Source organism: Helicobacter cappadocius, from assembly GCF_030688855.1.
In the GTDB taxonomy this organism is placed as follows: Bacteria; Campylobacterota; Campylobacteria; order Campylobacterales; family Helicobacteraceae; genus Helicobacter_J; species Helicobacter_J cappadocius.
In genome coordinates this window covers 1-55,760 of sequence record NZ_JAUYZK010000012.1, presented here as the reverse complement: position 1 = coordinate 55,760, position 55,760 = coordinate 1, and the positions used below count along the sequence as shown (strand labels likewise).

Here is a 55,760-nt window from a genome sequence, read left to right as displayed (position 1 = left end):
TTTGAATTCCCTGAAGTGTTAGATGAAGAAGGGGATTTTGTAGGGTTTGATCTCGTGATTGGCAATCCGCCGTATATAGATTATAGAAGAATTAATGATGATACAAAAGAACATCTTGAAAAAACCTCATATTCATATGGCATTTCTAAGACTGCAAGTATATTTGTATATTTTATTGAAGTTGCAGATTCACTAATACAAAAGCGAGGAAATATTATTTTTATAAATCCAATTTCTTATATTTCATTAAATTCAGGAAAAGGTATAAGAAGTTTTATTGATAAAAATCTAGAACTTATTTCAATATTAGATATATCTGATTTAAAAATTTTTGATAGTGCTTCCACCTACACTTGTATCAATTATTTTGGGCATAAAGATGACAAAAACTCTAGTATTTTATTTGGATACGTAGCAGATAAAAATCTTGATGGAATTAAATATAAAAAAATAGAAGCAAAATATATAGAAAATCTATCTCTATTTTTAAACCCAATTACTGAAAAAATATTTAATATGAATTATGAGACACTAAATAGTTTTTGTGAAGTTTTTTGTGGTCTATCAGTTGCTGGCTTTAGAGAAGATGTAGGTAATATCAAAACTGACAAAAATGCTCCTTTTTTAGAAGCTTCTGATATATCAAAATACAATTACAAACAAAATAAATTCTTAAAAAGAATACCATTTTATTATTCTAAAAATAAGATTGCCATTTTCGAAAATTCGGAAGTTATTTTTATGTCTAGAATGACAAATATCATTCGTTGCTGTTTTCCTCCAAAAGGTTCTTTTGGAGGAAAAATCAATGTTATATGGAATTTTAAAATAGATAAAAAATTTATTCTAGGTGTCTTAAATAGCACACTAATGAATTACTTTTATACCAAAAAATATTTCTCAACACATATGCAGGGTGGTGCTTTTAGTTTTGATACTTTGAGTGTTGGCGAACTACCTATTCCAAAAATTAAACCCAAAAACCAAAAAATTGTTAATGAAATCATCTCTCTAGTTGATAAAATACTCAAACTAAAAGAAGAAGACTGCGAAGCTGATATTTCCAAACTAGAAAAAGAAATAGATACTCTAGTGTATAAACTCTACAACCTCACAGATGAAGATATAAAGATTATAGAAGAGGGTTAAAAATGAATAAAAATGATCTTTCTATTAGAAATACTATAACAAGCACAAAAAAGCAACTAGAGAATCTTTTAACAGAAGAATATATTACACTCTATAATGATTTTGAAGATTGCGATTTAAAACTTATATTCTCAACACTCCATAAACAAATAATTAAGTGTTTCAAATCAATGAATTCAAGATTACCAGCAACAGAAAATAGCAATAGATACTATTGGGCAGATGATAGTAGAGCATTGCTTCAAGTATTAAAAATATCAAAAAAATTTCAAGAAGAATTAAAAAATACTATCTATGCCTTTAAAATAGACGAAGATTATGAAGAATTATTTGATATATGTATAGATTTTTTAAAAGAAAGTTTTGGTAGTAAAATTCCTATAGGGTTAGACACAATAACTATTTATTATGAAATTCCTATTTTTATTAGAGTATCCAATAAGGTAATAAGAAATGATAATTTAAATTTTGAACTAAAACTCATAGGAAATGGCTCATACGCACATGTATTTAAATATAAAGACGATTACTACAATAAATTTTTTGCAATAAAAAGAGCAAAAGAAGATTTGACTGATAAAGAATTAAAAAGATTTCAAAGAGAATTTGAGATAATGAAGGAATTAAAAAGTCCTTATATTTTAGAAGTATATTATTTTAAAAAGGATACAAACGAGTATTGTATGGAATATGCTGATCTTACACTTCAAAAATATATTGATAAAAAGAATAATAAATTAAAAATAGAGGAAAGGAAAAGTATAGGTCTTCAAATCATTAGGGCTTTCAAATACATATGGAACAAAGGATTTCTGCATAGAGACATAAGTCCAAATAATATCCTTTTAAAAAAATATCATGATGTAGTAGTAGTAAAAATCTCAGATTTTGGGCTTGTAAAAATACCTGAGAGTGATTTAACAAAGCACGAAACTGAATTAAAAGGTTCTTTTAATGACTTCTCAGACTTATCACAAATTGGTTTTGAGAACTACGATAAAGTTCATGAAATCTATGCTCTCACAAGGATTTTATTTTTTGTAGCAACTAGAAAAACTAGAATAGAAAATCAAAAATGTGATTTTTTGGAAAAAGGCACAAATGGTGATAAAAACAAAAGATATAAAACACTAGAAGAGCTAGAAAAAGACTTTTCTGGTTTCTTGGAAAATCTCGAAAATTAAGAGAGGGATTTACCCTCTCACAAATTTTTCGATCCTCTTGATACCCTCAGTAATCTGCTCTGTAGAACAAGCAAAAGAAAATCTCACATACCCTTCCATCCCAAAGGCACTTCCAGGCACTAACGCCACGCCTTCTTGTGATAAAAGTTCGCTACAGAATTTCATCGAATCCCCACCAAATCTGCTTACGCCTTTGATATTGATAAAAAGATAAAATGCCCCCTGAGGTTTCTGAACGCTAAGTCCTGCGATATTATTGATAAGCTCACAGCCCAAATCCCTTCGCTTTTCAAAGGCATCTCTCATCATTTCTATATCATTGTCCGCATCGCCACTGAGAGCCACTACAGAGGCTTTTTGTGTGATAGAGTTGATGTTAGAAGTGCATTGGCTTTGGAGATTATCCATTAGCTTCACTAGCTTGTCATCTACACTAGCGAGATATCCCATCCTCCAGCCTGTCATCGCAACAGCCTTGCTCAGACCATTTACAGTGATAGTTCTTTTCATCATATCATCACTGATAGAAGCCACAGAGGTAAAACTCACGCCATAGAGAAGTTTCTCATACATCTCATCACTCACGACCCAGATTTTGGTATCCTTTAGCACTTGTGCTATTTCAGTGAGTTCAGCTTTTGTATAAACCATACCAGTAGGATTAGAAGGTGTGGTAAGCACGAGGATTTTTGTCTTTGATGTGATAGCTTCTTTGAGTTGCTTAGCAGTGATCTTGAAATTGCTATTTTCATCAGTGTTGATAAATACAGGCTTACCCCCGCTATAAGTGGCGAGTTCTGGATAAGTTACCCAATATGGAGCAGGAATAATCACTTCATCGCCATCATTTATAAGTGCTTGGAAGATATTAAATAGAGATTGTTTTGCACCATTACTCACTAGAATCTGCTTGGGAGTATAGGAAAGGTTATTGTCTTTTTTGAGTTTTTTGCAAATCGCCTCCCTGAGTTCAGGTATCCCAGCTACGGCAGTGTATTTGGTAAAACCTGAATTCAAGGCTCTGATAGCCTCATCTTTGATAACTTGGGGTGTGTCAAAATCAGGCTCTCCAGCAGAGAAGCTAAGCACATCTCTACCTTTTGCTTTGAGTTCGGAAGCCAGAGTGCTGATAGCAATAGTCGCGGATTCTGATAGATTTTGGATTTTTTGAGAATACATATTTTTCTCCTTGAATTTTTGATTATTTTAGCTGAAAAAAATTGCAAAGTATTTAATTTTAAAAAAATAAATCATTTTTGCTGTATTTTTAGAAAATTATAAACACTATACATCAAATATCGTTTGTTTTATATGAATTTAGTTTTCAAGATATTTTGATACCCTTTGATAGCTGTGTTAAACTTATTGAGAAATGCTTTATTTTTATTCGTCAGATAATTCACCACTCTGTGGAGAATATCGCTATCTAGTTCTGTAATAGCATCTAGTGCAGCTCTTGAAAAGTCTGTGTCATTTGGAGAGTTTAACGCCTCCTCTAGGGCTTTGGTATGCTTGTTGAAAAGCTTTTTGTCAGCGATTTCTCTTTTATCTTGCTCTATAATCTCATTTTTCAAAAAAACTAATTTTGACATTGAAAGCTCTTTGAGAAAGCTTCTAGGATAAGAGTGTGTGAGTGTCAACACTTCTTGAACAAGATTTATTTTTTCAGGTGTTTCATCATAGTAAGCCTTGTAGTTTTCTTCCATCAATTCGGGCATAAAGCTTTCCATTATATCAAGCTTAAATTCTGAAATCTGTTGGATATTTTTGATGTAATTTTCATCTTCTGAGAGATGGTAGATTTGTTTGAGTTTCTGAATATTGTCTCTATTTTTTTCATAATAGTCCATCAGCTGAATCCTCTCTTCATCAGGAAGAGAGGAGAATCTAACCTTTAGTTTTTCTAGCCATACTTCTTGGAGTTGTCTGTATTTCACTTTTAGGATTTTTTGGATTTTTACTGCTGGAATCCTCAGATAAGATCGAAAAATCTCCAAAAACTCTTCATAAGTGTAATCATCAATATATTCATCAATCATATCATAGACTTTTGAAATATTTTTTCCTATTTTTTCAATTTTTGTTTTGAGTTTGCTAGGGCTATTATAGTTTTTTGGACGATTCTTGATTGTATTGCCGATCTGTTCATCAAGCTCTAATTGAAAAAGATGAAGATATTCCAAGCTTTCTTCTTTATATAACTCAAAAAGCTCTGAATCATTCAAATGATTAAGTTCAGTTTGTGTATGCCCACGATTGGTTAGATAGATCTTCATTAGACTTGATGAAAGATAGCTTGTTTTAGACATTAGCACTCTTTAGAGATTGATAGATTTTCAGACAATCAATATGTTCATCCACATCATGAACTCGCAAAATATCCGCTCCATTTTGAAAAGCAATTAGATGAAATGCGAGTGTCCCACTAAGCCTCTCAAGAGGTGGTTTCTCCACAATAGAACCTATAACGCTTTTTCTACTTGCTCCAATAAGTAGCGGATAACCAAAATGCTTGAAATGCTTTAAGTGATTGATAAGAGCTAAATTTTGAACTTCGTTTTTGGCAAAACCAATTCCGACATCTAAAATAATATCATCAATTCCATATGACTTCAAACAATCAATTTTTTCAGCAAAAAAACCATCTATATGTACAAACAAATCTTCATAATCAGTAAATTGATCCATATCTTTGGGTGTACCTTGTGTGTGCATCAAGATAACTTTTGCATGATGCTTTGCTGCAATTTTAAACATATCAGGATAAGCAAATCCACTCACATCATTGATGATTTTAAATCCATGAAAAAGTGCAAAATCTGCGGTAGCTGGATTGTATGTATCGATACTAAATATCACCTTTTCGTTCAAATGTTCATTTTTGATGTATAGGGCAATCTCCCTCAAGCGATCTATTTCCTCTTGTGCCTCTATAAGCTCACTACCTGGTCTAGAACTAGCTGGTCCTATATCAATGAGTTTTATACCCTTATTGATAAGGGTGTGGATTTTCTCAATAGATTCGTGCACACTGTGCCTACTAGGAGCAAAAAAGCTATCTGGAGTGATATTAATAATAGCCATAATAGCAGAGGATATTTCCATATTTGATGGAGACTGAGGATTGTTTTTCAAATGTTCTGATATGGATTTTCCAATTTTTTTAAGTCCAAAAGGCTGAATTGCACATTTTTTTGCAATCTGCTCTAACTGTGATTTTGTAGCTATCAAAACACCATCATAGTGACTTTTTTGACCCAAAATACACTCATAGGGTGTAGCAAAATCCCCTCCAACACTCAACGCTTCTTGTTTGAGTATATTTGCCGCTGGAAGAGAAGCAGAAGTGATATGAAAGGCAAAAATATCGCCTTTTTTATTCATAATCTTTAATCCACCCTCATCACTATTTATTTTTTTGATGTAATCATAAATTGCTTGAGGATTGATTCTTTTAATGGACATAGGGCTATTTTTTTGCATTCTTTGCCTTTAGGTTTCGTAATACCATCAATAAAAGCGGTAAAAAAATGTAGGAATCTTTTTGATAGTTTGCATTAGCTTCCAAAGCCTCATCAAAACTCTTCAAATCACCTTCATTAAAACTTATTCCGAGTTTTTTTATCATAAATAACAAAGACTGAATTTTTTCTTTAGTGGTATCTCTTGAGGGGTTTGGAGCTGAGTCCAAAGATTTTAAAAAATTGTAGATAGATTTTAATGAAAGATTTTTAAGATCTATATCCAACTCTTCAAAAATTTTTGGGTTTCTGTTATCTTGAATCTGCAGCCTTGATCTAATGGTAGGCAAAATAGAAGTTTTATTTTTGGCGATCAAAATGAAACGAGTTTTTGAAGGGGGCTCTTCAAGAACCTTCAAGAGTGCATTTTGTGCAAAATGATTATAAGAGTTTGCTGCGATAATAATTGTTTTTAGCTCTTCAGAAGCAATATAGGCCTCATTGATAACTTCATGAGAATCCTCAATTTTAAATTCATCACGTTCAAAAAGTCGCAAAAAAGCAGGAGAAATACCCTTGCTCTGTTCTGATGCTTCTTGGGATATATTGCTATTTAACACAATCATTCCACTATAAGCTTGTTCCATTTTGCCTCTATTCTAAGATAATTTTTCCAAACAAAGCATCAAAAAGAGTTTTTTCAAAAATCCTAAAAAGCTGGATAAGTTTATAATCTATCATCGTATCAAGAGAACTCAATGTCAATCCATCTTGAATAGAGTCATCAAAAATCCAAAAAAAACCATTTTCTCTGCTGAAGGCTAGATTTGCCAATGGATTACCAGTTTTACCAATATACCAAAACATATAATCTTTATAAGATATATCAAGTGCATCATTTATTAAAGAGTTTTCCTTAAATACTTTGGGCAATAAGTCAGTGAAATTAAACACGGGTAAGATCGGTCTTGACTTCCCACCTAAACGATTTATAGATGAAACGATATATTTCCCAAACCATTGCCTATCTTCATCAGTACACACAAGGAGTGTTCCTCCATTTAATATATGACCGATAGTCCTGGAAGTCATTGAAACCCACTGATAACGTTCCATTTCTAGCCATCCACTCATCATAGCAACACTTTCACTCTCTTCTCTAATCGCCTTAAGCATCCAATCTGATATTTCAATCGCAGCTGTCATTTGTCTAGCTCATATACAGAATGAAGTGTTCGAACTGCAAGTTCAGAATATTTTATGTTAATAATCATAGAAACTTTGATTTCGCTAGTGCTTATCATCATAATATTGATATTTTCTTTTGCCAAAGCCTTAAAAGCAGCACTTGCAACTCCAGAATGAGACTTCATTCCTACGCCAACAATCGATACTTTTGCAATATCACAATCATAATCAATAGATTCAACATTATCTAAAAATTTATCTAAAACTTTCTTTGTCAAATCCGTCTCACTCTCAGAAATAGTAAAATCAATATCCGTCTTTCCATCTCTACCAATAGTTTGGACAATCATATCTACATTGATATTATTATCAGCAAGAGAACCAAAAATATCAGCAGCAATTCCAGGTCTATCTTGAACATTTGCGATACTTACCCTTGCTTGGTTTTTATCAAGTGCGATACCGCTAACAATTGGTTTTTCCATAATGTTTTCCTCCGTAGTAATTAATGTGCCTTCATCGTGGGTAAAAGAACTTCTTGTGACAAGTGGAACATTCCATTTCTTTGCCAATTCTACAGATCTATTCAATAAGACTTTAGCCCCCATAGAAGCAAGTTCCAGCATTTCATCATAGCTGATCTTATTTATTTTTTTGGCATTTTTCTCGATTCTAGGATCGGTGGTATAAACTCCATCTACATCTGTATATATCTCACACAAATCAGCATTTAAAGCACCTGCTAATGCAACTGCAGACAAATCACTTCCTCCCCTACCTAGTGTAGTTACCTCTCCTTTTTCTGTGACTCCTTGAAATCCAGAAACAACAACGATATAACCTTCATTAAGTAAATCGGTAATTTTTTGAGTATTTATATATTCAATCCTAGCTTTTGTATGCACACCATCAGTAATGATACCCGCACCTCTACCGCTTAATGAAATAGATTTATACCCCATCGAATCTAAAGCAATTGCCAAAAGAGCACTTGTGATACGTTCACCACTACTCAAAACCATATCAACTTCTCGCTCGATTGGGAGTTTTGAAAAATGCTTTGTGTAGCCTATTAAAGTATCTGTTTGCCCACTCATTGCTGAGACAACTACCACCAAAGAATGCCCTATTTTTTTTGTTTCTAACACACGATTAGCGACATTTTGAATCCGATCACAATCGCCCATGCTTGTTCCACCATATTTTTGAACAATCAACATTACAAATACCCTTCTTTCCTAAAATAATCAATCACTTGTTTATAAACTTGTTTTTTAAAATGCGTAATTTTCTCAAACAGTTCATCATAGCCTACGAATTCATATCTATCAAATTCTGGAATATCAGTTTGAATATTGATATTTGAATCATTTTTCAATCTCACGAGAAAATATTTTTGTTCCTGTCCATCAAATGGATAAAATTTCTTACTTATGCTGGAAGGAAAATCATATCTTATCCAGGTTGGAAATTCAGCAATCACCTCTACTTCATCTGTGCCTATTTCTTCCTTCAGTTCTCTAAAAAGTGCACATAAGGGTGTTTCGCCTTGATCGATTCCTCCTTGAGGAAATTGCCAAGCTCCTTTAATATCACTGCGTTGAGCAACAAAAAATTCACACTTGCTAGGGTAGTTTGAAGATAAAACAACTGCAGCTACATTTGGTCTGTAGCTTTTTTTAATCTGCATAAATTGCTCCGATTTAAAATTATTACAGCATTATAAATAAAAATTGCTTTAGAGTGGTTTTGTTAGAAGTGAATTTTGAGTAATTGGGGAAAAAATCCCCAAAGATTATTTTTTGAGAGTTGGGATGTATTTTGCTAATGCGTCAATATCTGCATCGCTTAGGGATTTGGCTTGACCCCACATAGTTGCTCCCATTTTATATTGGTTTAATGTTCCTGCTTTGTATCCTAATAAGTCAGCTTTGATCTTTTCTGGGGTAAGGGTATTAACAATCTTGCTTTTACCTAATGCTGATTTTTCCATATTTGCTCCATGACAAGCTTGACACTTTGTTTTGATGATAGTTGCAGGATCTGCTTGTAATCCTATAGCCCCTAAAGCCAAAATCGTAAGTGCTAACAATGATTTTTTCATTTTCGTTCCTTTTTTGATAAAATTACAATCGTAATATTAATGCTAAAATCGTTAATACTTTATTAATAAAAAATTAAAAGTTTTAAAACCTATGATACTTTATATCCATATTCCATTTTGTACTAGTAAATGTGGTTATTGCACATTTAATTCTTATGCCAAAGAAGATCATCTCAAGCTTGAATATATGAAAGCATTGCAAAAAGACATTATAGATTCGCTTAAACAAAACACAGAAACTATTGACTCTATATTTTTTGGTGGAGGAACGCCAAATAGCATCGAATCTAAGTTTTATGGAAATATTTTTGAAGCAATATGGAAATATTCAAAAATATCAAAAGATTGTGAAATTACAACAGAAGCGAATCCTGAACTAATTACTCAGCAATGGTGTAGGGATATGCAAAGTTTTGGAGTAAATCGAATGAGTGTAGGAGTGCAAAGTTTTTTTGATGATAAACTTTTATTTCTACAACGTGAGCATAACTATGAAGATATTCATAAGTGTATAGATTTGATCTATCAAAGCAATATTAAAAATATCAGCATCGATCTTATATATGATACCCCACAAGACAATAAAAACAGGATTTTTGAAGAAATAAGAAATGCTTCCAAACTCCCTATAAACCATATATCTGCATATAGCTTAAGTATTGAAAAAGATTCTAAACTTGCACAAATATATGAAAAAAATCCTCAAACAAATTCATTTTTTGAAGAGATAAGAGAAGCATTATCTGAATATGGATTTCATATATATGAAGTTTCAAATTATTCAAGAGGTTACAAAGTAAAACACAATCTTGCTTATTGGAGAGGAGAAGAATACATCGGATGTGGAGCAGGTGCTGTCGGAAGAAAAGGATATATAAGATATTATTCTCAAAGAAATATAGAAAAATACATCAAAAATACATCAAAAAAAGACATCGAGCACTTAAGTAAAAACGACCTAGATAATGAAGCGATATTTTTAGGTCTGCGTTCTGAAGTGGGAGTTAGTCTTGATATACTAAAAGATAAACAAGAAAAGATAAAAATCTTGATTGAAGAAAAAAAATGTCACTTGATTGAGGAAAACTATAATAAACAAAAGATTCAAAAACTAGTGGCAAATGATTTTTTTATCGCTGATGAAATTGCCTTGTGGCTAATGTAGATTATAAATAAATCGAGCAACGATTTCATGGAATCAGGGATTGATTCCATAGGTAGAATTTGGCTTATTTTTATGGAGAGGAGACAAATTACTTCATCTGTGCCATAACTTCCTCTGCAAAGTTTTCAACTTTTTTCTCTATACCTTCACCTAACTCAAATCTAATATATTCAAGAATTTCAATTTGATCGTTAAGTTCTTTGGATTTATGTTCAATGGCCTGCGCCACTGTTTTTTTGTCATCCATTACAAAAAACTGTCCTAAGAGAGTCATTCTTTGATCTATTAGTGTATTATCAGCTATAAATCGATCTATTTGACCAGGAATAATTCTATCCCAAATAGCCTCTGGTTTATTTTGTTTTTTTAGTTCTTCTTTGATAGCATTTTCCTGATTTTTTAAAACATCATCAGTAATTTCGATTCTGCTAATATATTCAGGGATATGTTTTAGAGGCTTCCCAAGTCTTCTAAGCTCTTCGTTCTCTTTTTCGACCTCTGCTATTAGAGCGATCTTTTCCTTTTGGATAAAGTCTAAGTCAAAAGATTTGTAATCCAAAACTTGAGGTTTCATAGCAGCAGCATGCATACAAATGTTTCGGATAAATTCACCACAAGCTTGAAGATTCTTCTTATCCTTATAGCTAGCAGAAATAAGAACACCTACCCTACCATTAGAATGCACATATCCATTTACGATTTGATTTGTCCCTGCAGTAATACCTGCTATTCTTCTCACAACGATATTTTCACCGATTTTAGCGATTTGGGTTTTGAGATATTCTCCATATCCCATCCCATCAATAGAGCTTTTTTCTAAGTTTTCCAAACTAAATACTGCCATATCTTTTGCTAGATTTGAAGTCTTCTCTACAAGATCTTTAAACCCATCATTTTTTGCAACAAAATCGGTTTCACTATTGATTTCAATCATCACAGCCTTAGAAAAATCAGCAGAAACCTTAATAGATACAACGCCTTCAGAAGCAATTCTATCGGCTTTTTTTGCGGCCTTACTAAGTCCCTTTTCTCTGAGGTATTCAACAGCTTTATTGATATCTCCATCTGTTTCTACGAGTGCTTTTTTGCAGTCCATCATCCCTGCATCGGTCATTTCTCGTAGCTGTTTTACAAGTTGTGCGTTGATTTCTGCCATTTATTCTCCTTCCATCATTTCTTTTGTAAGCTCAGCAGTAACCTCTTGAAGAAGTTCTTTTTTCTCTTCGTCCGAAGCAGGTTCACTTTCTTCTCCTTGAGCTTCTTGAACGCTTTCATCTTTTCCTGCAATCTCCCTACCCTCAAGAATAGCCTCACTCATTTCTTTACAAAATAGCTGTATAGATCGAATCGCATCATCATTTCCAGGAATTGGATAATCAACCACATCTGGATCGCAATTTGTATCCAAAGGTGCTACAACAGGTATGCCAAGTCTTCTAGCCTCTGCAACAGCAATTTTTTCCTTTACAACATCAATCACAAAAATCATATCAGGGGCTTTTTTCATATGTCTAACCCCACCTAGATATTTGTCAAGTTTTTCTTTCTTTCTCAAAATCATCAATTTTTCTTTTTTTGTAAGTAAATCAATTTGACCACTTGCTTCCATATCTTCTATAATTTCAAGTTTTCTAACAGATTTTTTTATCGTACTGAAGTTTGTGAGCATACCACCTAACCATCGATAATTTACATAAGGAACTTGGATTTTTTCTGCATATTCTTTGAGTGTCTCGTTAGCTTGTTTTTTTGTACCTACAAACATAATGGTTTTACCTTCAGCAGTAGCGTCTCTAACGATATTGTAAGTATATCGAAAATATCTAAGTGTTTTTTGTAAGTCAATAATATGGATATTTTTTCTCACTCCAAAAATAAAACGTTTCATTTTTGGATTCCATCTCCGAGTTTGATGTCCAAAATGAACACCACATTCCAACAAATCTTTCATAGTAACCATTGTATTCTCCTTGTTTTTAATCAGTTTCTGCCTCCACGCTCTTTAACGGTAAAACCGCAACCTTTTGAGAACTAGCGTGTGTGAGCTATTTTCGTCTCAATTATAAAATCAAAACGAACTTGTATTTTATCGAAAAAACCTAAGATATAGCTGATTTGAAGGCATATTTTTCAAAAATCATCTTCTAAACTAAGATAAATCAATGATGAAAATCCTAGATATATCTCAAAAAAAATTATGATAGAACTAAAAATATCTTTTTATAATTATTATTAAATTATGAATAAATTATGAATAAATTATGAATATTTATTATTTTAAACTAGAATTCCAGTTTCATAAAATCAGACAAAGGAGCAAAAATGTCGAAAAAATACAAAGCCTTATTTATATCTATGTTGGCAATTAGTAGCGTACAAGGATTTGACTATAAGGTCAGTGGAGGAGCGATAAATTTTTCAAAGTTTGGTTTTAATAATGATAAAATCGATACAGAAAAGGGTAAATACCCTACAGAAAGTTTTGTCAATATTATGGGCAAACTTCAAATTGATGCAAACATTGTAGATGGTCTCACTCTAGGATTAGGTGGGGCTATTGGAGGGCAAGTTTATGATTCTACAAAGTTTGTCAAAGATAGTAATGGAAATATTCCTACTCCAAATGGGTTGGGATATGAATATATGGGGGAATGGAATCAATGGTATCCAGATTATTATTCGCCAGCTGCTACAAGTAGAAATGCAAAGAACTATATTATTTACAACGCATATTTGGACTACAAATATAACGATATGTTAGATGTGAAAGTCGGTAGATATGAATCAGATATGGACTGGTTCTATCAATATACAGAAGGAGCTCAAGCATCACTAAAATTAGGTGATTTTAAGCTTTATGGTTTTACCTCTTGGGGGAGAGGAATTGCCGATGGTCAATGGTTGTATAACTTTTATCGTCTCAAACGTTATGGTGTCCATGCAGTTGGACTTAACTGGACACATTCTGGGGTAAGCATCGAACCTTATGTGTGGTTTTCTCCTCAAACTTACACAGCTCCAGGTATAAAAGCTGTATATGATAGCAATCCTGGTTTTTCAGGTTCTGGATTCCGATCGCAAACTACCTTTTACGGAATGTATGTCTATCAAGATAACAATTCACTAGATGGAAGATATGCTCCTGCCAGATACAATACTTGGAGTCCTTCTTTAGATGGTGGAAAATGGGTAGGATTGCAAGGACCTGGCGGAGGAACGATTCTTATCAAACAAAGATTTGATATCAATAACTATAATGTTGGTGGAGGTATTTATATCAACATAGGAAACCCGAATCAGAATATTGGAACATATGGAAATCCAATCGGTATTGAACAATGGACAGATAGCATTTATAATATTGGGAATGCCGGTATCAACAACATCACTGCTGCAGATGCACAAACCTACTTTTTGCAAGGTGGAGGGGATTATGGAGCATTCAAATGGAGTATGGTTGGTAGAATAACTACAGCTCCTAGAGCAAATGAACAAAGTTTGGCACTTTACCTAGATTATCAATTTACCCATAACATAGAAGCAGGACTCAAACTAGAGTGGTTTGATTCCACCACGAAAGCGGGATACAATCCTGGTGCAGGATTTTTTGATGACTTAGGCAATAATATCAGTCCTGGAAACCTAGATCACTCCATCACTCAAGATAGAAGCCATTTGATGACACACATCAGCTACAAATTCTAGTTTTTTTCAAAGTGTTTTCATAGAAACCAGTCTTTTTATGAAAACACTTTCTTCATCTAATAAAATGTTACAAATATAAATCAAAACTTTTTCATCAAGCAATATTATTGCACACCTTAAACTTCTTTTAATGCTTTATATGTCTTAAATTAAGAATGGCACAATTCAAACTAAAACTAACAGGAGAGCATCTATGAAAAAAGCAATACAGAGTGCTGTGATATTTTCCGCACTTACTTCGAGTATTTACGGCTTTGATTATAAAGTGAATGGACAAGTGCAAAACTGGTCCAAATTTGGTTTCAATAATGACAAAATTAATACCACTGAAGGTAAATATCCCACAGATTCATTTTCTGTTCTCACGGCCTCTTTGGGAATAAATCTCGATTTAGGAGCTGGTTTTAGTGCAGGAGCAACAGGAACAATAGGCGGAATAGTATTTGACAATACGAGATTTCAAGGTGATGGAAATATTATTTATAATCCAAATGGACTAGCATATAACTATTTTGGGTTTTGGCCAGGCAAGGACTATCGCTCTCCTTCTACTGCTAGAACTACAAGAAATTATGTTCTTCAAAATTTGTATATTGGCTATACATACGATAAATATATTGAAGCAAAAATTGGTCGTTTTTCAGTTCCTGGCGACTGGCTCAGTGGGTATATACAAGGGGTATCTTTACAATCTTATGCAGTTCCTTATACTAGAATTTGGGCATTTACAACGGTTAAGAGAGCAAGTGTTGGAGGAAAATGGCTCAAAGATTTTAAATATATGAATCAAAATATTCCTGTAGATAATGGAAAAGGATTTTATGTCTATGCCGCAGGAGCAGATTTCAAACGTGATAACTTTATTGCTCAAGGCTATCTATATGCACAAGACTCTAGGTTTATTGCACCAGGATTTCATTTAGGATATGACACTAACCCTGAATTCAAGTCTGAAGGTTTCCGTTCCAAAACCGAGATTTTATTCCTCTATATGCGAGTTGTGGGACCCGCACTCTCAAAAAATACTGCTTATAATAATTATGATGCTCGTATCAATCCAGATTCTCAAGTTGTCGGAAAAGGTGGAGAAAGTTTGATGATAAGACAACGTTTTGATATTGGCAAGTACAATATAGGAGCTATTTTATACAAAAATTTTGGAAACCCCAATGAATTTTTAACCCCATATGGAGATCCTATAGGTTTTGACAACTATGATAATACCGTCTATGATAGTGCTGCTTGGAACAATATATTTCGTAGAGATGCGATTTCTGGATTTTTGTTCGGTGGAGGAACTTACACCAAATTAAGCTGGATGGTAATAGGCAGAATCACTTACTCAAAAAGAGCTGATGAACAAGCTGTAGCTGTGAATGTAGATTACAAATTTCCTTGGAATATCACCGCAGGAGTAAAAGTGGAATGGTATAACAATACAACCTTTGCAGGATATACGCTTGGATCAGGCAAAGCAACTACGATACTTAATAAAACTATTTCTCAAGATAGGAGCTATGCCTCAACCTATATCAGCTACAATTTTTAAGCTTAAGCGAACTTACGCTACAATAAACCCTAAAAATTGCTAAAGAATTGAAGGGGTGTGAAAAAAATGTTTATTAAAAAGATTTTTATTTCACTTTTATTCATTTCTGAGGCAATGCTTGGTATTGATTATAGTTTTTCAGGAGATATCGCAAATTATTCCAAATTTGGATTCAACCACACAAATATTGACAAAAGTACAGGTCGTTATCCCACAGATAGCTTTTCAATTCTCTATGCTACCCCCAATCTCAGCATTCATACTAACAATAATTTTGATATGGGAATTGGATTTGCCTTTGGTGGTTTGATTTATGATTCCACAGAACGTGATCGTGATACATCAGGAAACCTTGTAAATCCCAATGGACTTGGATATAAATATTTTGGATACTATCTGGGAAAAAATGGAAAAGAAAAAGCTAGTGCTAAGAATACAAAAGATTACTTTTTTTCTAATCTCTACATAGGATATGAGAACACATTTTTCAGCCTGAAAGTTGGAAGATTTTTGTTTAGAAATACAGATTGGCTTACCGGAAATCAGGAAGGTGCTGAAATGCACATTAGACCAAGTCTTGGAAAATGGAATACCGATATTTGGGCTGTGCTAACAGAAAAGAAATCTTCTTTGGGAGGGAAATGGCTCAAAGATTTCAAATTTTTAAACTCAAATCCTATACCTACACTTGCAACAGGGATAAAAATCAAAAATTCCCATATGAGTTTCACGCCATATATCCAAACCCAGCCAACTTTATATATAATGGCAGCCTTGCATTTTACCTATAATACATCCTTTGTTATTGGGGATATTCCCATAGAGTCGCAAACAGATTTTTTACCAATGTTTGTTCATCATACACTGACAGCACAGGAAAGATTTTCTGTCTATGATAATGGCGATAGAGCTGTATTTGGAGATATTAATCCAAAAAGTCCCTATCTATATGGCTATGAAGGCAGACTTGTAGAAAAAGGTGGCGAAAGCCTCTATCTTAAGCAAATATTTAGAATTTCTAAAAGTATTTTAAAGCATCATTTTGGATTTCAAATATACAAAAATTTTGGGAATCCAAATGAATTTGTTGGTGGCTGGGGAAATCCTATTGGAATAGATCTTAATGACAGCACTATTTACGATAGAGGTACCGCAAATAATGCCATATTTGCAAGTGACGCATTTAACAATATCTTTTTTTACGGACTTCAATATCAAAATTTTAACATCAATATGCTCAACCGCTATACCATAAGCCCTCGCAGTAACGAAGAAAGTTTTTCGGTAAATATGGACTATCTTTTTCCCAATAAGCTCAGCATAGGTATTAATATTACATATTTTGATGATACAACCAAAAAGGGTTATGAGGTTTATCAAACTTATCTTAAGCAAGATATTAAAGAAGATAGAAGTTATATTTCTACTTATATCAAACATAGTTTTTAACAATTCTAGGGAGAATATATGAAGAAAATTTTTAAAATAGCATTGTTTTGCACAACATTTCTCACTCCATTTTTTGGTTTTGATTTTGAACTAACAGGACAAACTAGCGCCTTCTCAAAGGTTGGCTTTGATGGCAGAAAATACAATCCCCAAAAAAATATATACCCTACAGATAGCTATGCGACAATACTTGGTGAAATGGATTTTGAATTTAAAAATATCACCAAGGGTTTAGATATCGTGATCGGAGGTATGCTTAATGCACTGGTTTATGATTCAACCATCCATCAAGGTCAAGCTGAAGGTTATCCTTATAATTTTGGAACTCAATATATTGGATATTGGGCAGGACATAGTGGCTTAGATGTACAAAGTCCCAGATTTTTTATGATACATAACGCATATATCAATTATAACTATGAAGGTGTTTTTGGTTTAAAAATCGGAAGATACGAAACAGATGGTCAAGATTGGTTCACTGCTTTTAACCAAGGTGGAGAATTTTATGCAAAGTATAAAGATTTCAAAATTTGGGGAATGTTTTCTGATGCAAGGGCTTCGGCATATAATGATTGGTTTTGGGATTATGGACGTTTTTACACACAAGGAGAACCCTTAATGTCAGGTGGAATTGAATTTTCCAAATATGGACTCAGTATATCACCCTACTATTACTATATTCCAAATAGTATGAATGCACCAGGATTTAATATCACCTATGATACAAACCCTAATTTTAACAACATCGGTCTAAGATCAAAAACCACCATTGTAATGCTTTTTCCATTTTATTCAAATATTTCCCCTGAGACTACAGATGTGATAGCTTTCAATGAAATACTAGGTAAAAATGCTCAAAGCTTATTTATACGTCAACAATTCTACTACAATAACTATAATTTTGGCGGGATACTTTATAAAAATTTTGGGAATGCTAATGGTAGGATTGGGGTCTATGGGGATCCTATAACATATAATATTTGGACAGGAAGCGTATATGATTTTGGTCCTGCACTCTCTAATATGGTGGGCAAAGATGCCTTAAGTGGATTTTTGTATGTTGGACAAAAATTAGATAAATTTGATTGGCAAATATTAGGTCGTCTCACAACTAGTCCTCGTGCGGATGAACAAAGCTTAGCATTATATTTAAGTTATGCTTTTAATGAAAAAATCGATGCTGGATTTAAGCTAGAATATATGCAGGTAAATACACACAAAGGCTATCAAATCGGTTCAGCTCCACCTCTTGAGAGTGAAAATTTCTCCGATAGAAGTCATTTGATGATGCACATTACGCGTAAGTTTTAATATTTTCTATACTAGATTTAATATCTCTTTGATGATTTTTTCTATGGGTGCGTCAGCATCCACAATCTTATTAGCAACTCTTTGGTATATCCTTTCACGCTCTTGATACAATCTTTTAGCTTGATGCATATTTTCCAACAAGGGTCTTTTCTTGATTTCATCAGGATGTAATCGTTTTTTTATTTCATCAAAATCTATTTTCAAATATACTACCATTCCAAGTTTAGAAATATCATTAAAAATAGGCATTCCACCACCTGTTGCAATAACTGCACCAAAAATATTTTTCTGCACCCAATGTATAAAATCTCTCTCTAATTCTCGGAAATAAGCCTCTCCTCTTGAGTTAAATATTTCAGAAATACTCAAACCTTCTTGATTGCTGATAAATAAATCACTATCCAAAAATTGTTTTTGTGTGTATTTTGCAAGTTCCTTTCCTACAGAACTTTTTCCACTTCCCATAAAACCTATAATAACAATATTTTCCACTCTATTTTACGCTAATAATATAGTATTCATCTTCTTTATCTATTTTGTATCGATACTGCCCATCTAAAGTAATGACAATTCGGTAGAAATTCTGATGCGTCCCAATGGAGATTTTGCTGTAATATTTTTTTGAAATATCAATACTTTGATTAATATTTTGGGTTTTTCTATCTATATCAATAATTATTCGATAGGGAGTTGGCAAAACAAAACTACGTTGAATGTTTTCAGCACTATGGATATAAAGTTTATTGTCTTTAACAAAAAATTCAAAAGGTTTTATAGCATAATAATTTGTCTCTTCAGAAACTAGAGCATTTTTCTGACTCAAACTCAAAGGATAATGCCAATCAATACTTTTATCAATATTAAATGTTTTTGTATCAATAGAACCATCTATATTCTGATAAGTTACACTCACGCTCTTTAAAATTCTCGCGGTAGTGGGTAATTTAAAATCAAAAGCTTCAAAATATCCTTTTGAATCTTGTATGGAATTTTCAGAGCTATCTTTTGGATTCACGACAGGCTCAAAGGGATTTTCCCTGCCAATAAGTGCATAAAAAATAAAAAAGATGATAAGATTTTTTTTCACGGCTCCAATCCTTTGAGTTCAAAAAGTTGTTTTTGGAGTTTGGAATTCTTATACTGCAATGTATGGACATTATCTTCAAGAGAATTTCGTTTATTTTTTACCTGTATTAAAACCTCTATAGAGTTTGTTCCAAAAAGTAAATATGCCATATAAGCACCAAACCCCATCAATACAAAAAAACTAATAATAATTGCACGATTAACATAAACCATTCGTACAAATTTAAAATAACGATTTCTAGTATTATAATCAATCATCTATTTTTAAAAAGTTCCTTACCAATATATTCAGTGTGTGGAACTTCAGATTCTATTTGAAGTAAACGATTATACTTTGCAATACGTTCGCTTCTTGCGGTTGAACCTGTTTTGATTTCACCTGTGTTGATTCCGATAGCAAAATCAGCAATAAAAGCATCTTCACTTTCTCCGCTTCTATGGCTCATGATACATCTGTAATTATTTCTCTGTGCAAGTCTAACAGTTTGCATCGTTTCACTAAGTGTTCCAATCTGATTGGGTTTTATAAGAATAGCATTAGCGATATTTTTATCAATTCCATGTCTTAAGATGTCTTTATTTGTCACAAACAAATCATCTCCGACCAATTGTATTTTATCACCCAAACGTTCTGTTAAATGTTGCCAACCTTCCCAATCATCTTCACTCAATCCATCTTCAATAGAAACAATAGGATATTTTGCGACAAGTTTTTCATAATACTCTACAAGCTCATAAGAGGTAACTTTTTTTCCTTCTCCTGCTAAATGATATTTTCCATCTTTTTCAACTAATTCACTACTTGCGACATCTAGGGCAATAGATATTTCTTCACCAGGTTTATATCCTGCTTTTTCTATAGCTTTCAAAATAATTTCGATAGGTTCAGCATTATTTTTGAGATTTGGAGCAAATCCACCCTCATCTCCGATGCTCGTGATATGTTTGGAATCTTTTAAAATACCTTTAAGGTGCTGATACACCTCTGCACTAGCCCTCAAAGAGTCTTTAAAAGTATCAAATCCAAAAGGAACAATCATGTATTCTTGAAAATCCACAGTATTATCAGCGTGAGATCCACCATTAATGATATTAAGCATAGGAACAGGCATTACAAGAGCATTAGATCCTCCAATATAGCGATAGAGCGGTATATCTAAAGAATTGGCCGCTGCTCGAGCTATAGCCATTGAAACTCCCAAGGTTGCATTAGCACCTAAATTTGAATAGTTATTTGTACCATCGATACTTTTTAGCATAGCATCAATATGTCCCTGGTCAAAAGGCGTACTACCAATTAACGCCTCTGAAATAGTGGTATCTACATTTTCACAAGCCTTCAAAACCCCTTTACCTAAATAGCGAGATCTATCTCCATCGCGAAGCTCAAGAGCCTCTCTTTTGCCAGTACTTGCTCCACTAGGAACAATAGCAGATTCCATCGTTCCGTCGCTTAAAACAGCTGTAACTTTTATCGTCGGATTACCTCTACTGTCAATAACTTCTTGGGAATAAATATTTTCTATATAGACCATTTAAACTCCTTATTCAGACATTTCATCAAGAGGCTCATCAGGAAGCGGCATAATTTCTTCTGTAGAACCAATCTGTTCTTTTATCTTTGCAGTAATTTCATTAGCTAGGGCTTTATCTTCTTTGAGCAAAACTTTTGCATTTTCGCGTCCCTGCCCCAACTTTCTATCTCCATAACTCAGCCAAGCACCACTTTTATCAACAATATCAAGCTTGATACCATAATCAATGATTTCACCCTCACGACTTATTCCTTCTCCAAACATAATATCAAACTCAGCTTCCCTAAAAGGTGGGGCAACCTTATTTTTGACAACTTTTGCCTTGGCACGATTACCTATTTGTTGTTCATTTTGTTTTAAGGTCGCGATACGTCTAATGTCAATACGAACACTCGCATAAAATTTTAACGCATTCCCTCCAGTTGTAGTTTCTGGACTTCCATAACCCATCTGACCTATCTTCATACGAATCTGATTGATAAAAATCAGAGTTGTATTCATTTTATGCAAAACAGCTGTTATCTTTCTCAATGCCTGACTCATAAGTCTTGCTTGTAATCCTACGTGAGTATCTCCCATTTCTCCTTCTATTTCTGCTCTTGGTGTAAGTGCGGCTACGGAATCTATCACCACAAGATCAACAGCTCCGCTTCGAGTGAGTGTCTCAAGAATCTCCAAAGCTTGTTCGCCATTATCGGGTTGAGAAACGAGCAAATTTTCCGTATCTACTCCTAGTTTTTTAGCATAATAAACATCTAAGGCATGTTCTGCGTCAATAAACGCACAAATACCCCCATTTTTTTGACATTCAGCAACCACTTGAAGACTCAAAGTTGTTTTACCACTTGATTCAGGACCATAAATCTCAATAATTCTGCCCTTAGGAATTCCACCGATTCCAAGAGCCATATCTAACCCTAATGAACCTGTAGAAATCGCGTCAATTTTCTCCATTTGCTTATCCCCCAATCTGACCAAGGCACCTTTTCCAAATGCTTTATCAATCTGTTTGAGAGCTAATTCAATCGCCTTCTGCTTTTTTTCATCTATTGCCATCAGATTCCTTTTTGAAAATTTATAGTTTGATATAGAGTGAATTTTATCTAAGTCTTAACTAAAATTAACTTATGTTTTTGGAAATTCTGCAACTTTATGATAAAAAAGACCACTAACGCTTAGTGATATAATCAGTAAATTTCTCATAGCCTTCTTGTGTTCCTTTTATAAAAGCATCATTACTATCAAGCCCTAAACCTTTTGTATAAAAATCAGGTCTCAAATATCCAACAAAAACATCTTTGCCTCTTTGATATATAAGCACTTTCATAGGAAGTTCAATAGCAATATTAGGATGTGCAATCATCTTACCTGTTCCTACTGAAGGATTCCCAAAAACAATCACGCTAGTTGGCGGAAGAGTTTTGTGAAACTCACTCGCAGCCTTAGAATGATCCAAAATAACAAAAAGCTTGATTTTTTGTTGCTTTATAAGATCTTTTGCTCTCTGCAAGGTGGTTTGAAAATCATAGTCACTTTTTTTCAGACTAAAATACTTAGGATCATATTGAGCAATATTTGCAGGATTTACCTGAAGGTTTTTCATATCCAAAACCTCCTTTCCCCAAAGCATAGAAATAAAGCCTATAGATAAGAATGTAGCCAAGATCATCTTCATTGCAAATCCTTTTTTGATAAAAAATATACAGATATTGTAGTGTAAGAATTCCAATATTAAATATCTTGCTACTTTGATTCCATTATTTCATGAGTTGTTTTTTCATCTTGATGCCATCTTCATCTCCATAATATGAAGATAAAACTTTTTGAGTGCTAAACCCCAACAAGAGGTATAAACTAATAGCTTTTTGATTGCTAGATCGAACCTCCAAAGAAATAGATTTTTTGGATGCCTTTAAGGCTAAATTTATTGCATATTCGCAAAGTTTTTTTCCATAACCCTTACCTTGATGTTTTGAATCTACGGCTAAAGAATAAATTCTTGCACTTTTTGCATACATTATCACCAAAAGATACCCTGCAATCTCTTCACCTTCACAAAGTACAAAGATACGATTTTTTAATTTGAAGTGATATCTAAAGATGGAAGGAGTGAATCTTCCCTCTTTTAGGGTAAAAAGAGATTCTTCCAATCTATAGAGTTTTTTCAAATCATCTTGTTTTGCACTTCTAATCATTATTTTTGATAGATAGTATATTTTGGAACTAGTTTTTCAGGCCTATAAGACATCTTTACTTTTTTGAGATTTTCAAATCCCATATCATCACCAACATTAATATATTCGGTATTGTATTTATCCTTTAGGACTTTACAAAATTCTCTAAAAATAAATTGAGCACAACCTAAAACCTCAAAGTCAGTCTTTTCAATTAATACACTAGCTGTATCTTCTCTTACTTGTTCCCCGACAGTAAAGCCCTTAAGCTCATCTTCAATATAGATAACAAGTCCAACCAACCCGAGTGCTTGATAATCTTGCAAAACCCTCTTGACTGCAAGACGTTCTTGATAAATTCCATCCATAAAATTATCCACTTCTTCCTTAGGCATATATTTAATACGATCACTTACCCATTTATTAAAAAGATTATTGATAGGAATAGTATGAATATCTGGATCAAGAGTTTCTATTTTAAAATCAGGATAAGCTTTTTTGAATTTATTAATTTCATTTCTTTTCACATGATAGGCATTCCCCTTGAGTTCTATGAGATCATCTGTTTTATAGATGTAATCTACAAGTTTTTTCTCAATGATATAGTTTTCCAAAGATGAAAAAATAACCTCTCCCTCATTACTATAAGTAATAAATCCCTCCAAAAGATCATTGCAAACATATTCGATCTTGGAATAATAATTTGAAGAGTTATTTTCATTCATAATTTCAAAACACTTAAAAATTGCATTATAAGAATTCTTTGGATTTCCAAGAGGTGGGAGCAACATTGAAAGCTCCCCCCCGGTCATGACAAACAAACAAAATGTATCATCAATGATTTCATAAAAACCACTTGTTCTTGAAAGCCATATATAGTTAGCTGCAAATGAATAGTCACTCACATCCACTTGTGTTTTCTGCAAATATTCTTCCATAATCGCTTTTGTCTCTAAGACAAAAGGCTTAAGCTTGTATTCTGAAATATTTATTGTTGCCATAATCAAAAACCTTTATTTAATTTTGGGCGGAATTATACTCTTAAATACTGGTTTTGAAGTTATTATTTTAGATTTTTGAAAAGTATGAAAAATATTTATTATGCGAAAAATATGTATTAAAAAGAAGTAGAAATATTATTAAGGATATAAAGAAAATACTCTTTAATATTCAAATATAGGTATAAGAAACTGAAGAATTCAAAGACTCATTATTTTATAAACAATGAGTCTAAAATATTTTATAAATAACTTTAATTTATTTTACCTTTTCTACATATTCTGCAGTTTCGGTATTAACTCTAATAACTTCACCTTCAAGCACATGAAAGGGTATCTGAACAACAGCACCAGTTTCCAAAGTCGCTGGTTTTTTACCCGAACTTGATGTATCACCCTTGAAATTAGGAGGGGTTTCTATAATTTTAAGTTCAACAACCTGAGGAACATCTACAGATATTGCCTTATTATTGTGAAAAAGAATCTGAACACTCATCCCATCTAACATCCATTTAGAAACTTCTCCAACTTGATTGTCGTTTAAAGCAATCTGTTCATAATTTTCCGTATCCATAAACTGATAAGTGTCTCCATCATGATAAAGATACTGCATAGTTTTTTCGACTAAATTAGGCTCTTCACACTTATCCCCTGCGTGAAAAGTTTTTTCTATTACTTTACCATCAAAAAACGATTTTATTTTTGCACGAACAAATGCCGCACCCTTTCCGGGTTTGACGTGTTGATATTCAATAATCTTATAGGGAATACCATCTATTTCAATTTTCAAACCTTTTTTTAATTCACTCATTCCTATTGCCATAAACTCTCCTAATCATATCTTATTAGCACTGCCTAACAAATTCATACGTTCAATAATAACTTTTTTAATAGCTTCCATACCGGGAGCAAAAAACTTTCTCAAATCAAATTGAGTTTTGTCTTCATTTGCAACTCTGCGAACTTCAGCCATAAAAGCAATTCGTAAATCAGTATCTGTATTTACCTTATTGATGCCACCTTTTACTGCTTCTTGGAGAAAATCAAAAGGAACACCTTTACTGCCTTTAAGATCACCGCCTGTTTTCAAGAAAGCTTCTCGAACATATTCTGGAATCGCACTAGCTCCGTGTAAAACCAACGGAATATTTGTAAGTCTCTTAACTTCTTGAAGTCTTTCAAAATCTAGCTTTGGTTCGCCTTTGAATTTAAAAGCACCATGACTTGTCCCAATGGCTGGAGCAAGATAATCAACCTTTGATTCTCTAACAAAAACCTCTGCTTCTTTTGGATTGACCAAAACGGCATCTTTTTCATCTACAGAAATATTATCTTCTATCCCCATCAATCTACCAAGTTCAGCCTCTACACTCACCCCTTCTTGATGAGCATATTTGACTACCTTTGCAGTGAGCTCCAAGTTTTCTTCAAAAATATGGTGAGAAGCATCAATCATTACAGAGGTAAAACCAGCTTGTATAGCCTTTTGGCAACTCTCAAAAGTTGTCCCATGATCTAAATGAAGAGAAACTGGAATATGAGAATAACGTTTTGACATAACTTTCGTCATCCCTACAACTACATCAATTCCCATATACTTTATAGCACCTTCACTAGCTTGAACAATAATGGGAGAATTTGCCTCATTTGCAGCTTCAAAAATAGCATTGAGCATTTCAAAATTTACAAAATTAAAAGCCCCCACTCCATATCCGTCTTGATGAGCTTTATGTAAAATATCATTACCCACAACCAACATAAATTCTCCCTTAAGATTATAGTTTCTGTTAAGAACTATTGAGCAATTGTAATTTTAGCTTTTTTCCTCAAATCATCAACTTTCTGTTTCATATCTGCTTGAAATTTTTTCTCTTTAAGCATACCTTCAATAGTTGCTTTTGCTTGTTCAAAAGTATAGGTAACAGGATCATTCTTCTTAATTAGATAGATAATATGATAACCAAACTCTGTCTTTACTGGAGTTTTTGTATATGTTCCAGGTTTTAACTCAAAAGCAGCTTTTGAAAATTCAGGTACCATTTGATTTTTTTGAAAAGTCCCCAAATCTCCACCATTTTGAGTGTTCTTTGTATTTGGGTCAATGGAATCTTTATTTGCTAATTCGATAAATTTAGCTTCTACTTTTGCTTTGGGTGTTTTATTTAGTTCTGAAATAATTTTCTTGGCTTCATCTTCTGTTTTTACCAATATATGTCTAGCTTGTGCTTCTTGCTGAACAAACTGTTGTTTATTATCATCGTAATATTTTTTCAATTCTGCATCTGGAATCTTAGTTTTCCCAATAGCTTCAGCTTGTTTTTTTGCCCATATTTCAACCAAAAGTTGTTTTTTGAAAGCATCTAAAGCTGCCTTATAATCAGGTGAATCTTCCATTTTTTCTTTTTTTGCTTGTTTTTCTATCAGAATATTATTTATAGCCTGATCTAACAAAGCTTTTTTTTGCTCAGGTTTTAGTGAGTCATAGTTAAAGTTTGGAACTCTCTGCTTGATAACATCAAAATCTTTTTCTGTGATATTTACTCCATCAACTGTAGCCAAAGTCTTAGCTCCTAAAAAACCTACACATAAAGAACCAGCAAGGATAATACTTACTATGCTTTTTTTCATTGAAATCTCCGTATTTAAATTTTGGTGCTCAAAAAGCAACACATTCCATAATATTACCCTTTAAACTTAAATAAAGTCAATAAAAGCTAAATTTTCAAGATAGAACCACTTAAAGGAAAAAAATGTTTCAAAACATCAAAAAAAGTTGGGAAGATTTCTTCAGTTTAAAAATGATAGCCCTAAACCTTCTTCCAATAATCATCGGTATAGCTTTTTGGAGTTTTATATTATTTTATTTTGGCAACCAAATTTTAACAACTCTAGAACACATCTTACCTACAAGCTGGAAAAATCTTTTAGAAAATCCGGGATTTTTTGCTAGTATCGGCGGGTTTTTTATTAAAACATTTTTATATCTGCTACTTGCTTTTTTTGTCATTATTTTAACTATTATTGGAAATATTTTTATCTCAATCTTTTATACCCCGATTGTAATAGGATATTTACGAAAAAAATATTATCCTGATATTTTTATTCATTCATTTGGAGGGATTAAAACATCAATTTTTCATTTTTTAAAATCTCTTCTGTGGTTGATTTTGTTTGTTGCGATCTTAAGTCCATTATTTTTTATTCCAGTTGTGGGTGTTTTTGCAGTTTTGATTCCACACTTTTTCTTTTTTAAGAATACGATGCTTTTTGATGTTGGAAGTTCTATTTTTAATGAATCTGAGTATCATTCATTTCTGTCAAAAAATAGAGTCAAAATTTATCAAATTAGTCTGATTGCGTATATTTTTTCTCTTATTCCATTTTTTAATTTTTTCGCAACACTTTTACAGACGATTATTATTTCAAGATTTGTATTGGATAAAAAAGAGCAACAAAACCTCTAAAGATGGCAAATCATCTTTGATGAAAACCATCCTAAAAAAACAAAAATAACTCCAAAGATGTTTGTGCTCAAAACATATGCAAGCATCTTAAGATAATCTTTATTTTCAATCATGTTAAAAGTTTCTAATCCAAAAGAAGAAAAAGTGGTAAAACCACCTAAAACACCAATAATAAAAAAGATTCTAAACTCATCACTTATTAATTTTTGAGCGAGAAAATATCCAACAACCCCTATAACAAAACTTCCCAAAAGATTAACGCTTAATGTACTTAGAGGAAAAGTAAAACCAAAAAGCTTTGCAGGGAGGATTTTACCCATACAATAACGCAACAAACTCCCTATTGCACCACCAATGGCAACCAAAATAAAATTCACTTTATGCTCTCCTTGCAAACCCATTAGGTTTCATGGCAATTTTGATGCTAGTTCCTTTGCAAACTCTATACAACTATCAATATTTTGAATCGGACTTACAAACGCTTCTACATCTCCATCAAAAACGCTAAAAGTAGTCATGCCAATTGCGATAGCATAGTAACTTCCATCCCATCCAAAATTTTGCTTAAATGCCAGATAATGACTTGGTGCAGTAAAAATCAAAATGGATTTAGGGCTAGGTTTTAAGGCGTTATCAAGAATAATTGTTTTATTTTCGTATGCGATAACCTGTTTGAGTTTGATCTTAGCATCCAATAATTTTGCATCTAGTCCTGAAACAATCTTTTTGGCTCTAAGATATAAAGGTTTTCTATTTTTTAACAACGGAATGATTTCGCTTGAAAATCCAGATCCATGAGAATCGATACCTACATACTCAACTTTAAAGCCCTCTTTTCGTAATTTTTGGGCACTTCCTTCTCCTATTACAAAAGCTGGAATATCCCTAAAACCTTCCAATTCACAATCTTGCTGGATGTTTTGTAAAAGGGCTTTAAAGGCATTTTTTGAAGTAAAAATCAGAGCATCAACATGCTGATTAATGTTCTTTAAATCAATATGTTGATCTAAAATAGCCTTTTTGATCGAAAAAAGATTGATTTGATTAACTACAAGTGTTTTTATTTTCACATTTTCCTTTGAGCTTATCAGGACAATTTCACGCATTTTCTCTCCATATTTGATCGATCAGCATAAGGCGATCATTTTAAGATTGTTTATGTTTAAACAACTTAAGATAGACACCTCTTGAAAAAAATGCCAATGTTAACCCAAGCAAAAAGCCTCCAAAGACATCACTAGGATAATGAACCCCCAAATAGATACGTGAATACATAATAGAAAAAATTAGCAATACTGCTAAAATCCCAGAAAAAAATTTGAAAAAAACCTTTGTTTCTGATGACCAAATAAATAAAAATACTAAAAGACAAAAAATACTAATGCTCAGAGAATGTCCGCTCGGATAGCTAAAACCAGATGCATTGCTAAGCCAGTTTTCAATATTTGGACGCGGACGTGCAATCATTTCCTTTAGTATTTTTAAAATAATCATACTTATAGCTATACTACCAATAAACCATATTCCAAGCATAATTTTTCGTTTCCAAAACATCCACAACATCACAACAAAACTAACAACAATCACGGTTTTGGAATCTCCAATATTGCTCAAGAATTTCATCCACTGATTCCATGTCAAATTAGACTCAACATCACCCCTAATACATTCAATAAAAAATGTATCAAAAGATCGAATCCAGTTAAAACTTAAGACAATAGAAAATGTGACAAACACAAAAAGCAAAAATCCCAAAAATCCTATGAAAAAATAATTTTTATACATAAAAACTCTCTTTTAATTTCATTGTAACCAAAATTAGGTTGTATTATTTTGAGAATTCTAGCACAAATTTCAAGCAATAAATTTTATTAATCAAGACTTCAGAGTATAGGCGATTGGAATTTTTATCCTTACTCTTTGAGTTGGCAAAGGAAAATCTTTAGAAGCACTCTTAATTGCTTTTATAGCACTATCATTGAGAATATCCCCAGCAGTACTTTGGAGAATTTTAAGTCCCTGCATTGTTCCATCCATATTTAAGACAAACTCAACCATTACTTCACCTTCTAATCCCCTAATTCTAGCGATGCGAGGATATTTATTTTTTTTACTAATCGCCATTTGTATCTTTGCCAAGAATTCATCACTTACACCTTCATTGTATGCTAATGACTCAGCTTGCGAACCTTCAGAAGTAGTATTTGAACTTTCTTGTTTCTCTTCATCTTTGGTTTCTTGAACTTCTTTTACTTCTTTTTCTGGTTCAACCTGTTTCTTTTCTATTGGTTTTGTTTTTTTTGGCTTGGGTTTTGGTTTTGGCTTGGGTTTTGGAACGGAAGTAGAATGAGTTTTTTGAGGTGCTTGAGTATTGATACTTGCTAAACTCATCGTAAGCTTACTTTGTCCATCCTGCTTAAGTTCTGTGCTTTTAAATGATCCGAAAATCATCGTAATAGCACCTGCATAGATCGCAAATGCAACAATAAAACCTACCTTATTGGGGGATTCAATTTGTTTTCGTAGAAATTGCAAAATTTTCATGATTGTTTTCCTTCAACAAATCTATAATCTTAACAAAAGTCTCAAATTTGGAATCTTTGTCGCTTCTTAATTCAACAAGAGTTTTAGGATCTGTATCTTCAATCAAGCTTTTTAGAGCCTCTATTGACTCGGGCTTGTCATCAACATAGATCACATTGTTTGCATCTACAACAATAGAAACTTTTTTATCATCATTTTTCTTTTGAGCGGAATCAGCTTGAGGTAAATCAATTTCTATCTTGCCTTGTGCGATAAAGGTTGATACGCTCAAAACAATCGCCAACAAAACAAGCATAATATCTATAAAAGGAACAATATTAAGACCCTCGCCTCTTCTTATCTTCATTTTTTTGCCACCTTAAAGCGATTAACAATCGTATCTACCTTACGAACCAAAGCATTATAAATCACCAATGTTGGTATTGCTACCACCAATCCAAGTGCTGTAGCTTTAAGTGCTAAAGATAATCCGACCATAATTGTTTTAGCATCCATTCCTCCGCTCATTCCCATATCGTAAAAGGTTATCATAATTCCAACTACAGTGCCCAATAATCCAACATACGGTGCATTTGAATATATTATATAAAGAGTAGTTAGATTCTTTGTCAAATGCTCTTCAAGCATATCTATGTCTTCATAAGTATCTACTTTTATTTTCCAATAAAACATAACCCGCTCCACTGTAAACCAAATTGTCAAGAATCCCATTATACCAAGTACGACAAATACTATGTGATCGATATGTAACTTCAAAAATTCCATCTATAATGTCCTGTATTTTTTAATTGATATTTTAGCACTTTGAGAATAATTGTCAATATTAAACATTATTTTTTAATTATATTATTTTTTAGAAATACAAAAACATTATTAAAGGTTAAAAACCAAAAAACAATAATTCACAAGGAGAGAAATTAAAGCAAGTTGAGATTTTAAGATAAACTTTTGATACAATACGCACAGCTAGAATCATGAAAAATAAGACTTTTAATTTTTTTTACAAAGTTACAAAATGCCATCTAAAAAACAAATGAAAGAAAAAGAATCTGCGATAAGATTTTCACTATCCCTTCAAGAAAACCTCCTTGATGAGCTAGATACTCGTATTATAAGAAACGGCTATTTATCTAGATCAGAGTTAGTGCACGATATGATACGCGAAAACAATATGGAAAACAGCTGGAAGATGAAAACTTATTCTTCTTTATTAAATAAAAGTATCGCTGTGCTTGTAACTACATACCATTATCAAAGAGGACTCGATCAAAGAATGATAGATATACAGCACAATAGTTCAGTCAATATTCTTTGCAACACTCATGTTTATACAGAATCCTGCAATTGCCTAGAAACGATTATACTTAAGGGTTGCCTAGCAAAGATTCAAAAATTTTCCCTAGAAGTTGGGGGGCTAGGTGGAATAAAATTTTCCAAGCTTACCAAAACTTCTTGTTTTGATAAAGATAAATGATGAATATCGCTATTTATGGGGGAAGCTTTGATCCTCCTCATATCGCCCATATTCAGACAATTCAAGTCGCATTACAAAAACTTGATATTGACAAACTTATTGTCATTGTAGCCTATCAAAATCCGCTAAAAAAACCTTGCTTATTTGAAGCAAAAAAACGTTATAAATGGATGAAGCAATTGAGTGCAAATCTTTCTAAGGTGGAAGTTAGTGATATGGAAATATTACAGAAAAAACCCATACCAAGCATCGAAAGCGTACTGCATATAAAAAATCATCTCAATCCAAAGAAAATATTTTTTATTATCGGTGAAGATAATCTAAGCAATCTACACAAATGGAAACGTTACGAAGAGCTCAAAAATCTAGTCGAATTTGTATTGATTGAAAGATATGGATATGATGCAAATGCAGATAATCTATGTAAAATATCTCTCCCAGATGTAAAATACAAAATTTCATCCACTCAAATTAGAGAGGGTCTTTCGCTAGGATATCTACCAGATGATCTACCCGAAGAGATAAAGCTTGAAGTTATTAAATCATATAAGGAGCTAAATTGACACAAACAAAAAATTTGCCCAAGAGGACAAAAATAATTACCGAACTACTTGATCAAAAAAAGGCTGAAAATATAGATGTTTTTAACCTTGAAGGTAAAGATTATATCGTGGATTGCGTTATTATTGCTACAGCGATGGCCGGAAAACATTCTTATGCACTACTAGATATGCTTAAAAGTGAGCTCAAAGCATTAGGAGAAGTATTTTATAGCACTGATGAAGAGAGTGAGGATTGGATTATTGCAGACTTGGGAGATATAATGATTCATATTTTTACAGAAAACCATCGTAAAAAATTTAATTTGGAAGAATTTTTAACTAAAATCAAAAAGCAAGAATCAATACAAATATGAGAGTCGATATTCACAATCATACTATTTTATGCAATCATGCACATGGAAGTGTAGATGAATATATCAAAAGAGCTATAGAATTAGGTATTGATATTTACGGTTTCTCCTGTCATTCTCCCATGAAGTTTGATCCAAAGTATAGGATGAGACTTGAGGAATTAGATATTTATTATAAAATGATAAAAAATGCACAAAAAACCTACGGAAATAAAATTCAGATTTTATGTGGATTAGAAGTCGATTTTATAGACAATAGACAAGATTTAATAGAACAAAAAATTCTTGATTATCCTTTTGATTATTTGGTTGGTTCTATTCATTTTTTAGATGAATGGGGGTTTGATAATCCTGAATTCATCGGCGAATATGTCAAAAAGGATATGGAGGAATGTTGGAGAAAATATCTACAAGCTATCACTCATATGGCTCAAACAAAACTTTTTCAAATAGTTGGGCATTTTGATTTACTCAAAATTTTTGGTCATACTCCAAACATAAAATCATATAATCTTATAAAAAAAGCACTTCAGACAATCAAAGATACTCAAATGGTTCTTGAAATCAACTCTGCTGGACTAAGAAAACCAGTAAAAGAGCAATATCCAAGTGTAAATATCTTAGAGATTGCCAAAACCCTTGAAATTCCAATCACATTCGGAAGTGATGCGCATAGCGTAGATCAAGTGGGATATGGCTACAAAGAATGCTTAGAAATTGTAAAGAATATAGGCTATAAAAAAGCAACTTATTTCATCAATAAAATACCTCATGAGATTGAAATTTAATATTTTTACTTCCAAAATAGTAAAAAAATAGCACTATTTTTTTGTTACTAAAGGTAACAAAAATCCCCTTTTTTTGCTAGATTAAATTTTCTTTGTTTATTTTTAATCATTTTAAGACTACAATTCAATCAACGAACAAACTTTCAATTTTTTAGGAACTACAAAATGGAAAATCCTATGCTTCTACATCCTTACTTTGGGGTGTTTATCATCTTTGTATTTACCTTTTTGGCTTTTAACACAACCTTAAGGGTGCAACGTTTTATTAGCCGAAAACTAGCCGACAAAAGAAATGACAAGCTCAAGTTATCTGCATACGAATGTGGTCCATTGCCTATCAAGCAACAAAATAGAATTTCTCATCAATTTTATATTATTGCGATGCTTTTTATTTTATTCGATGTTGAAGTTATTTTTATGTTTCCTTGGGCGATAGATTTTAAAGCTTTAGGTATTTTTGGATTTATGGAAATGTTAAGCTTTCTTTCGTTCCTAATTATTGGTTTTGTTTATGCTTGGAAAAGAGGAGCACTATCATGGCACAACATCAAATAAATTACCTGAAAAACTCAGGGGCACCTATAGCACTTACAACGGTTGATAACCTTCTAAATTGGGCTAGAAGCAATTCTCTTTGGCCACTAACTTATGGACTTGCTTGTTGTGCTATAGAAATGATGGCAGCAGGCGGATCTAGATTTGACTTTGATAGATTTGGAACAATATTCCGTGCTTCTCCTAGACAATCAGATGTAATGATTATCGCTGGTACGGTCACTAAAAAACATGCTGAATTTACTCGTAGGCTTTACGATCAGATGCCCGAGCCAAAATGGGTTATCTCAATGGGTAGCTGTGCTAATACAGGAGGAATGTTCAATACTTATGCAACCGTTCAAGGGGTTGATAGAATCATTCCTGTTGATATTTATCTTCCTGGTTGTGCTCCACGTCCAGAAACCCTTCAATATGCATTGATGATGCTTCAAAAAAAGATAAGAAAACAGAAAGCTTTTGGCAAAAACCCGCCTAAACGCTTGATATAAAGAGGGATTATTGATGGTTAGACAAAACAAGATTGGTTTAGATATTCAAAAAAAAGCTTATCATACAGATAAATTTTACCAACCAAAACAAACTCCAAAAGCTTCTTTATTAGGAAGTCCTTATGAAGTAATTTTGAATCATTTGAGCTATGAGCACAAGATTTGTGAAAGTTATATAGAACTAGGTACGGCTGTTTTTTGGATTCAAAAGATAGATCTTTTACCTATAATGAAAATTCTCAAGAAACTCGGTTATGAAATTCTTAGTGAGATGAGTGCAATTGATATGCTAGATATAAAAGGAGAATTTGAAATGTTTTATCAACTTCTCTCCTGTGATAACAACAATATTGAAAAAAAACGTATTCGAGTTAAGTGTGTATTAAGCCCAAATGAAAACATTGACTCTATAGTGAGTGAATTTAGATGTGCCATTTGGAGCGAAAGAGAAGCTTTTGATATGTTTGGAATTATATTCAATGGACATCCTCACTTAACAAGACTACTGATGCCTCAAGATTGGGTTGGACATCCTTTATTAAAATCTTATCCTTTAAAAGGTGATGAAAGTGCATCTTGGTATGAGGTTGATAGAATATTTGGAAAAGAATATCGTCAAATTATAGGTCCTGAACAAAGAGATAGTGCAAGAGTGGATGAAAAAGATACCTTTAACTTCGCTAGAATAGGACATGAGATGCAAAAGGGCTCACAAGATCAATCTGTTTTAATTGATAAAAAATCATCCAAAGCGTTGTTTGTTAAAAAACTAGACTTATCTAAAGCTAAAGTTTTGAAAGAGAGACGCTAATGGCACAAATTTATACTAAGCTCAAACCGCAATTTGAAAATATTGTTTTCGAACAAGATGATAATAAGATGATAATAAATTTTGGGCCTCAACACCCTTCTGCCCACGGTCAGCTACGATTGATCTTAGAGCTTGATGGAGAAAAAGTAATAAAAGCTACTCCAGATATAGGCTATCTCCACAGAGGAATAGAAAAATTAGCTGAGAATATGATTTATAATGAATTTATGCCCACAACAGATAGGCTTGATTATACTTCTGCTACTAGCAATAATTATGCCTTTGCTCACGCTGTGGAAAAACTACTTGATATCGAAATTCCAAAAAGGGCTCAAGTTATTAGGACGATGCTTTTGGAACTTAATAGAATCATCTCTCATATAATGTTTGTAGCTGTACATGGAATGGATGTAGGTGCATTATCAATGTTTTTATACTGTTTCAAGACTAGAGAATATGGTCTGGATTTGATGGAAGAGTACTGCGGTGCTAGGTTGACACATAATGCAATTAGAATCGGTGGAGTGCCACTTGATTTACCATCAAGATGGATTGAGAATCTAAAAAAATTTATTCAAGAAACCCATAACACTATAGCACTCATAGAAGGACTGCTTGATAATAATCGAATTTGGAGATCTAGGCTTGAAAATGTGGGGACAATTTCAGCAGAAGTGGCAAAAAATTGGGGATTAAGTGGCATTATGCTTCGTGCTAGCGGAATCGCTTATGATGTGCGAAAAGAAGATCCTTATGAACTCTACAGTGAATTAGATTTTAGTGTTCCTATAACAAATAGTGGAGATAGCTATGGAAGATATAGACTCTACATGGAAGAGATGAGAGAGTCTATAAAGATATTAGAGCAACTCATAGAAATGTATCCAAAAACTGATTCTATATTGATGGCAAAAGCTCCCGATTATATTTCCTCTACAAAAGAAGATATTATGACTCAAAATTATGCTTTAATGCAACATTTTGTTCTTGTAACACAAGGTATGCGTCCACCCAAAGGTGAAGTTTATGCTCCTACAGAATCTCCAAAAGGAGAATTAGGTTTTTTTATTAATTCTCAAGGGAATCCTTATCCGCATCGACTTAAAATAAAAGCTCCAAGCTTTTATCATATAGGATGTTTGCAAGATATCCTTATAGGACATTATCTTGCCGATGTTGTAACCATCATAGGATCAACAAATGCGGTATTTGGAGAGGTGGATAGATGAAACGTTTTGACCTCAGACATTTAAAAAATGATTTTTATAATCGTATGGGAGAATTGATTGATTCTGAACTTACTAATGAGGAGGTAGGAATATTTTTGTTTGAAATTGGTGATTTTGAAAATATTCCAAAAAGTGCGGATTTCATAAAAAATCGCGGTGATATTTTAATGAATTCTATTCGATTCAACCAAGTTGATTGGACACTTGTAGTAAAAAAAAGGTCTAAATGATGCAATTCTCTCTTCCATATTCTATTGCAACAAAAGAATTCCCAAATAATCTTCAAAATGAAAAGATTAAATCATTTATAGGATGGGATGGCGTTGTAGTATTTGATGAAGATACAGATATTTTAGATATGTTAAAAAACTACGCATATCAATATCAATGCTATTCTGAAGCTTGTGGAAGATGCACACCAGGTAAATATGGTGGAAGGGTTTTATACGATCTTTTGCATAAAATTCAAAATGATCCTGAAAATCTTCTTGAGAATATAGATCAACTAGAGAGAACTGCACATTTGATGCAAAATGCCAGTAAATGCGAGATTGGAAAAACAACCCCAAAACCAATCCTCCAAATGCTACAAACCAGAAGGGAAATTTTTTTAAATCCAAAAAAAATAGCTAATAATCAAAAATATATCTCTAAAATCACTGCTCCATGTACAGATGCATGTCCTTCACATGTAAATATCCCTGCATATATAGAGGGGGTAAGAGATATGCTTTTTGCAGACTCTTTGAGTGCAACAAGGAGTTCAATGCCTTTAGCTCAAGTTTGCGGTAGAGTATGCCCACACCCTTGCGAAAATGCCTGTCGTCGATCTATCTTAGATGAACCTATCAGTATTATGGAACTCAAGAGAATTGGTGCTGATTATGAGTTTGATATGCATCTATCTTATCAACATTCAAAAACTCCAGCACAAAGTCCATCCACTCAAAAAAAAGTTGCTGTTATTGGTGCAGGGCCAGGTGGATTGAGTTCTGCTTACTATCTAGCTATTGAAGGAATTGGTGTAGATGTCTATGAAGCCTTACCAGTTTTAGGTGGAGAAGTGGCTGTAGGGGTTCCAAACTATCGGATGCCTATTTCACACTACAATCACGATATTGATATGCTCAAAGATCTTGGTGTCAGGTTTCACACTTCAAGTGCTATGGATGAGACATCAATGCTAGAACTCGAAAAATCCCATCAAGCGATAGTTCTGGCAACAGGAGCTAGGATTTCTAAAAAACTTGGCTTTCCGGGTGAAGATTCTTCTTTAGATGGCTATCTCCCTGCTATTAAATTTATGGATGAAGTCAATCTTGCTCAAAAATTCAATCTTTGCGAATTTCCTGATATTACGGGTAAGAATATCATTTGCGTGGGGGGAGGCTTTACCTCCATGGATGTCGTCCGATCTGCTATCAGACTTGGAGCAAAATCCGTTACAATGCTATACAGAAGAGATGAAGCTACCATCATTAGAAATACCTCAAAAGAAGAATATCATGAAAGCGTAGAAGAGGGAGTGAAATTTGAATTTTTATCTGCTGTTGTAGATATTGTTTCCAAAGATGGCAAGATTATAGCTGTAGATATTGGACAATTTGAACTTAAAAAGACCCCAGATTCTCCAAAAGGAGAACTTGTCAAAATAGATAAGCCACCATTAAGACTTGAATGCGATATTTTGATACCTGCTGTTTCCCAAGTCCCAGATTTTTCTTATCTTCCAAAAGAATGGGGAATAGAAATTACCAAATGGGGAACACTTCAAACTCAAGAAGGTACTTTTAGCACAAACAGAAAAGGGGTTTTTGGCTGCGGAGATTGTGTGAGCGGACCACTCACAATTGTTAATGCTGTAGGACAAGGAAGACGCGTAGCAAGTGTTATTAAACGTTATTTGGAAAATGGTGAAATATCCTTAAATGATGAGGAAAAAATGGAAGACTACCTCCATCAAATTGGCGTATTCAACAAAAACGAAATGGTTAAAGGATGGAATGAGGGTCTAAAAAGATCTGAAAGCAAAAAAGTATCTCCATCAGAACGCAAGAATAGTTTTGTTGAAGTTAATTTTGGATTAAGTAATCAAGAAGCATTTTCTGAAGCTCAAAGATGTATGCGATGTTATTACATAGCAATGGCGGTGCTGTAATGAGTATATTTATCAACGATAGAGAGTTTTCTTTTAAAGAAGGTGAAAGTATTTTGGAAGTTGCTAGAAAAAACAATATTTATATTCCTACTTTGTGCCATCTTCCAAAGTTGGCTCCTGTTGGTGCATGTCGTATGTGTATCGTAGAGGAAGAAAGTGGAAATATCATCGCCTCTTGCAAAAGTCCGGCAACGCACGATGCTAAAATATATACTCATACCCCAAAACTAGAACAACATCGCCAAGAAATCATGAAACTTCTATGCATAAACCATCCACTAGAATGCGGGGTATGTGACAAAAGTGGAGAATGCGAACTTCAAGATAAAGTGCTAGAGACCAAAATACCTATGCAAACTTTTGGAGCAGTGCAACGAAAAGATGATTTTATTTCATTTAAAAATAAGATTTATGATGAAAGTCTTTGTATTATGTGCGAACGATGTGCAAGAACCTGTAATCAAATCGTAGGCAACAATTATCTACAGGTAGTAATGGGTGGATATAATTCAAAAATCGGTATCAACTCCCAAAATTACTGCGAAGATTGCGATGAATGCGTCAGCGTATGTCCAACAGGAGCTATGATTTCAGAAAGATTTCAATACAATTCTAATGCTTGGGAATTGGAAAAAACTTCTAGTACTTGCACAAATTGTGCTTTGGGTTGTTATATTATCTATGAAGGTAAAAATACAAATAATCCTACCCATATTTCTAAAAATAAAAAAATCTATAGGAGCACGACCGCAATGGAATTTTCCCAATTGTGCCATTCTGGACGACACAACTTTGGCAATTCCCCCATTTATAATAAAGATATTTCCAAACTTGAAACAGCTATAAAAGCTTTCAAAAATGCCTCCGCGATTCGAATTGGGACACAAATAAGTAATGAAGAAGCTTTTATAATTAATGAGCTTAAAAATAAACTTGATATACCACTATATTGCGAGGAAGCTAGAGTTTATTCTGAATTCATATCTATTGTCAAATCCACTTCTAGCAAACCTATACATATCACAAAAGAAATATTAAAAGAAACCGATTTATGTATCAGTCTAGCTAGTTTTATTTTTGATGAAATGCCTGTACTCAAAAGCCAGATTATTAACTCCATCACAACTCAAAAAACAAAACATATTTGCCTTCATCCAATCCCTGATGAACGATTAAAAAAACATTCCTATATTCAATATGAAGTTCAAACCGAAATAGGTGTTGTTGCATTAATGCTATCTAGTTTTACAAAAAATACCATCAAAGATCCTAAAATAAATGATTTCATTGAAAAACTAGATATAGGTTATTTGAGTTCTGAGTCCAATATTAGTGAAGAAGAGCTTGATATTTTAAGCGAATCCTTTAGAATAGCTCAAAATCCTGTGATTTTCATTGGATCAGAGCTTTTTTATCATCCACAGAGCAAACAGATTGCATACATGATTGGATTGATAGAAAAATACACTCATGCAAAAATCATTATTATTCCTCCTTCTGGGAATTCTGTGGGAATTTCACTTATCTGCAATCTCTCAAAAGATAATCTTGAAAACCATAATGTTGTTGGATATAAGACAAAGGGCAGTTTTATCCTCAATGAAATGATTGAAGATATCGAATATAAAGAAAATGCAGACTTTGTTTTAAATACTGATTTCATAATTCCCTCCATGCTTCAAATAGAAGGCACTATGGTAAATACAGATTATCGCTTATTGCCCATAACCCCATCTTTACCCTATGAAGGCTATGATATTTGTGACATTGCACAAGATTTCGGAATGTCAGAATCATCTCTTGTAGAGATCACTTCCAAGCTCCCTGCACAAAAAGGATTTAAAAATATTCACTATGATGATCTTAAAAACTTTTTTGATAGAAACGGAAACGAACAAAGAGGCTACTTTCTATCTGCTCAAGTTTTTTCTTGTATAGAAAATATAGAGCTTCCAGATATTGATTTTCTACCTGAGTCAAATGGCTCTATTTTATATTTACCAAAAAAATCAGGGAACTTCTTTGGTTTTAACGAAGCAAAAATAATGGCTTCCAAACAGTTTGCAATCGCAAATAAAATAACCGATGCGAAAAAAATTTCCTTTAATATTGAAGGTAAAGAATTCATTTGTGATTTTGTTGAAGAGGAATATCTAAAAGGGATGGTGGCTATTTTTTATCCAGGTAAATACTTTATTTGTAATCAAACCTATCCTTATATAAAAATCACCCTCAAAAAATGGAGTGAAAATGCCTAAAATAACAATAGATGAAAAACAATTAGATTTTAAAGAAGGTCAGACTATTTTAGAAATTGCGAGAAAAAATAATATTTATATCCCAACTATATGTTATTTGAATGGTTGTTCTCCAACTGTTGCTTGCAAAATGTGTATGGCTGAAGTTGATGGAAAACGCGTTTATACCTGCAATACCAAAGCCAAAGATGGAGCTAGAGTACTCACCCAAACCCCTGAAGTCATAGATGATAGAAGAACCATAATGCAAACCTATGATGTTAACCACCCCCTAGAGTGTGGCGTATGCGACAAGAGCGGAGAATGTGAGCTTCAAGATCTTACTCTCAAAAATCAGGTTGAATCTCAAAATTACAGTGTTCAAGATGATGAAAAGGTTCCTAAAGAATGGGCACAGGCTATTTATGATCCAAATCTTTGTATTGTCTGCGAACGTTGCGTTACTACCTGCAAGGACAATATTGGAGAAGCAAATCTCAAAGCCGTCAAGACTGAATTACACGCTCCAGATAGTTTTAAAGACACAATGCCAAAAGACCCTTATAGTGTATGGAGTAGAAAGCAAAAAGCACTGATTGATTTTGTTGGAGAAAATCCTTGTGTGGATTGTGGAGAGTGTATCGCCGTGTGTCCTGTAGGTGCGTTGGGTTACAAAAATTTTAGCTATACTTCAAATGCTTGGGAATTACGAAAAATAAGCTCTACCTGCCCTCATTGTCCAGCAGGTTGCCATATTGATTATCAGGTCAAACATCAAGATGTTCTAAATGATAAGCAAAAAATTTATCGCGTTAGCAATGATTTTCATTATAACCCAATCTGTGGTGCAGGAAGATTTGCATTTGATATAAGCTCAAGTATTCAAGGAAGCGAAAACTTATCTGAAGCTGTACAAAAAATCAAAAATGCAAAAGCTATCAGAATCGGTGGAGATATCACCAATGAAGAAGCATTTATAATAGAAGAATTGCGTAAAAAAATAGGTTTTGAAATTTATTGCGAAGACACAAGACAATTTCAAGAATTTAGCAATACATTCAAGCAAAAATATTTTCCAACACTATCTGATATTGGAAGTTCAGATCTTATTATCTCGCTAGGATCGAGTCTAAAAACAGAAATTCCTTTATTGCGTTATGCTATCAACAATGCTCTCAAGTTAAATAAATCTACCTCTTTAATCTATGCACATCCTATCAAAGATGGACTTATTGACAAACTTGGCAGAAATGTAATTTCTATTCAGTATCCCCCTCAAGCAGATGAAGTGATTTTAGGTGCATTGTTATTAATAAAAGATTTGAACCCTGATAATATTTTGGATACCGTTTATAAAAGCAAAAAAAAGATATCAAAAACGACCATAAAAGAGGTCAAAAAAACTCTCCCTATAGAAGATGGAAGCACTTCTGAAGAGCCTAAAGAAATTATAGAAAAAATTGAAGAAGTTATAGAATTAGATTATTATGGACTTTTAGAAGAATGTTCTTTGAATTATGATAAATTTATCCAACTTAAAGAAATATTTTTATCAGCAAATGCACCTATTTTGGTTATCGGTCAAGATGTATATCAACATAAAAATGCTAAAAATATTGCAAAAATGCTTTCATTTTTAGAGAAGAATACAAGCGTAAGAATAGTCCTAATTCCACCTCAGACAAATTCTGTAGGAATCTCACTCATCTGCACTCTCCAAGAAGACAAAAAAGATACAACTGAAGTGGTGGGTATTCGCTCATATGGAGATTATGTGATTGATTCTGATAGAATTAATACAAAAAATGAAGCCAAGCATCATGTTGATTTCATTCTCCCTGCCCTCAATCAAATTGAAGCTACTCTTAGCAATTTTGAATACAAACTTTTACCATTAAAACCAGCAATTCTATACAGAGGATATGATCTCAGTGATATCGCACAAGCATTTGGTCTTAGCGGTGAAAGCCTAGTTGATTATACTCATTTATTACCCAAAGAAAGTGGTTTTGAAGAAATCCATTATGATTGTCTGAAAAACTACTATTGTTCCAATGGTGAAGAAAAAAGAGGTTATGTGCTTAATTTAGATTTCGTTAAAAATCACAGAAATAACACCTCTGATACTATTTTAAACTCCATTGAATTCCCAAAAATAGAATCTTTTAATGCCTATTTCAAATATCCTCAAGCACAATTCTCGCCCAACACCCAAGCAAGCGAAAACCTACAAACAAAAACTGGAATATATACTTCCAAAGAAAATTTGACTAAACTCAATCTGACAGAAGGTCAAGAGATTTGTTTGGAAAAAAATGGTGATGAAATCATAGGAAATGTCTATGTGGATTATGATTTAAATCAAGATATATTCGTTATCTCTCCAAGTTTAGATAATGAACATATATTTAAACAAAGCATTTTTGAAAATTTAACTCTAAAGGAATGCAGATGAGTGCATTTATTATAGAAACACTGATTAAAATCTTGGTTCTTGTTTTGGTTTTTTCATTTTTAGGTGGTTTTGCTACCTATATTGAACGTAAAATACTAGCTTTCTTTCAACGTAGACTTGGACCTAGCTATGTTGGTCCATATGGATTGTTTCAAGTATTAGCAGATGGTATCAAGCTTTTTAGCAAAGAAGATATTATTCCAAAAGATGCCAATAAGTTAATTTTTACACTTGCTCCAATTATTGCAATGATGTCCGCATTTGTATCAATGGCCCCTATTCCATTTTTTGGAAATTTTACTATATTTGGCTACACCGTTCATCCAATTATTTCTGATATCAATATGGGATTGCTATTTTTTCTAGCAGCTGGTTCTGTGGGAATATACGCCCCACTACTTGGAGGGTTGGCTTCAGGAAGCAAATATTCATTGATTGGATCTGCTAGGGCAGCTATACAACTTTTGAGTTTTGAGGTTGTAAGCACAATTACAATTTTGGCTCCGCTAATGCTTATAGGTTCATTGTCTATGGTTGAAATCAACAATTATCAATCCGATGGGATTTTGAGTTGGCTTGTATTCAAACAACCTCTAGCTTTTGTATTATTTTTAGTCGCAAGTTATGCGGAGCTAAATAGAACACCTTTTGACCTTTTAGAACATGAAGCTGAAATTGTTGCAGGGTATGCCACTGAATATAGTGGGCTTAAATGGGGAATGTTCTTTTTAGCCGAATATGCTCATCTATTCGCATTCTGTTTTGTTATTTCTATCATTTTTTTTGGTGGGTATAATCCAATATGGTTCATACCTGGCGGAATAGCTATTATTTTAAAAGTTTGCTTTTTTGTATTTTTAGCGATGTGGGCAAGAGCTACTTTTCCTCACGTTAGACCCGATCAGCTAATGCGTATGTGCTGGAAGATAATGATGCCTTTAGCACTTTTAAATATACTCATCACAAGTATTGTGATATTGCTTTAAGGAGAACATTATGCAAAAACAAGACTATAAATGGATACAGAGTACTCCTGAACTCAATTCATCTTCTCAAAAATTCGTTCATTCACTAAAAGCGACCTGTGGAATGGATTTGTTTAAGGGATTGGCTCTTACACTCAAAGAATTTTTTAGCAAAAAAGTGACCGTACAATATCCTATTGAAATATTACCACTAAGCCCTAGATATAGAGCTGTACATAATCTACAACGTTTATTAGAATCAGGAGAAGAAAGGTGCATTGGATGTGGTTTATGTGAAAAGATATGCACAAGCAACTGCATTAGAATTATCACTCACAAAGGCGAAGACGGTAGAAAAAAAATTGACGACTACACTATCAATTTAGGTCGATGTATTTATTGCGGATTATGTGCTGAAGTATGCCCTGAACTTGCTATTGTTATGGGGGAACGCTTTGAAAATGTGAGTGAACAAAGAGCGCATTTTGGAATCAAAGAGGATTTTCTCAAAGATAAGGAAAGTGCAAAAAATCACACACAAGAAGAATTTCAGGGCTTTGGATCTCCTAGTGTAGATGCTGATAAAAAAATCAAAAAAACCCCTCTGGATTATTAGGAGATATCATGTTTGAAATCATAGCTTTTTATTTTTTTTCAGCCCTTACTTTGGCGATGTTTTTGATCGTTATTACGACCAAAAATGTCTTATATGCACTCACGGCACTCGCAAGTGGAATGATTTTTATTTCAGCTTTTTTCTTTTTGCTTGGAGCAGATTTCTTGGGAGTTGTTCAAATTACCGTATATACAGGTGCTGTAATTGTTATGTATGCATTTGGTATGATGTTTTTTGATAGTTCAAAAGATGTCATAGAAATCCACAAACACCAAAAAACACTTTGTATTCTAAGTTTTGGTACAGCTATTATTTTAACTTTGATTTTTGGTGCTCCTATTATTTCAGAAAACTTAAATAATGTCGCAACAGATCCCACACTTGCTATCACATCAAAACTAAGCAATATAGAATTTGTAGGGTATGTTTTATTCACTAGATATCTCATACCATTTGAAGTGGCTGCAGTTATGCTTTTGGTAGCTATGATTGGAGGTGTGGCAACTGGAATACGAAAGGTTCATTTTCCAGATACTTATACAAAGGATACTGAAAATATCAATCCCTTAACGCATACAAAGGAGAATTTATGATAAGTCTTGGACATTATTTAATCCTTTCTGGACTGATTTTTTGCATAGGTCTAGCGGGGGTTCTAAGGCGTAAAAATATTTTGATGCTGTTTTTTTCTACAGAGATTATGCTTAATGCAATCAATATAGGATTTGTAGCTATTGGTAATTTTATGGGCGATATCAATGGTCAAATGTTTGCCATTTTTATTATAGCAATCGCAGCAAGTGAAGTGGCAATCGGACTTGGTTTAGTGATTATGTGGTTTAAAAAATACAAAACCCTTGATATTGATAACCTCAATATTATGAAAGGTTGAAAAATGAGTTTTCTATCTGATTTTGATTATATTTTGCTATTATCTTTAGTTATATTCTCACCTCTTCTAGGGGCTGTTTATGGAGCATTTTGGGGAAATCGACAAAAATCTTTGCAAGTTGGAATATTTAACTCGTTTTTGATTTTTATTTCTTTTATTTCTTCGGTGATATTGTTTATAAGTGCAGCCAATGGGGTTAAGATTGAATTCCAATTAATGGATTGGATGGTGCTTGGAGACTTTAGATCGCATTTTTCTTTTGGACTTGACTCCATTAGTGCAACAATGATTTTAATTGTGAGTTTGGTTTCATTTTTGGTGCATGTCTATTCTATCGGTTATATGTCAGATGATAAAGGCTTTAACAGATATTTTAGCTACCTTAGTGGATTTGTATTTTCAATGATGATCTTGGTGATGAGCGATAATTTCTTGGGGTTATTTATAGGCTGGGAAGGAGTCGGGCTTTGTTCTTATCTTCTTATTGGTTTTTGGTATAAACGCGAGAGTGCAAACAATGCATCTATTGAAGCATTTGTAATGAACCGTATTGCCGATCTTGGAATGCTTCTTGGGATTATGATGATTTATTGGATGTTTGGTACGCTCAAATATAGTGAAGTGTTCTCTATGCTTCAAAATGCGAATTTTTCAAATACTTCCATAACAATTGCAGGATTATTGCTCTTTATTGGGGCTATGGGAAAATCTGCACAATTCCCTTTGCATACTTGGTTAGCAAATGCAATGGAAGGTCCTACACCTGTCTCTGCACTCATTCATGCTGCAACAATGGTTACAGCGGGTGTTTATCTAATCATTCGAGCTCATCCACTCTATGATCTTATCCCACAAGTAGGATATTTTATAGCCTGTTTAGGGGCTTTTGTGGCAATATTTGGAGCAAGTATGGCATTGGTTAATAAAGATCTCAAAAGAATCATCGCTTACTCCACTCTCTCTCAGCTTGGATATATGTTTGTTGCAGCGGGGTTAGGAGTGTATTGGGTAGCATTGTTTCATCTATTCACTCATGCTTTTTTTAAATCACTTTTATTTTTAGGTGCAGGAAATGTAATGCATGCTATGGAAGATAAGCTTGATATTACAAAAATGGGAGGGCTTTTCAAACCTCTAAAAATTACGGCTGTTTTTATGACTATTGCCTCTGTTGCACTTTGTGGAATATATCCTTTTGCTGGATTTTTCTCAAAAGATAAGATATTAGAAATTTCTTTTGGTTCAGGGCATCACATTTTATGGCTCATTTTACTTATAGCAGCAGTATTTACAGCATTTTATAGTTTTAGATTGCTAATGCTCGTGTTCTTTGCTCCAAAAGTTCATGATATTCATCATCCTCACGAAGCAAAATCTTTTATGCTTTGGAGTATGTTTCCTTTAGTGATTTTGGCCATCATAGCAGGACTTTTTGAAGAAGGTTTTTCTTATTTTATAAGCCAATCTATACCTAATGCAAAAGATTTTCAAACTCCCGTGTTATTGCTTATTGCTATAACTACAGCACTAAGTGTTATCTCTGCAATTTATGCAATATTGCGTTATAGAAATGGCTATAAATCTCCCGCAAACGAAAAAGAAAGAAATTTTTTGCACAAACTATTACTGAATCAATATTATATACCACAGTTATACAAAAAGATTTTTATCCGTCCTTATGCTAGAATTGCTGATTTTTTGTGGCAAAAAATCGAAATCAAAATCATCGATGCAATCGTTGATAGCATAGGAAAAATGCTAATGTCTTTAAGCAGAACATTGCAATACCTTCAAACCGGAAATCTAACTCAATCCTTACGATTGATGAGTTTTGGAGTATTTATTATGCTTGTTTTTGCTATTATCGGATTTTGGAGGTAAATTATGGAATATCTATTAACAATTATTATTTTCTTTCCAGCTCTAGCCTCTGTTTTTGTCTTTATTATGGATAATAATGTAGCCAAACCCTATGGAATTACTATTGGTCTCATCGAACTCATTTTGACCATTGGTCTATGGATGGGGTTTGATTATACTAATCCAAATATGCAATTTGAAAATATTTTTGCTCTAATACCTCAATATGGGATTAATTACCACGTTGGTGTTGATGGGATTTCATTGTTTTTATTAGTTCTCAATAGTTTTATCATGTTTTTAGCCACTATTTATGTAAATCAAAAAAAGGATAAAAATCATTTAGTTGTATGTTTATTACTCTTAGAAAGTATCTTAATGGGAGTATTTTCATCTTTAAATATGATTTTGTTCTACATATTTTGGGAGATATCCCTTATTCCTATTTTATATATGATAGGAGCTTGGGGAACTGGTCAGAAAATATATGCGGCTTTAAAATTTTTCCTATACACATTTGCAGCTTCTTTGATTATGTTTGTAGGTATTTTATTTTTCGGTTATCTCTATTTTATCTCCATGGGTAAATGGAGTTTTGATGTTATGGATTGGTATGCTCTTGCGTTGCCATTTGATATTCAGGTCTGGTTATTTCTAGCATTTTTTATATCTGTAGCAGTCAAAATTCCTATTTTTCCATTCCATACTTGGTTGCCTCACGCCTATGGAGATGCTCCTACACTAGGATCAGTAGCACTAGCAGCAGTTTTGTTGAAAATGGGAACTTATGCCTTAGTTCGCTTTTCTCTACCTCTATTTCCGGATGCGAGTTTTGCCCTGATGGTTCCTGTAGCTATCCTTGCTTTATTTATGATTATTTATGGAGGCATGTTAGCTTTTGCTCAAACTGATATGAAGCAAGTTATTGCCTATAGTTCAATCTCTCATATGGGGGTAACCGTTATTGGTATTTTCGCTATGAATCTAGAAGGACTTGGCGGAGCTATATTTGGTATGGTAGGTCACGGTATTGTTATTGGAGCATTGTTTATGTTAATAGGTATGCTGTACTGGCGCACCCAAACTAGAAAAATATCGGATTTTGGAGGTCTTGCTTCTGTGATGCCAAATTACTCTATTGTTTTTGGTATCGCGATGATGGCAAGTGTTGGACTTCCTTTGACCGTTGGTTTTGTGGGAGAATTTTTTAGTCTTTTGGGATTTTTCAAAACACATCCTATAATAACTCTTTTTGCCGGTACAAGTATCATAATATCAGCTATCTATATGCTGAACCTATATAGGAAAATATTTTTTGGAAACAATATTAATCCGAGTAATAAGAACTTAAAAGATCTATATCCTAGAGAAATCGTTGTGATGGTTTGTTTTGTAGTGGCGATTATCTTTTTGGGAATCTACCCCAAACCCCTTCTTATTCCCATCCAAAATAGCACAGAACAACTTTTGCAAATCATGAATGATAGATCAATAAAAAATGATACAAAACAACATTTTCAAAAGGTTATCAATATGGATTTAAAACATATTTTGACAAAGTATTCGTCCAAGACAAAGGAGGCCTAAAATGTTGGAAAATTTTTATATCCCATTTGCGGAACTGAAATTCCATACCATATTGCCAATGTTTATTGTTATTTTTGGAGCGGTTTGCACTTTGGCAGTAAATGCCTTCACATTAAAATTTTCTAGGAGTCTTAATGTTGCTTTATGTATGTTGTTTATAGTTGTTGATCTTGCCTTTGTTTTGGGACTTAATAAATTTGATTTAGGATTCTTTGGAACAATGAGACTTGATGGAATAGCTATTTTAACTCAGATTATCATATTGATAGCGAGTTTGTTTTTTATTATCCTAGCTATTTCAAAACAAAGATATGCGGAATTCCAAACCCCTGAATTTTATACACTGTATCTTTTTATGACTGCTGGTTTTCAATTTATGGTTTCAAGTGATAATTTAATCTTGATTCTCGTAGGTCTTGAAATAGCTTCTTTATCTCTATGTGTACTGATAGCATTTAATGATGAAAATACTGGCATAGAGGCGGCTATTAAATATTTTGTAATGGGTGTTTTAGCAAGTGCTTTTTACGCACTTGGTGCAATGTTCTTATATCTTGCAACTGGAAATATCGAAATTCATAACATCATTGCTTTTATCTATCAGGGAGACTTTAATCCTCCTTTATTGTTGATAGTTGGGTTTATCTTTATGATTGGTGCGATCGGATTTAAAATATCTTTAGTTCCTTTTCACACTTGGATGCCCGATGTTTATGAAGGAAGTAATCCCGTATTAGCAGGATATATCTCCATCGTACCAAAAATAGCAGGATTTGCCGTAGCTATTCGTTTGTTTGATGTATTTATAAAATCTGGAATTCCTTGGATAGAACATTTACTTTATGTGTTAGTTGTAATCACTATCACTTTACCAAATATAATGGCATTTATGCAAAAAGATGTGAAACGAATGCTCTCTTTTAGTTCCATATCGCATTCTGGATTTGCCCTAGCATGTATTCTTATCAACACAACACAAAGTCAAAATGCTATGTATTTGTATTGGTTTTTGTTTTTAATTACAAATGTGGGTTCATTTTCGATGCTATGGCTCACAAGAAACAAAGAAAAAATTTGGGATTGTCGCTATGAACATCCCTATACTAAATTTCAGGGTTTAGTTAGATTGCATCCAATGATGGCTATTTTATTCGCAATTTTTATGTTCAGCTTAGCTGGAATCCCTCCATTTGCAGTATTTTGGGGAAAAATGTTAGCAGTAAGTGCAGCCATCAATACAGGCTATATTTGGCTCGCAATTATCATGATGCTAAACAGTGCAATAGCAGCGTATTATTACCTAAAACTCATTGTATTTATGTTTTTAAAAGAACCTATAATCAAACCTGAAAATGCAGATATTTACTTAGAGAATACAAGCTATTCAATAAAAGGTGTCATAGGCGTTGCAGCTGTTCTTTGTTGTTTATCTATTTTTATGGTGCAGTTTTTGCTTGATATTGCTTCAAAATACATTACCAATAATGTATATTAGCGATCTTTGGAGACCTCATTGCACCCTTTTAAAATATTTCTGCTTATAGCAACAATCTCAAATAGCTTATTTTCATTTGAGATTGTTATCAATTACGGTAAGCAAAATTCAGAAAATTTTGCTGTGCTTAATATCAAAAATGACAAACCATTTCCTTGTATACAAAAATCTGAACATAATGGAGAAAAAACGCTCATAGAATGCACTATTGATGCGATTCCAAAAGAAGGCTTCACTCCAACAAAAACAATATTTTTCGACTTTTACTATCAAATGATTGATGGAAAATTCCATCTCTTTATAGAGCCAAAGAAAAAGGCTTATCTATTTTCAATTCCCGAAAAACTGAAAGAAAATACTCTTATTTTCAGAGAAAAACCATCTAGTTCAAAAGCCTGGCAAATCGTGGGTTATGAGAAAAAAATCCCTTTTTTGTCAGGGGAGATACCAAATGGATTAAATTTTCCAATACTAATAGAAGATGCCCAAACTCCATATATAGCAGAACTAGATATTGATGACAAACCGCTTAAATACATGCAGGGACCAGATTTTGAGGCTTATTTAAATGCGAAATCACTTATCAAAAACAAAGACTACTACAAAGCCTTAACGGTTATTAGTAACACACTAAAAAAATATCCTGACACTATATTTAAAAAAGATCTCTACTTGTATCAAATCGTTGCCTTATCAGAAATGGATGGCAAACAACAAGAGACGATTATCGAAAATTCTTTGAATTGGATCAGGCAATATTCTAGCGATTCAGAAATACCGCAAGTTTTATATATATTGGCAAAAGCTTATGATGAAATTCGTTATCACTCAGAGGCCAAACACTATTACAACCGAATTATTGAAGAGTATCCAAAAAATCGATATGCCCCACTCTCAAAGATGAGACTCGCACTTGATGCTATCAATGATGGAAATATTGGACTGGCTAATATTTATTTTCAACAAGCCTACACTCAAGCAAAAGACATGCAAAGTGCAAGTGCAATAGCACTGAATTGGGCAAAATTTGAAGTAGAAAAAAATAATCTCCCCAACGCAATTGAACTTGTAAATAAAATTCTAGATGTTTATCCGCAATTTTTTGACAACAACACCAAAAAAAGCTATGAAATTGTCAAATATTTTGAAAAAAATAAAATGTACAAAATCTCTGCTAAAATCGCACAGTATATAGTCAATACAACTACCGATAATTCTACAGCAGAAGATATTAGCTATGATCTTGGGATGATTTATGAAAAGGCGGGAGATTTTGACAATGCACATCAAGCCAATCTAGCGTATCTAAAAAAATATCCCTCAACCCAGAGATCAAAAGCTGTCAAAAGACGTGATGATGATATTTTGTTTGATATCAGTGGCAATAACGAAGAAAAACTCAAACGTTATGAATATATTATCCAAAAATATCCCAACACAGAACAAAGTAAAAAAGCTACTGAACTGAAAGCTAAATTATTTCTTGATGAAAAGCAGTATTCAAAAGTTATACAAATGCGTAGTGAGATTGGTGAAAAATCTCCAATACTAAATGAAGCGATTAATAGTCTTATAAAAGAATCTCTGAGTGAGAATAATTGCAAAAATGCTAATATCTTCCTTCTACAGACCTCTAATTATAGCCTTAATGACGAAGAAAAACTAAAAGCATTTGACTGCCTATACAAAGCTTCATTAAATGAAAATGCCTCTATCATTTCAAGTGGAGAAATAAAGAATTCCAAAAATCTCAATCAAAAATTGCAATGGCTTTATCGCGATGCAAAAAACTTTTATAAATTAGGAGATTATAAATCTTCAATTTTAAGTGCAAGAGATGCACTCTCAATAGCACAATCAACCAAAGAAACTCAATTTTACGATATAGCTTTTGTTTTATTTTCAGATCTTGCCAACATTAAAAGCAAAGATGAAGCAATGAAAGTTTATGCTGATCTTGATAAATGGTTCAAAGACGACAAAAGAATGATAAAAGTCTATGCAAAACTTTTACAATGGGCAATCCAAGACAAAAATGACACGACTGTTGAAATTTATGCCAAAAATCTTATCTCCTTGCAGAATAAATACAAAATCGATGAATATACCCCTTGGGCAGAGTTTGAACTCATCAACTCTCTAGTTCAAACAAAAAAATTTTCTGAAGCAATTACACAAAGCAATACGCTTTTGACAAAAAATCTGAGCAATGAGCAAAAGCAAAAAGCACTCTACACTAAAGGTTCTATAGAAAACCTCCAAAAACTTCCTCAAGAAGCAAAAAATTCATTTGAAAAATGTATTCTTATCAAAGACGAAAGTGCATGGAAAAAACTCTGTTCGCAAGGATTAGAGTTACTAAAAGAAAAATAATGAGGATAAAAAAATAATGATTGATGATAGTATTTTTAGAGAATATGATATTCGTGGTATTTTTAATCAAAACCTAACTCAAGAGGTTGTTTTTAAGATAGGATACTTGATAGGTCAGAGAATCAACTCTACTGATGATGCAACCGTTGTGATTGGACATGATGCAAGGGTGCATTCCCTCAAGCTTTATGAATGGTTGAAAGATGGGCTTTGTTCTAGTGGAATAAAAGTTTATTTCATAGGTCTTGTCCCTACGCCTGTGGCTTATTTTGCCACTTGTAATAGCATTGATTCTATCCATAGTGTAAATTCTATTATGATTACAGGCTCTCATAATCCTCCAGAATACAATGGTTTTAAAATCACACTTAATAAAAAGCCTTTTTATGGATCAGCCATTAGAGAACTAGGCAAAGAACTTATAAACTTATCTATTCCTATCATTTCTAGTTCTATGCCCATAACCTCTATAGATGCTTTAGATGCTTACAAAAAATACCTTATCAACCATTTTAAATCTCTAAAAAACTTTCCTTATAAAATTGTTCTTGATTATGGAAATGGAGTGGGTGCAGTAGGTATGGAGGATATTCTTGATGCCTTGCGTATCCAGCATGATTGTTTGTTTCCCGATCCAGATGGAAATTTTCCAGCACACCACCCTGATCCTAGCGAAGAAAAGAATCTCATAGACATCAAAAACCATATGTCGAAAAACAACATTAAAATAGGACTTGCTTTTGATGGAGATGCAGATAGAATAGCACTTCTAAGCACTCATCATTCTTACAAAGGCGATGAACTTGCCATTTTATTTGCAAAACAAATAGCAAAAGATGGAACAAAACCTCTCATCATAGGTGAGGTTAAATGCTCTCAAATCATGTATGATGAAATCAATAAAATCGGTCAAAGCGTAATGTATAAAACAGGTCATAGCAACCTAAAAGTCAAGCTTAAAGAACTTAATGCTCATCTAGCTGCAGAGATGAGCGGACATTTGTTTTTTAACGATCGTTATTTTGGCTATGATGATGCGATTTATGCAGGACTTAGGGCTTTGGAATTGTTTTTAGATCATACTCCAGAAGAAATTGAAAAAATTATCCAAACACTCCCTGAAGCTTATTCTACTCCTGAAGAAAAGATTATCACAACAGAAGAAGAAAAGTTTATTATTATAGAAAAGCTTCATCAGATGCTAAAAAACCCTCCTTCTGATTTTCCAAAGATGTTAGATATTGTTTGCATTGATGGTATTAGAGTGATTTTTGAAGATGGGTGGGGACTTGTTCGTGCAAGTAATACTACGCCTGTTTTGGTTACTAGATTTGAAGCAAAAAGCAAGAATAACGCAAATAAGTATAAAAAATCACTCCTAGCACTAATAGAAACAATCAAAAAATCTCTTTAGTTCTATCTTCCAAATAGATGTTATTTCCCAAATCTAGGATATAATACCCTGTTTTTATATGGGGTTGATTTGGCTTCGACAGGAGCTGTATCGCTTGAGCTGCATACCAGCTGCACGCTGTAAAACTGCAAACAACAATAAACGCAAATAATACAAATTACGCTCCAGCTTACGCAAAAGTCGCGTGAGTTTAACTACTCTTAGGAGCTGATTAGCTTGGTGATACTAGCTAACCTTTCTAATCATAACACTAGCTAGTTGCTCTTATGATCTGCCAAACTCATAAGAAAAGACTTTGGTTGCTTGTGTATTTTGTTTTGGGGATAGAGCAGATACACAAAAAGATTTTTCAATCCTATCTAAGTATGTAGACGCTCTTGTTGGGTATGGTTTTTGGACTGGGGTTCGATTCCCCACAACTCCACCATCAATTTTCTTCCATCCATCTTTGTTCATAGTATATTGTATCCCATTCATAGTATATTGCAGCCCACAAAAAGTGGTTATAAAACTGATATGATTTAAATATTCACAGATACTATAACCACTTTAAAGCAAAAAACCGATACAAAGCAGGTATTAACGATAATAGACTTTTGCTTTTATTGATTAGTAGCTTAGAAATTAAAACCTAGATATTTTTTACATTATCATAATTCCTACCCTTTAGCAAATGTCCATTCCCACTTTTTATAAACCACCTTCTAAGTGTATCCCTATGCACCCCTAGTTTTTTTGCTATATAAGAGTGGCTATAGCCCTTAGCATCCCACTCCAAAATCTTATCTCTTGCCTCATAACATGGGTGGCATTCAATACGGCTTTTGCTTCCCTTTCTTCTGCCTAAAATAACCCCTTCTGCCCTCCTTCTGGCTAAGCCTTCCTTAGTCCTTTGAGATATAAGCTGTCTCTCTATCTCTGCACTTAGACTAAAAGCAAAAGCCAAAACCTTTGAATTGATATTATCGCCTAGTTCGTATCTCTCTTTTATTGAATAGATAGTGATCCCTCTACTCATACATTCATTTAGCAAACCCATTACAGCTAAAAGACTTCTTCCAAGTCTTGAGAGTTCAGTTACAATAAGCGTATCTCCTTTTTTTAAGGATTTTATCAATCTTCCTAGTTTTCTGTTGTCAATAGCAATCATTCCACTTTTTGTTTCCTCTACGATATTGTTGATTTTAAAATCTTTTGATTTTGCGAAATTTTCTATTTCAAATCTTTGATTTTCGGTGGTTTGTTTATCCGTTGATACCCTAATATAAGCGTAAATCATTTTCTTCCTTTGTTTTTTTGTGTATTGTACAAATCATTCGACCCATATTGCGAGGCAGAGACATCAAAAGATATGTTTATGAATGGGCAGGAAAGTGGGTGA

57 protein-coding genes and 1 other RNA gene are annotated in these 55,760 nt (G+C 33.2%); 30 read left to right on the top strand and 28 right to left on the bottom strand.

Going from position 1 to position 55,760, the window contains the following annotated elements:
• Both Q5I06_RS07665 and Q5I06_RS07660 read left to right on the top strand, forming a co-directional pair.
• Positions 1-1,149: Eco57I restriction-modification methylase domain-containing protein (locus Q5I06_RS07665; protein WP_305517505.1), on the top strand; the 1,149-nt coding region annotated here is incomplete at its 5' end.
• A gap of 2 nt (positions 1,150-1,151) precedes the next feature.
• Positions 1,152-2,333, top strand: coding sequence for a protein kinase family protein (locus tag Q5I06_RS07660; RefSeq protein WP_305517506.1), 1,182 nt, complete (start codon positions 1,152-1,154; stop codon positions 2,331-2,333).
• A gap of 9 nt (positions 2,334-2,342) precedes the next feature.
• Here the strand turns inward: Q5I06_RS07660 and Q5I06_RS07655 are convergent, their stop codons facing one another.
• The 8 genes from Q5I06_RS07655 to Q5I06_RS07620 all read right to left on the bottom strand — a co-directional run bounded on the left by Q5I06_RS07655 (position 2,343) and on the right by Q5I06_RS07620 (position 9,086).
• On the bottom strand, positions 2,343-3,512 hold the full coding sequence (locus Q5I06_RS07655; RefSeq protein WP_305517507.1) for a pyridoxal phosphate-dependent aminotransferase: 1,170 nt from the start codon (positions 3,510-3,512) through the stop codon (positions 2,343-2,345).
• Positions 3,513-3,640: 128 nt separating this feature from the next.
• Positions 3,641-4,642 (bottom strand): hypothetical protein, encoded by a 1,002-nt coding sequence (locus Q5I06_RS07650; protein ID WP_305517508.1) that lies wholly within the window; start codon positions 4,640-4,642, stop codon positions 3,641-3,643.
• Positions 4,635-5,798, bottom strand: a complete 1,164-nt coding sequence (gene folP, locus Q5I06_RS07645) for a dihydropteroate synthase (protein ID WP_305517561.1) — start codon at positions 5,796-5,798, stop codon at positions 4,635-4,637. The genes Q5I06_RS07650 and folP overlap by 8 nt, the downstream gene beginning before the upstream one ends.
• Positions 5,799-5,802: 4 nt before the next feature.
• The gene (locus Q5I06_RS07640; RefSeq protein WP_305517509.1) at positions 5,803-6,441 is read right to left on the bottom strand and encodes a DNA polymerase III subunit delta'; all 639 of its coding nucleotides are present in this window, start codon (positions 6,439-6,441) and stop codon (positions 5,803-5,805) included.
• 7 nt (positions 6,442-6,448) lie between these two features.
• The gene (locus Q5I06_RS07635; RefSeq protein ID WP_305517510.1) at positions 6,449-7,000 is read right to left on the bottom strand and encodes a HobA family DNA replication regulator; all 552 of its coding nucleotides are present in this window, start codon (positions 6,998-7,000) and stop codon (positions 6,449-6,451) included.
• A complete protein-coding gene (locus Q5I06_RS07630) occupies positions 6,997-8,202 on the bottom strand; it encodes an aspartate kinase (protein ID WP_305517511.1) in 1,206 nt (401 codons plus the stop codon). The genes Q5I06_RS07635 and Q5I06_RS07630 overlap by 4 nt, the downstream gene beginning before the upstream one ends.
• Complete coding sequence (locus Q5I06_RS07625) at positions 8,202-8,672, bottom strand: RNA pyrophosphohydrolase (RefSeq protein ID WP_305517512.1); 471 nt, start codon at positions 8,670-8,672, stop codon at positions 8,202-8,204. The genes Q5I06_RS07630 and Q5I06_RS07625 overlap by 1 nt, the downstream gene beginning before the upstream one ends.
• Before the next feature lie 105 nt (positions 8,673-8,777).
• Positions 8,778-9,086, bottom strand: a complete 309-nt coding sequence (locus Q5I06_RS07620; protein ID WP_305517513.1) for a c-type cytochrome — start codon at positions 9,084-9,086, stop codon at positions 8,778-8,780.
• Between the two features lie 91 nt (positions 9,087-9,177).
• Between Q5I06_RS07620 and hemW the strand changes: the two genes are divergently transcribed.
• Positions 9,178-10,251, top strand: a complete 1,074-nt coding sequence (gene hemW / locus Q5I06_RS07615; protein ID WP_305517514.1) for a radical SAM family heme chaperone HemW — start codon at positions 9,178-9,180, stop codon at positions 10,249-10,251.
• 88 nt (positions 10,252-10,339) lie between these two features.
• Here the strand turns inward: hemW and tsf are convergent, their stop codons facing one another.
• Together tsf and rpsB are read right to left on the bottom strand one after the other, a co-directional pair.
• Positions 10,340-11,407 (bottom strand): translation elongation factor Ts, encoded by a 1,068-nt coding sequence (gene tsf / locus Q5I06_RS07610; protein ID WP_305517515.1) that lies wholly within the window; start codon positions 11,405-11,407, stop codon positions 10,340-10,342.
• Entirely contained in the window at positions 11,408-12,211 is an 804-nt protein-coding gene (rpsB, locus tag Q5I06_RS07605; RefSeq protein WP_305517516.1) for a 30S ribosomal protein S2, read from the bottom strand.
• Between the two features lie 395 nt (positions 12,212-12,606).
• On the opposite strand from rpsB, the gene Q5I06_RS07600 reads away from it, so the two are divergent.
• The 4 genes from Q5I06_RS07600 (at position 12,607) to Q5I06_RS07585 (ending at position 18,265) form a co-directional block, all read left to right on the top strand.
• Positions 12,607-13,956, top strand: a complete 1,350-nt coding sequence (locus tag Q5I06_RS07600; RefSeq protein ID WP_420492411.1) for an outer membrane family protein — start codon at positions 12,607-12,609, stop codon at positions 13,954-13,956.
• A gap of 193 nt (positions 13,957-14,149) precedes the next feature.
• On the top strand, positions 14,150-15,505 hold the full coding sequence (locus Q5I06_RS07595; RefSeq protein WP_305517518.1) for an outer membrane family protein: 1,356 nt from the start codon (positions 14,150-14,152) through the stop codon (positions 15,503-15,505).
• A gap of 66 nt (positions 15,506-15,571) precedes the next feature.
• Positions 15,572-16,954, top strand: coding sequence for an outer membrane family protein (locus Q5I06_RS07590; RefSeq protein WP_305517519.1), 1,383 nt, complete (start codon positions 15,572-15,574; stop codon positions 16,952-16,954).
• Between the two features lie 18 nt (positions 16,955-16,972).
• The gene (locus tag Q5I06_RS07585) at positions 16,973-18,265 is read left to right on the top strand and encodes an outer membrane family protein (protein ID WP_305517520.1); all 1,293 of its coding nucleotides are present in this window, start codon (positions 16,973-16,975) and stop codon (positions 18,263-18,265) included.
• Between the two features lie 6 nt (positions 18,266-18,271).
• On the opposite strand, the gene Q5I06_RS07580 is transcribed toward Q5I06_RS07585, so the two are convergent.
• The 11 genes from Q5I06_RS07580 to Q5I06_RS07530 all read right to left on the bottom strand — a co-directional run bounded on the left by Q5I06_RS07580 (position 18,272) and on the right by Q5I06_RS07530 (position 26,686).
• Complete coding sequence (locus Q5I06_RS07580; protein ID WP_305517521.1) at positions 18,272-18,757, bottom strand: shikimate kinase; 486 nt, start codon at positions 18,755-18,757, stop codon at positions 18,272-18,274.
• 1 nt (position 18,758) lies between these two features.
• Entirely contained in the window at positions 18,759-19,352 is a 594-nt protein-coding gene (locus Q5I06_RS07575) for an AMIN domain-containing protein (protein ID WP_305517522.1), read from the bottom strand.
• Entirely contained in the window at positions 19,349-19,609 is a 261-nt protein-coding gene (locus Q5I06_RS07570) for a hypothetical protein (protein WP_305517523.1), read from the bottom strand. The genes Q5I06_RS07575 and Q5I06_RS07570 overlap by 4 nt, the downstream gene beginning before the upstream one ends.
• On the bottom strand, positions 19,606-20,886 hold the full coding sequence (gene eno, locus Q5I06_RS07565) for a phosphopyruvate hydratase (RefSeq protein WP_305517524.1): 1,281 nt from the start codon (positions 20,884-20,886) through the stop codon (positions 19,606-19,608). The genes Q5I06_RS07570 and eno overlap by 4 nt, the downstream gene beginning before the upstream one ends.
• Positions 20,887-20,895: 9 nt before the next feature.
• Positions 20,896-21,942: a recombinase RecA gene (recA, locus tag Q5I06_RS07560; RefSeq protein WP_305517525.1), complete on the bottom strand. Its 1,047-nt coding sequence runs from the start codon at positions 21,940-21,942 to the stop codon at positions 20,896-20,898.
• 112 nt (positions 21,943-22,054) lie between these two features.
• The gene (locus tag Q5I06_RS07555; protein ID WP_305517526.1) at positions 22,055-22,561 is read right to left on the bottom strand and encodes a DUF302 domain-containing protein; all 507 of its coding nucleotides are present in this window, start codon (positions 22,559-22,561) and stop codon (positions 22,055-22,057) included.
• An 82-nt stretch (positions 22,562-22,643) separates the two neighbouring features.
• Positions 22,644-23,081 carry a GNAT family N-acetyltransferase gene (locus Q5I06_RS07550; protein WP_305517527.1) on the bottom strand — a complete coding sequence of 146 codons (438 nt, stop codon included), beginning with the start codon at positions 23,079-23,081 and terminating at the stop codon, positions 22,644-22,646.
• Complete coding sequence (locus Q5I06_RS07545) at positions 23,081-24,061, bottom strand: DUF2156 domain-containing protein (protein WP_305517528.1); 981 nt, start codon at positions 24,059-24,061, stop codon at positions 23,081-23,083. Before Q5I06_RS07545 ends, Q5I06_RS07550 begins: the two co-directional genes overlap by 1 nt.
• 256 nt (positions 24,062-24,317) lie before the next feature.
• A complete protein-coding gene (efp, locus tag Q5I06_RS07540) occupies positions 24,318-24,881 on the bottom strand; it encodes an elongation factor P (protein ID WP_305517529.1) in 564 nt (187 codons plus the stop codon).
• A 12-nt stretch (positions 24,882-24,893) separates the two neighbouring features.
• Positions 24,894-25,817 (bottom strand): class II fructose-bisphosphate aldolase, encoded by a 924-nt coding sequence (locus Q5I06_RS07535; RefSeq protein WP_305517530.1) that lies wholly within the window; start codon positions 25,815-25,817, stop codon positions 24,894-24,896.
• Positions 25,818-25,852: 35 nt separating this feature from the next.
• Entirely contained in the window at positions 25,853-26,686 is an 834-nt protein-coding gene (locus Q5I06_RS07530) for a peptidylprolyl isomerase (RefSeq protein ID WP_305517531.1), read from the bottom strand.
• 122 nt (positions 26,687-26,808) lie between these two features.
• Here Q5I06_RS07530 and Q5I06_RS07525 point away from each other — a divergent pair, with 122 nt between their 5' ends.
• Positions 26,809-27,522 (top strand): EI24 domain-containing protein, encoded by a 714-nt coding sequence (locus tag Q5I06_RS07525; RefSeq protein ID WP_305517532.1) that lies wholly within the window; start codon positions 26,809-26,811, stop codon positions 27,520-27,522.
• Here Q5I06_RS07525 and crcB read toward each other — a convergent pair.
• The 6 genes from crcB to exbB form a co-directional block, all read right to left on the bottom strand.
• The gene (gene crcB, locus Q5I06_RS07520; RefSeq protein WP_305517533.1) at positions 27,519-27,899 is read right to left on the bottom strand and encodes a fluoride efflux transporter CrcB; all 381 of its coding nucleotides are present in this window, start codon (positions 27,897-27,899) and stop codon (positions 27,519-27,521) included. The genes Q5I06_RS07525 and crcB overlap by 4 nt on opposite strands.
• A 30-nt stretch (positions 27,900-27,929) precedes the next feature.
• Positions 27,930-28,628 carry a uroporphyrinogen-III synthase gene (locus Q5I06_RS07515; protein ID WP_305517534.1) on the bottom strand — a complete coding sequence of 233 codons (699 nt, stop codon included), beginning with the start codon at positions 28,626-28,628 and terminating at the stop codon, positions 27,930-27,932.
• Positions 28,629-28,668: 40 nt separating this feature from the next.
• The gene (locus Q5I06_RS07510) at positions 28,669-29,307 is read right to left on the bottom strand and encodes a phosphatase PAP2 family protein (protein WP_305517535.1); all 639 of its coding nucleotides are present in this window, start codon (positions 29,305-29,307) and stop codon (positions 28,669-28,671) included.
• Positions 29,308-29,397: 90 nt separating this feature from the next.
• Positions 29,398-30,066 (bottom strand): energy transducer TonB, encoded by a 669-nt coding sequence (locus Q5I06_RS07505; RefSeq protein WP_305517536.1) that lies wholly within the window; start codon positions 30,064-30,066, stop codon positions 29,398-29,400.
• Positions 30,032-30,412, bottom strand: a complete 381-nt coding sequence (exbD, locus tag Q5I06_RS07500) for a TonB system transport protein ExbD (protein WP_305517537.1) — start codon at positions 30,410-30,412, stop codon at positions 30,032-30,034. Before exbD ends, Q5I06_RS07505 begins: the two co-directional genes overlap by 35 nt.
• Positions 30,409-30,831 carry a TonB-system energizer ExbB gene (exbB, locus tag Q5I06_RS07495; protein ID WP_305517538.1) on the bottom strand — a complete coding sequence of 141 codons (423 nt, stop codon included), beginning with the start codon at positions 30,829-30,831 and terminating at the stop codon, positions 30,409-30,411. Before exbB ends, exbD begins: the two co-directional genes overlap by 4 nt.
• Positions 30,832-31,081: 250 nt before the next feature.
• Between exbB and Q5I06_RS07490 the strand changes: the two genes are divergently transcribed.
• The 22 genes from Q5I06_RS07490 (at position 31,082) to ssrA (ending at position 54,806) form a co-directional block, all read left to right on the top strand.
• Positions 31,082-31,540, top strand: coding sequence for a ribbon-helix-helix protein, CopG family (locus Q5I06_RS07490; RefSeq protein WP_305517539.1), 459 nt, complete (start codon positions 31,082-31,084; stop codon positions 31,538-31,540).
• Positions 31,540-32,103, top strand: a complete 564-nt coding sequence (nadD, locus tag Q5I06_RS07485) for a nicotinate (nicotinamide) nucleotide adenylyltransferase (RefSeq protein WP_305517540.1) — start codon at positions 31,540-31,542, stop codon at positions 32,101-32,103. The genes Q5I06_RS07490 and nadD overlap by 1 nt, the downstream gene beginning before the upstream one ends.
• Positions 32,100-32,456 carry a ribosome silencing factor gene (gene rsfS / locus Q5I06_RS07480; RefSeq protein WP_305517541.1) on the top strand — a complete coding sequence of 119 codons (357 nt, stop codon included), beginning with the start codon at positions 32,100-32,102 and terminating at the stop codon, positions 32,454-32,456. Before nadD ends, rsfS begins: the two co-directional genes overlap by 4 nt.
• The gene (locus Q5I06_RS07475; protein ID WP_305517542.1) at positions 32,453-33,241 is read left to right on the top strand and encodes a histidinol-phosphatase; all 789 of its coding nucleotides are present in this window, start codon (positions 32,453-32,455) and stop codon (positions 33,239-33,241) included. Before rsfS ends, Q5I06_RS07475 begins: the two co-directional genes overlap by 4 nt.
• Positions 33,242-33,406: 165 nt before the next feature.
• A complete protein-coding gene (locus Q5I06_RS07470; RefSeq protein ID WP_305517543.1) occupies positions 33,407-33,796 on the top strand; it encodes an NAD(P)H-quinone oxidoreductase subunit 3 in 390 nt (129 codons plus the stop codon).
• Positions 33,778-34,287, top strand: a complete 510-nt coding sequence (locus Q5I06_RS07465) for a NuoB/complex I 20 kDa subunit family protein (RefSeq protein ID WP_305517544.1) — start codon at positions 33,778-33,780, stop codon at positions 34,285-34,287. The genes Q5I06_RS07470 and Q5I06_RS07465 overlap by 19 nt, the downstream gene beginning before the upstream one ends.
• 13 nt (positions 34,288-34,300) lie before the next feature.
• Positions 34,301-35,098 carry an NADH-quinone oxidoreductase subunit C gene (locus Q5I06_RS07460; protein ID WP_305517545.1) on the top strand — a complete coding sequence of 266 codons (798 nt, stop codon included), beginning with the start codon at positions 34,301-34,303 and terminating at the stop codon, positions 35,096-35,098.
• Entirely contained in the window at positions 35,098-36,327 is a 1,230-nt protein-coding gene (gene nuoD, locus Q5I06_RS07455; protein ID WP_305517546.1) for an NADH dehydrogenase (quinone) subunit D, read from the top strand. The genes Q5I06_RS07460 and nuoD overlap by 1 nt, the downstream gene beginning before the upstream one ends.
• A complete protein-coding gene (locus Q5I06_RS07450) occupies positions 36,324-36,557 on the top strand; it encodes an NADH-ubiquinone oxidoreductase subunit E family protein (RefSeq protein WP_305517547.1) in 234 nt (77 codons plus the stop codon). The genes nuoD and Q5I06_RS07450 overlap by 4 nt, the downstream gene beginning before the upstream one ends.
• Positions 36,557-38,485, top strand: a complete 1,929-nt coding sequence (locus Q5I06_RS07445) for an FAD-dependent oxidoreductase (protein WP_305517548.1) — start codon at positions 36,557-36,559, stop codon at positions 38,483-38,485. Before Q5I06_RS07450 ends, Q5I06_RS07445 begins: the two co-directional genes overlap by 1 nt.
• A complete protein-coding gene (locus Q5I06_RS07440) occupies positions 38,455-40,743 on the top strand; it encodes a 2Fe-2S iron-sulfur cluster-binding protein (RefSeq protein ID WP_305517549.1) in 2,289 nt (762 codons plus the stop codon). The genes Q5I06_RS07445 and Q5I06_RS07440 overlap by 31 nt, the downstream gene beginning before the upstream one ends.
• On the top strand, positions 40,736-43,177 hold the full coding sequence (locus Q5I06_RS07435) for an NADH-quinone oxidoreductase subunit G (RefSeq protein ID WP_305517550.1): 2,442 nt from the start codon (positions 40,736-40,738) through the stop codon (positions 43,175-43,177). Before Q5I06_RS07440 ends, Q5I06_RS07435 begins: the two co-directional genes overlap by 8 nt.
• Positions 43,174-44,163, top strand: a complete 990-nt coding sequence (nuoH, locus tag Q5I06_RS07430; protein WP_305517551.1) for an NADH-quinone oxidoreductase subunit NuoH — start codon at positions 43,174-43,176, stop codon at positions 44,161-44,163. Before Q5I06_RS07435 ends, nuoH begins: the two co-directional genes overlap by 4 nt.
• Before the next feature lie 10 nt (positions 44,164-44,173).
• Positions 44,174-44,758 (top strand): NADH-quinone oxidoreductase subunit NuoI, encoded by a 585-nt coding sequence (gene nuoI / locus Q5I06_RS07425; RefSeq protein WP_305517552.1) that lies wholly within the window; start codon positions 44,174-44,176, stop codon positions 44,756-44,758.
• Positions 44,759-44,766: 8 nt separating this feature from the next.
• On the top strand, positions 44,767-45,351 hold the full coding sequence (locus Q5I06_RS07420; RefSeq protein WP_305517553.1) for an NADH-quinone oxidoreductase subunit J: 585 nt from the start codon (positions 44,767-44,769) through the stop codon (positions 45,349-45,351).
• Positions 45,348-45,650, top strand: coding sequence for an NADH-quinone oxidoreductase subunit NuoK (gene nuoK / locus Q5I06_RS07415; protein ID WP_305517554.1), 303 nt, complete (start codon positions 45,348-45,350; stop codon positions 45,648-45,650). The genes Q5I06_RS07420 and nuoK overlap by 4 nt, the downstream gene beginning before the upstream one ends.
• Before the next feature lie 3 nt (positions 45,651-45,653).
• The gene (gene nuoL, locus Q5I06_RS07410) at positions 45,654-47,531 is read left to right on the top strand and encodes an NADH-quinone oxidoreductase subunit L (RefSeq protein WP_305517555.1); all 1,878 of its coding nucleotides are present in this window, start codon (positions 45,654-45,656) and stop codon (positions 47,529-47,531) included.
• Positions 47,532-47,534: 3 nt separating this feature from the next.
• Positions 47,535-49,097, top strand: coding sequence for an NADH-quinone oxidoreductase subunit M (locus Q5I06_RS07405; RefSeq protein WP_305517556.1), 1,563 nt, complete (start codon positions 47,535-47,537; stop codon positions 49,095-49,097).
• A 1-nt stretch (position 49,098) separates the two neighbouring features.
• Entirely contained in the window at positions 49,099-50,592 is a 1,494-nt protein-coding gene (nuoN, locus tag Q5I06_RS07400) for an NADH-quinone oxidoreductase subunit NuoN (protein WP_305517557.1), read from the top strand.
• 18 nt (positions 50,593-50,610) lie between these two features.
• On the top strand, positions 50,611-52,965 hold the full coding sequence (locus Q5I06_RS07395) for a tetratricopeptide repeat protein (RefSeq protein WP_305517558.1): 2,355 nt from the start codon (positions 50,611-50,613) through the stop codon (positions 52,963-52,965).
• A gap of 16 nt (positions 52,966-52,981) precedes the next feature.
• Positions 52,982-54,379 (top strand): phosphomannomutase/phosphoglucomutase, encoded by a 1,398-nt coding sequence (locus tag Q5I06_RS07390; protein ID WP_305517559.1) that lies wholly within the window; start codon positions 52,982-52,984, stop codon positions 54,377-54,379.
• Between the two features lie 60 nt (positions 54,380-54,439).
• Positions 54,440-54,806: a transfer-messenger RNA gene (gene ssrA, locus Q5I06_RS07385) on the top strand.
• A gap of 204 nt (positions 54,807-55,010) precedes the next feature.
• Here ssrA and Q5I06_RS07380 read toward each other — a convergent pair.
• Entirely contained in the window at positions 55,011-55,658 is a 648-nt protein-coding gene (locus Q5I06_RS07380; RefSeq protein WP_305517560.1) for a master DNA invertase Mpi family serine-type recombinase, read from the bottom strand.
• Positions 55,659-55,760: the final 102 nt, after the last annotated feature.

Bases quoted from the DNA above. Each gene is read 5' to 3' on its own strand.
- hemW (WP_305517514.1), top strand. From the start codon at position 9,178: ATGATACTTTATATCCATATTCCATTTTGTACTAGTAAATGTGGTTAT.
- exbB (WP_305517538.1), bottom strand. From the start codon at position 30,831: ATGGAATTTTTGAAGTTACATATCGATCACATAGTATTTGTCGTACTT.
- Q5I06_RS07630 (WP_305517511.1), bottom strand. From the start codon at position 8,202: ATGTTGATTGTTCAAAAATATGGTGGAACAAGCATGGGCGATTGTGAT.
- Q5I06_RS07420 (WP_305517553.1), top strand. From the start codon at position 44,767: ATGTTTGAAATCATAGCTTTTTATTTTTTTTCAGCCCTTACTTTGGCG.
- Q5I06_RS07515 (WP_305517534.1), bottom strand. From the start codon at position 28,628: ATGCGTGAAATTGTCCTGATAAGCTCAAAGGAAAATGTGAAAATAAAA.
- eno (WP_305517524.1), bottom strand. From the start codon at position 20,886: ATGGTCTATATAGAAAATATTTATTCCCAAGAAGTTATTGACAGTAGA.
- Q5I06_RS07475 (WP_305517542.1), top strand. From the start codon at position 32,453: ATGAGAGTCGATATTCACAATCATACTATTTTATGCAATCATGCACAT.
- Q5I06_RS07600 (WP_420492411.1), top strand. From the start codon at position 12,607: ATGTTGGCAATTAGTAGCGTACAAGGATTTGACTATAAGGTCAGTGGA.
- Q5I06_RS07505 (WP_305517536.1), bottom strand. From the start codon at position 30,066: ATGAAAATTTTGCAATTTCTACGAAAACAAATTGAATCCCCCAATAAG.
- Q5I06_RS07635 (WP_305517510.1), bottom strand. From the start codon at position 7,000: ATGACAGCTGCGATTGAAATATCAGATTGGATGCTTAAGGCGATTAGA.
- nuoH (WP_305517551.1), top strand. From the start codon at position 43,174: ATGAGTGCATTTATTATAGAAACACTGATTAAAATCTTGGTTCTTGTT.
- Q5I06_RS07640 (WP_305517509.1), bottom strand. From the start codon at position 6,441: ATGGAACAAGCTTATAGTGGAATGATTGTGTTAAATAGCAATATATCC.
- Q5I06_RS07535 (WP_305517530.1), bottom strand. From the start codon at position 25,817: ATGTTGGTTGTGGGTAATGATATTTTACATAAAGCTCATCAAGACGGA.
- nadD (WP_305517540.1), top strand. From the start codon at position 31,540: ATGAATATCGCTATTTATGGGGGAAGCTTTGATCCTCCTCATATCGCC.
- Q5I06_RS07390 (WP_305517559.1), top strand. From the start codon at position 52,982: ATGATTGATGATAGTATTTTTAGAGAATATGATATTCGTGGTATTTTT.
- Q5I06_RS07525 (WP_305517532.1), top strand. From the start codon at position 26,809: ATGTTTCAAAACATCAAAAAAAGTTGGGAAGATTTCTTCAGTTTAAAA.
- tsf (WP_305517515.1), bottom strand. From the start codon at position 11,407: ATGGCAGAAATCAACGCACAACTTGTAAAACAGCTACGAGAAATGACC.
- Q5I06_RS07655 (WP_305517507.1), bottom strand. From the start codon at position 3,512: ATGTATTCTCAAAAAATCCAAAATCTATCAGAATCCGCGACTATTGCT.
- Q5I06_RS07620 (WP_305517513.1), bottom strand. From the start codon at position 9,086: ATGAAAAAATCATTGTTAGCACTTACGATTTTGGCTTTAGGGGCTATA.
- Q5I06_RS07445 (WP_305517548.1), top strand. From the start codon at position 36,557: ATGCAATTCTCTCTTCCATATTCTATTGCAACAAAAGAATTCCCAAAT.
- nuoK (WP_305517554.1), top strand. From the start codon at position 45,348: ATGATAAGTCTTGGACATTATTTAATCCTTTCTGGACTGATTTTTTGC.
- Q5I06_RS07660 (WP_305517506.1), top strand. From the start codon at position 1,152: ATGAATAAAAATGATCTTTCTATTAGAAATACTATAACAAGCACAAAA.
- recA (WP_305517525.1), bottom strand. From the start codon at position 21,942: ATGGCAATAGATGAAAAAAAGCAGAAGGCGATTGAATTAGCTCTCAAA.
- Q5I06_RS07570 (WP_305517523.1), bottom strand. From the start codon at position 19,609: ATGATTGATTATAATACTAGAAATCGTTATTTTAAATTTGTACGAATG.
- nuoD (WP_305517546.1), top strand. From the start codon at position 35,098: ATGGCACAAATTTATACTAAGCTCAAACCGCAATTTGAAAATATTGTT.
- Q5I06_RS07405 (WP_305517556.1), top strand. From the start codon at position 47,535: ATGGAATATCTATTAACAATTATTATTTTCTTTCCAGCTCTAGCCTCT.
- Q5I06_RS07470 (WP_305517543.1), top strand. From the start codon at position 33,407: ATGGAAAATCCTATGCTTCTACATCCTTACTTTGGGGTGTTTATCATC.
- Q5I06_RS07440 (WP_305517549.1), top strand. From the start codon at position 38,455: ATGTTATTACATAGCAATGGCGGTGCTGTAATGAGTATATTTATCAAC.
- Q5I06_RS07465 (WP_305517544.1), top strand. From the start codon at position 33,778: ATGGCACAACATCAAATAAATTACCTGAAAAACTCAGGGGCACCTATA.
- rpsB (WP_305517516.1), bottom strand. From the start codon at position 12,211: ATGGTTACTATGAAAGATTTGTTGGAATGTGGTGTTCATTTTGGACAT.
- folP (WP_305517561.1), bottom strand. From the start codon at position 5,798: ATGTCCATTAAAAGAATCAATCCTCAAGCAATTTATGATTACATCAAA.
- Q5I06_RS07380 (WP_305517560.1), bottom strand. From the start codon at position 55,658: ATGATTTACGCTTATATTAGGGTATCAACGGATAAACAAACCACCGAA.
- Q5I06_RS07510 (WP_305517535.1), bottom strand. From the start codon at position 29,307: ATGTATAAAAATTATTTTTTCATAGGATTTTTGGGATTTTTGCTTTTT.
- Q5I06_RS07595 (WP_305517518.1), top strand. From the start codon at position 14,150: ATGAAAAAAGCAATACAGAGTGCTGTGATATTTTCCGCACTTACTTCG.
- Q5I06_RS07650 (WP_305517508.1), bottom strand. From the start codon at position 4,642: ATGTCTAAAACAAGCTATCTTTCATCAAGTCTAATGAAGATCTATCTA.
- Q5I06_RS07450 (WP_305517547.1), top strand. From the start codon at position 36,324: ATGAAACGTTTTGACCTCAGACATTTAAAAAATGATTTTTATAATCGT.
- Q5I06_RS07530 (WP_305517531.1), bottom strand. From the start codon at position 26,686: ATGAAAAAAAGCATAGTAAGTATTATCCTTGCTGGTTCTTTATGTGTA.
- nuoL (WP_305517555.1), top strand. From the start codon at position 45,654: ATGAGTTTTCTATCTGATTTTGATTATATTTTGCTATTATCTTTAGTT.
- Q5I06_RS07435 (WP_305517550.1), top strand. From the start codon at position 40,736: ATGCCTAAAATAACAATAGATGAAAAACAATTAGATTTTAAAGAAGGT.
- Q5I06_RS07490 (WP_305517539.1), top strand. From the start codon at position 31,082: ATGCCATCTAAAAAACAAATGAAAGAAAAAGAATCTGCGATAAGATTT.
- nuoN (WP_305517557.1), top strand. From the start codon at position 49,099: ATGTTGGAAAATTTTTATATCCCATTTGCGGAACTGAAATTCCATACC.
- Q5I06_RS07550 (WP_305517527.1), bottom strand. From the start codon at position 23,081: ATGATTAGAAGTGCAAAACAAGATGATTTGAAAAAACTCTATAGATTG.
- nuoI (WP_305517552.1), top strand. From the start codon at position 44,174: ATGCAAAAACAAGACTATAAATGGATACAGAGTACTCCTGAACTCAAT.
- Q5I06_RS07590 (WP_305517519.1), top strand. From the start codon at position 15,572: ATGTTTATTAAAAAGATTTTTATTTCACTTTTATTCATTTCTGAGGCA.
- Q5I06_RS07555 (WP_305517526.1), bottom strand. From the start codon at position 22,561: ATGAAGATGATCTTGGCTACATTCTTATCTATAGGCTTTATTTCTATG.
- Q5I06_RS07545 (WP_305517528.1), bottom strand. From the start codon at position 24,061: ATGGCAACAATAAATATTTCAGAATACAAGCTTAAGCCTTTTGTCTTA.
- exbD (WP_305517537.1), bottom strand. From the start codon at position 30,412: ATGAAGATAAGAAGAGGCGAGGGTCTTAATATTGTTCCTTTTATAGAT.
- Q5I06_RS07585 (WP_305517520.1), top strand. From the start codon at position 16,973: ATGAAGAAAATTTTTAAAATAGCATTGTTTTGCACAACATTTCTCACT.
- Q5I06_RS07625 (WP_305517512.1), bottom strand. From the start codon at position 8,672: ATGCAGATTAAAAAAAGCTACAGACCAAATGTAGCTGCAGTTGTTTTA.
- efp (WP_305517529.1), bottom strand. From the start codon at position 24,881: ATGGCAATAGGAATGAGTGAATTAAAAAAAGGTTTGAAAATTGAAATA.
- Q5I06_RS07460 (WP_305517545.1), top strand. From the start codon at position 34,301: ATGGTTAGACAAAACAAGATTGGTTTAGATATTCAAAAAAAAGCTTAT.